We start from the raw sequence: 57,671 nt of genomic DNA, 5'->3' as shown, positions 1-57,671 counted from the left end.
ATGCATCGCGCTTTTGATCACCAACAGAGAATGCACTTCATTTCCCCCTTTTTCGGAAACGTAACTGACTACATATCGGATTAAATGTCAATAAACATCACATTAACTTATACCATATCGGAAATAAAACTGTCCATTTCTTCTTTTTCGATAAATCTGTGTCATAAATATTAACATATTGGATTGACGCATGGTTCAGATCTATTATATATTCGGATCATCATATCGAGAATACAACGGGGTATTCTCTGCAAAGGCAACGGAGCCTGCTATCATGCCATGGAATATATATTCCCATGGAATGGTGCGGGCTTTTCTGTTTTTATCATTCGTTTCGGAAGGAGCTGCAACAATGACCGTGGAGAAAAAGAAGCTGGTACTTGTCGGAAACGGAATGGCGGGCGTTCGGGTGATCGAGCATGTCCTCAAGCTGGCGCCCGATGCATACGAAATTACGATTATCGGCGCAGAGCCCCACCCCAACTATAACCGGATCATGCTGTCCTCCGTACTCGCAGGCGGAGCCCGCATGCAGGAAATCGTCATCAACGATTGGGACTGGTATACAGAGAACGGAATTCGATTGCATGCAGGCCGCCGTGTCATCCAGATCGACAAGGACCGCAAAAGGCTGACCACGGACCAAGGGATAACCGTACCCTACGATAAGCTGATTTTGGCGACCGGCTCGAACCCTTTTATGCTTCCGCTCCCGGGCGCGGATAAAGAAGGAGTCATGGCCTTCCGGGATATGAAGGATTGCCGGGCGATGATGGAAGCGGCCGAAACCTATAAGAAAGCCGTCGTCATCGGAGGCGGACTGCTCGGCCTGGAGGCGGCCAGAGGGCTGCTTCATCTGGGGATGGACGTTTCCGTGGTGCACATTCACCGCTATTTGATGGAAAGACAGCTGGACGAGACGGCCTCCAAGATGCTTCAAACCGAACTGGAGAAACAAGGAATGAAGTTTTTGCTCCAAAAACATTCGGAATCGATTCAAGGGCGGAAACGGGTTAAAGCGCTTCGGTTTACGGACGGCAGCCGAATCGAAGCCGATCTGATCGTCATGGCCGTCGGGATTCGTCCGAACGTGGAGCTTGCGGCATCCGCAGGCATTGCCGTAGAACGCGGCATCGTCGTGAACGACTGGATGGAGACGAACGTTCCGGACATATACGCAGTCGGCGAATGCGCGGAGCACCGCGGTATATCCTACGGCTTGGTCGCACCGCTCTACGATCAAGGAGCGGTGCTGGCCAAACGATTGGCCGGCGTCGAAACCAAAGGATACGCAGGCTCGGTCACGTCCACGAAGCTTAAAGTATCCGGCGTGGACGTGTTCTCGGCGGGCAGATACGACGAACCGGCAGGGTCGCGGGCGTTGAAATATCAAGACGAAATTAACGGGGTATACAAGAAAATCGTGCTCAAGGACGACCGATTGATCGGGGCGGTCTTGTTCGGCGATACCGGCGACAGCGCCGAGCTGTTTTCGCTGATCAAGAGCGGCGAACCGGTTGCGGGACGCGAGAAGGAGCTGCTTCTGGGAATGCCTGTAGGTGCCGCCGGAGGGAAATCCGTCAACCGGCTCGAGCAGTTGGCCGGCGATGCGATCGTTTGCGGCTGCAACGGCGTGTCGAAAGACACGATCATAAGCGCCATTCTCGATAAAGGATGCTCGAGCGTCGGAGAAGTGAGAGCGTGCACGAAAGCGTCGGGCTCCTGCGGCGGCTGCAAGCCGGACGTCGAAGGGCTGCTCAAGCTGTACGGCGGCGAAGCCGCTTCCGCAGCCGTCAAAGAAGGCATATGCGGCTGCACTTCGCTCGATCGGGACGAGATTGTCGCGGAAATGAAGCGGATGAAGCTCAAGAGCGTTCTGGAAACGATGAACGTGCTCGGATGGCTGCGTCCGGAAGGCTGCTCGAAATGCCGGCCCGCGCTGAATTATTATCTCGGGATGCTGTGGCCGGACGAATATGAGGATGAAAAAGAATCGCGGTTCGCAAACGAAAGATACCACGCAAATATTCAGAAGGACGGCACGTTCTCCGTCGTACCTCGCATCTACGGCGGCGTAACCTCGCCCTCCGAACTGAAAAAAATCGCCGAGGTCGCAGAGAAATACGATGTGCCGATGGTCAAGGTGACGGGCGGTCAGCGGCTCGATTTGCTAGGCGTAAAGAAAGAGGATCTCCCGAAAATTTGGGAAGAGCTCGATATGCCGTCCGGGTACGCTTACGGCAAGGCGCTGCGAACCGTGAAAACGTGCGTCGGATCGACCTTCTGCCGCTTCGGCACGCAGGACTCGATCGCGATGGGCGTCCGGCTGGAGAAGCAGTTCGAGCGGCTGAACACGCCTGCGAAAGTGAAGCTTGCCGTGTCGGGCTGTCCGAGAAACTGCGCGGAAGCAACCATCAAAGATTTCGGCGTCGTCGCCATTGACGGCGGATGGGAGCTGCATGTCGGCGGCAATGGCGGCGTCCACGTCCGGGCGACCGATTTGCTGTGCGTCGTAAAAACGGAGGATGAAGTCGTAGAGTGGGCGGGCGCCTTTTTACAATATTATAGGGAAAATGCCAAGTGGAACGAACGTACGTCGGTGTGGATCGAACGGGTCGGTCTGGAATCGGTGAAGCGGGCGCTTGAAAATCCTGAAGACCGTCACGCGCTGTTCGAACGAATTCGCCATACGCTGAGCTTGACGAAGGACCCGTGGAAGCAAATCATCGCGCAGGAAGAGCTGCGCAAAAACTTCGTGCCGTTGTCCGAGGTGCAAACCGTATAGCCTAAGGAAGGTGGTTGGGAATGACGAAACATCAAGTCGGAGCGTTGAACGATATCGATCCGCTAGGCTCGCGCACGGTTCGGATCGAAGGAATGAATATCGCCCTCTTCCGGTTGTCGAACGAAGAAGTGCTTGCCGTCGAAAACCGGTGCCCGCATAAAGGCGGCGTGTTGTCCGAAGGAATGGTATGCGGCGGGAAGGTGCATTGCCCGCTCCACGATTGGAAAATCGATCTGCGCAGCGGAGAGGCGGAAGAGCCGGACGAAGGCAGCGTCCGAACGTTCGCGGTTGATATCGATCGAAGCACCGGTTCAATTTATATCACCTTGTAAAATGAAAGGGGCGGTTTCGGGATGGATTACATTAAACCGGCGCAAGTCGTCGCTGCCATGGTGGAGACAGGTACGGCAAAGGCTCATCTCGACGCAAAAAGCATGCTTCTTCGAGGCATTCTGGCCGGAGCGATCCTCGCCTGCGCCACGACGTTGGCGTTCACGGCATCGGCCCAAACAGGCATTCCGATAGCAGGAGCTCTAATTTTCCCCGTCGGATTCGTCATCATCGTTCTGCTCGGGCTGGAGCTCGTCACCGGCAGCTTCGCTATGATTCCTCTCGCCGTGCAGCAAAAAAAAGCGTCCGTCAAACAGATGTCGGCCAATTACGGTTGGGTGATTGCCGGACATCTGATCGGCTGCGCCGCATACGGATTGCTGTACGTCCTGATCGTTACGAAGCTGGGAACCGACGTAAACCAGCTGCCGGCACAGACTCTGATCCGGACGGCCGAGGCCAAGACGATCGCCTATAAAGAGATGGGCGCAAGCGGCATGCTGCTGGTGTTCATCAAAGCCGTCCTCTGCAACTGGATGGTGACGCTCGGCGCCGTCATGGCGCTGACCTCCGGCTCCACCCTAGGCAAAATCTGCGCCATGTGGCTGCCGATCCTCATCTTCTTCGGGCAAGGATTCGAGCATGCCGTCGTAAACATGTTCGTCATCCCGGCCGCTATGATGGCAGGCGCCCAGGTAACGTTTGCGGATTGGTGGATTTGGAATCAGATTCCGGTGCTGATCGGGAATTTTCTAGGCGGCGCCTTGTTTACCGGCTTTATGCTGTTTTGGTCCTACAAGGACTTTCGGCAGCCGGAAAGCAATCCGTCCGAAGCGGTTCGCTCCCGCTTGAACGCCGCTGCCACCCCGAAAGCGGACCAAAGCGTATGAGCACGGGTTACGGTCAATATAGCCGGTCGCAAAGGAAGCTTCCGATTTATTGAATCGGAAGCTTCCTTACCTTTTCTATAGCCTGTTTGATCTGCGAGATGCATTGCTCATATTCCGCCAACGTTTGCGGGTCTTGTGTCGCAGTCGTTTGGCGCAGCTGCTCGACATCCCCTTTGCACTTCACCAGCTGCGCCAGCATGACGGCTTTTTGCTGCTTTTCCGGAAGCTTAACGGAATCGTCGAACAAATCGATGTACAGATGGCCTTGATCGTCAACCTGCCCTAGGAACACATCATCCAACGTAATGCCGAGCTTCTCCAGCTCCGATTCGAGCCACTGCCGGTTGTAACCGCTCTGCTGCAACGGTTCTTGCATGACCTTTCGGTCCATCACAAGCGTTTTCGGCTCTTTCTCCTTCGGAGGCTTTAGCCCGAGATCCTTCATCGTAAGCGGACGGTTTTCCTTCTTCAGCAGCACGTTAATATCGCCGTTTGTTTCCATTAACGCAAATTCTACATCGGCCGTTCGAAACACATTTTTATTTCTTAACTGCTGCAGAAGCTCATCCGTCGTCAAACGCTCTTTTTTCAAGTTGTTCTCAAGAATTTTTCCTTCCTTGATCAACACCGTCTCTCTGCCGTCCGCCCAATTTCTGATTCTTTTGCTCTTCAGTTGAACAAACTCCATCAGAATGGAGAAGCCTACCCAAACCCCCAACGCTATGATCCCGATCAACCAATGAGCTTTCAAATCGGTCGATATGTAAGCAGCCAAGCTGCCGACCGTAATTCCGGTAATATACTCAAACACGGACAACTGTCTGACTTGCCTTTTCCCGAGCATCTTTGTTAGCAAAAACAAGAAAATGACGGCTACCAGCGTGCGTATCGCAACCTCTAAATAATCAGACATGACTATCCACCCTTATTCGCCATGAAATAGAAGCTAAAAGGTAGTATGCGTCTTCCGGCGGCAATCCATCCTGATGGAAGAGATGAAAAAATGCCGGACTACCGGAACCATTTCGCTCCGGCCATCTCGGCATTATTTGCGTCTGATCGCTGCAGTTTATCCCGCAGCATTGCTGTTCAGCGGCTCGCCGTCATCGTGTAAGCCGCTTTTGTTTTTGATGATGGAAATAAAAGGCTCGACATACACCGGATCGAACTGCTTGCCTGCATGCAGCCTCAGCTCGACGATCGCTTCTTCGAACGTTTTCGTTTTTTGATACGGACGTTCGGTCGTCATTGCGTCGAACGAATCGATAATGCACAATATGCGCGCCAGCTTAGGAATTTCCTCGCCCTTTAGCCCTCTTGGGTATCCTTTGCCGTCATAACGCTCATGATGCAGCTCGATCAGAGGGAGCAGCTCCTTGAACTTCTCGTTTGTCGATGCGATTTCTTTGCCCCACAGCACGTGCTTTTTGACCATTTCCCATTCGTCCGGCGTCAGCTTTCCCTTTTTGTTCAAAATATCGCGCGGTATTTCCAATTTGCCGATGTCGTGAAACAGCGCTCCCAGCACGAGAGTTTTCTTCTCGGCATCGTTCAGCGGAAGCACGTCGCACATTTCGATAGCGTAACGATATACCCGTTTGCTGTGCTGGAACGTGTAAATATCTTTCGATAGGAAGATGCTGAGCTGCTGTTCGATTTCTCGCAAATCCTGCTCAATATCGATCGCACGCTGCAGAAGCGAATCGTCGCTGTAGGAGTGAACGCAGTTTTTACCTTGAGCCTTTGCATAATACAATGCTTGATCGGCACGGTCGACCAGTTGGTTTTTGTCGTAAATATCCCTCGTATACTGCGCAACCCCTGCTGAGAACGATAAGCAGCCGTGCGGGAACAATTCCACGCCTTCAAAATAAGTATCGTTGACGGTCTTCCGCAGCCGGTTGACGAACACGGTCGCTTCCATATCGGCCATACCCGGTAATATTAATGTGAATTCTTCCCCGCCATAGCGGGCTATCACGATATTTTTTTGTTCGCAATGCTCCTTCAATAAGCCGCCGAAAAATTCCAGCAGCTGATCTCCTTTAAGGTGACCGTACGTATCGTTATACTTCTTAAAGTCGTCAAGATCCAGCACTACGACGGAAAACACGGCGCCGTCCTCTTTGCTTTGCTTTAATTGCGTCTCCAATGCTTCTTCGAAATAACCGTGATTATACAACCCGGTCCGCTGATCCTTGATCGCCCGTTCGGCTACGCTGCTGTACAGCTTAAACAGCAGTTGGAATGACTTGGAAATCAGCACGGCGATGCACATGAACAGGAATAAACCGAAGAAATCGTAATTTTCCATAAGCATCGTCAATACGAGCGACAGCATTAGCGTGCTGAAATAGGCGGACAGAGACTCCTTGATCATTCCGTTGAAGATGGTGTAAAGCTTCTGCTTCGTTACCAGGTTCACGAATAGACTGATCAGAAATATATTAACCAGAAAATAAACAATAAGGCAGACAACATAAGTATACAGTTTTAACGGTTCAAGCTCGCCTACGTTCCCTTTCAAAAAAATGAAAGTATTCCAAGCACAAAAAATCATAACGGAATACATTGAGAAATTGCTGATGTGCTTCCAGTGTTCCTTCTTTTTCAGGTTTAAAAAGTAGTAGACGACATAACTTAAGAAAAGAGCGTACATTGCAAAATTTATGCCGTACACGAACAAAGCGGCAAGAATTACCGCAGAATCCATCGACTGGCGCGCGCCGCTGGGCGGGAGCCGAAATGAAAGATAATTTAAAGTCACGATCGATGCGACAAGAGCATATAAAAGTACCCATTCCCCAAGTTCTCCCGCTCCTATAGGGAATTTGCTATAAACGACAAATGAGAATATTCCCGCTGCCGTTAGAAATAGAAAGTAGATGTTTCTCGGTAAAACAAGCCTAGACCATACCTGTTTCCATGTCACAGGTGCTTCCCCCTAGGAGTCTCTAATAGGGTTAATTATACTAAAGAAATGTTGAAAATTATACATAAAAAAAACACCGGGTACGCGGCCCAGTGTTTATTTCTATTTTCATTACCAATCGATTTGGTAACCGGATGTAAGAGCGATAATTACGGAAGCAATAATGATTGCGTTGATTGCAAGTTTCCCAAATTGAATGCCTTCGAGTCTTTTTTTCATATTAATATCCTCCCTTATGTATGTTGGTATTTTACCAATCGATTTGATAACCGGAAGTAAGAGCGATAATAACGGATGCAACAATTACTGCATTGATCAACAATTTGCCGAATTGGATACCTTCCAGACGTTTTTTCATACTCGATTCCTCCGTGTATTTTGAAATTTAAACACTCTCTTGTAGAGCGTCTTTCGAACCTTTGCGAGATGCGGAAACCATGATGCTCTGTAAGTACATGAAGATTCCCACGTTCATGACGATGTCTCCGATGCTGATCACTTGCGTTCTCGGATAAGGCGGGGTCAACGGAATGATATCTCCCAGGAACGGCAGCCTCGTATCTTCCATAAGCATCGCGTGCTTATAAACGACCTCATTGTTCTGCAGCAGATCCGTGAAGTAAGGTCCGAGCACCTTCGCTGCTTCTAAAGAAACCGGCATTACTCCGCCGTTCAAGGCCATGACCAAGAAGTTCAGGAACACTCCTGCGAATATCAGCTTAAACCCGCTCTGACTCCAGTTCAGGTACAAAAACAAGAGTCCGATCACATAGACCGCCATATAGAAGTATCCGCTGTAATCCGTAAGCCATTCCATCCGGCCTTGCAGGAAATAAACCAAAAACTGTGCCAAGAGAAGAACCGGGAACACCCAACCGGCTTTAAGCTTTAGCTGGGATAATCCTCTTAACCCCTGCAAAAAGCCTCCTCTTATAAAACCGACGATCAGCCCTATCACGATTCCGTCAAATACCATGTAGTTTCACCGCTTAGTTGTTGTCCTAGGATGTTCATATCATATCATCACGCTTATTATTTTGTCTAGTACTTTTTAACTAAAATGTAAAAATTTTTTTATTTCTAAATTTTTCTATATCGAATTAACGCTTTGATATACAAATGCTTTATATAACTTCACAAAATATGCCAAAAAATAAGAGAGCAACCCTTACAGGCTGCTCCCGCTTTGCACGAAAATCATAGCCAAACATAAGCTGCTAAAAATCTTCGCTGTTACTCTATTATATCTGCTACAATATGTATGACTAGTAGGAGGAAACGCGCCATGGAAACACAAGATATTGAGGTTTTATCCGCCGGTTATTCCTATCATACAAGACCGTTCCATTCTTCCGCAAGAGACGGTTTGCAGCAATACTTGTTTCGTCTGCAGAGCGAAGGAAGCTGCTTTGCGCTCATCGACGGGAAGATGACCTTGATCGAAACGGGCGACCTCATGCTGTTTAAACCAACGGATACGTACGAGCTGCTCATCGAGCCTGCCGCCGGAGAATCGGCCGACCAGTCCAAGACGTCAAGCGGAGACTACTTCCTGTTTTGCCGCGGCTCTTGGCTCGATCGGTGGTGGAGCCGAAACAAACCGCCGCAGCGGTTGAAGGTGCCGCTCCATTCCCACTGGCTTCCCCAATTTAGAAGCATTGTGGCGGAAAGACGCAATAACGATGTAATCGGCGCTTCCATTACGGAGCATTTGATGAAGGCGCTTTGTCTGAACATCGAACGGTTTTTGTCGCTTTACGGCGCTTCCCCCTCGGAAGGACGCTCCTTCTTGGCGCTTCGCATGCGAACGTTTATAGAAGAGCACGCGCTCTCGAGCTTCTCCGTCTCGGATGTGGCCCGGCATGCCGGGTTAAGCGTCTCGAGAACGGTCCACCTGTACAAAGAAATATTCGGCAAAAGCATCATGCAGCATGCTATGGACGTGCGTCTTGAGGTTGCAGCCGAACGTATGCTGTATACGCCGCTAACGTTGGAGCAGGTTGCCGAAACGACCGGCTTCGGCAGCTATTCTTATTTTCACAGGTGCTTTAAAGATAAGTTCGGTTGTTCCCCGAGAGAATTTCGCAACAGCCGGCGCGAAGCCAAAAGCGATTCCTTGCGGTCCTGACAGTAAAAAAGCTCGGAGAACGGATTTTTCATCCGTCCTGCCGAGCTTTTGCATTTCGTTTCGATTAATCGAAAAGTACCGGTTTGCCGGTTTTTGCGGACTCGTAAATCGCCTCAAGAATTTCCGTAACGACAAGCGCTTGCTCCGGCTTAACGACCGGCTCTTTGTCGTTCAGGATGCAGTCGATCCACGTTCTTGCTTCGAGGTCGGAGTCCGTCTCTGCGCGGCCTTCATAGAAGGCTACTCCGCCCGCTTTCAAGTCTACCTCGTTCACGTACAAACGGCTGTAACGCTCCCCGTTCAAGCGGAGCCCGTTCTCCATGTCCGCGCCGCCTTCGGTGCCGCTAAGCGTACATTTCGCTTCGCCGACCGCGAGCGTATTGAGCGCCCAGCTGGATTCCAGCACGATCGTCGCACCGTTCTTCATCGTAATGAAGCCGAACGCGGAATCCTCCACGTCGAACTTCTCCGGATCCCACGGACCCCAAGCGTTCGCCGCGTCCTTCTTTTTGCCGAGCTTGTAGTATACGTTGCCTACGACGCTCTTCGGCTCATAGTTGTTCATCATCCAAAGCGTCAAGTCGAGCGCGTGAGTACCGATATCGATGAGCGGACCTCCGCCTTGCTTCTCTTTGTCGAGGAATACGCCCCATGTCGGTACGGCGCGGCGGCGAATCGCATGCGCCTTCGCGTAATAAATTTCACCAAGCTCGCCTCTGTCGCAAACTTGCTTCAAATATTGGCTGTCGTTGCGGAAACGGTTTTGGTAGCCGATCGTAAGCTTCTTGCCTGTGCGCTTCGCCGCTTCAACCATCTTGCGGGCGCCTTCGGCCGTCTTCGCCATCGGCTTTTCGCACATGACATGCTTTCCGGCTTCCAAAGCGGCTACAGCAATCTCCGAGTGCGAATCGTTCGGCGTACAAACGTGAACGACGTCGATCGTCGGATCTTCGAGCAGCTTGCGGTAGTCCGAATATACCTTGGAGCCTTCCACGCCGTATTGAGCCGCAGCTTTCTCGGCGCGTTCGATTTCAATATCGGCAAACGCGACCATCTGCGCCGCTTTCACTCTCGATAAACTCGGCATATGCTTGCCGTTGGCGATGCCGCCACAGCCGATAATACCAATTCTAACAGTTTCCTTGCTCATCTCTCGAATTCCTCCCATGAATTAAAAGTGAAATGTATGTTAGCGTAATCCTTGTTGCTTCATCCATTCGATCGAATTCGCCACGCTTACCAAAGGCGGATTCTGCTTGCAGACGTCCTGCTCGACGATCAGCCATTCGGTGCCTGCAGCCGCAGCCGCTTTTGCGATTCCCGGCAGATCGACCGTACCGGTGCCGAGCTCGACGGTTTCCGGGTGATCGCCCTCGCGCTTGTAATCCTTGAAATGCACAAGCGGTATACGGCCGCTATATTGTTGAATATAAGCAACCGGGTCTACGCCTGCATTATGTACCCAGCATGCGTCAAGCTCCACTTGGAGCAAATCCGCAGGCACCGTGTCGTAAATGTAATCAAGCATCATTCGGCCGCCGAACTTGACCTCAAGCTCGAAGGAATGGTTATGGTAGCAGAGGATCAAGCCGCGTTCTTTGCATTTCCTGCCGATTTGCTCCAGCTGGGCGCAAACCTCGCGCAGGCTCGCTTCGTCCTTATAGCGGCTTTCATCCAACCAAGGAACAGCTACATACTTGCTTCCTAACGTTATATTATACTCGATTTCCTCATCCGCTGCAGACAGCATTCGGTCGATGGAAATATGCGCCCCCAATGAAACCAGTCCGAGGCTGTCCAATTCGGCGCGGAGCTGCGCCGCAGACAGTCCGCCATAGCCGGCAAACTCCACACCTTCGTATCCCAATTCGGCTACCTTCCGCAGCGTCCCGACGAAATCTTTCGCGGTATCGTCGCGCAGCGTATACATTTGCAATCCGACTTTCGCTCTGCTCACACCGATTCAGCTCCTTTTGTCATTTCGATATTTATCTTAATATAATATCGCTTACAAAATCCATACACTGAACGAAGAAAACATGAACTATTTGGCTGTTAGTTTGTCTCCTCCCGATTATTCGAACCAACCCTTCCGCTTAAACCATGCGAACATCCCCAAGCCGACGGCCGCCATGACGGCAAGCACTGCGAAATACCCATAGCGTAAGTTCAGCTCCGGCATCACTTTAAAGTTCATTCCGTAGATCCCCGCAAGAAAGGTGAGCGGCATGAAAATGGTGGTAATCACCGTCAATGTTTTCATAATCGTATTCATCCGGTACGAGTTGTATGAGAGATAGCTGTCCCTCATATCCGCGGTTAAATCCTTATTGGACTCAATAATGTCGGAAAGCTTGAGCAGATGATCGTAAATATCCGTAAAGTAGGCGCGAAACGGCTCCACTCCGTGGATGCGCTCGGAGTTGACGACCCGGTACAATAAATCTCTCATCGGAAAAACGGTTCTCCGCAGCTTAATCAACCGTCCCCGAATTTCAAACACCAGGTCCATCATTTTGTTGTCCGTGTGGGTTTCCTTGTTGTTTTCCAAATCGAACAGCTCGTCTTCGATCTTAAATACGACCGGAAAATAATTGTCGACGACCTGATCGATCACCGTGTGCGCCGCGTAAACCGACCCTTGCAACGCAGCGCCGGGCGCTTCGAGCCATTTGGAAACGGCGGCTTTCAGCTCCGGCACCTCATTGAGATGGAAAGTCACTAAAAACTGTTTGCTTAGAAACATATCCAGCTCGTCGAACGCCAAAGTGTCCGCTTTCAATACATGCAGCACGAAAAAGTGCACTTCCCCGTAATGATCCAGCTTTGGACGCTGCAGCAGATGCAGACAGTCCTCCACCGCCAGAGGATGCAAATGAAATCGCGTGCTCAGCAGCTTTACTTCTTCATCGGTAGGCCGGTCGAAATCGACCCAATACCATAGAAATTCCGGTTCGGAAAGGCTTGATATCGGAACCCCCTCGCGAATATCGCCTTCATGCGTCACTGCCCATGTATGTATCAATGTTCCCGTTCTCCCGGTTTCATGATTTCATGAAAATTTATGATACCCGTTTTTGACATGGCCGAGCAAGGCGGCCTTCTGCAGGCCCCTGCCAAAAATACACTTGCTCTCGCCCTCTTCCTTGAATACAATAACAGTAACGGTGAAGCACACCTCGGCAATATGTCGGGGTGTGCTTTTGTTTTGGAAGGAGGGATCAGGATGAATGTCGACTTTTGCCGCTCCGTCGGAGCTTTGATGCTTTTAGCGGAAATCGGTTGTTTTTCTGCAAGCGCGCCGGCGCCGGCTTCCCCGGCGAAGCATGACATCCTCGCGGCCGGCAATAGCCGGAACCGGATGCGGCGGGCAACGTTTCGCCTTGACGAGCTTCCCGACGCTTGCTGAAGGGCGGTTCGGCTAGGCAATCAGTTCGTCTCCGGTGGCCAGAGGCAGACGGATCATGAAGGATGTGCCGACATCCACCTTGCTTCGGACGGTAATATAACCCCCGTGTTCGCCGACGATGCGTTGGCATATCGATAATCCGAGTCCGGTTCCTTTCGTCTTGGTGGAGAAGAACGGCTGAAACAGCAGCTCCAGATGGTTCTCCGATATCCCTTTGCCCGTATCCGTAACTTCGATGAGGCCGTATTCGCCGCGCTTCGTTACCGTAATCGTCAGGGTGCCGCTTTCCTCCATCGCTTCGATCCCGTTACGGATGACGTTCAACATCACTTGAATGATCTTGTCCTTATCCAGGAAAGCGTGGATCGGCTCCTCATCGGCTGCAATTACGAGCTGATGCCCGTGCCTCGTCACCTCGGATTCCGTCAGCTGGATCGCCGCCTGCACGCAATCCTGCAGCAATATTTTTTTGGGCGAGTGGTCTACGGGCTTGGAAAATTGCAAAAACTCCGCGGTCAGCTCGCTCATCCGTTTGATTTCGTGCATGATAATGTCGTAATAGCTGCCGATATTGTAGTTGTTTTGCCTCGATATTTGCAGAAAGCCCTTGACCGTTGTAAGCGGGTTACGGATTTCATGAGCCATGCCTGCCGCCAGCTCGCCGACGGCCTTCAATCGTTCGCTGTGAAGCCAATGGGCCTCGCGCTGAAGCCACAGTTTTCGCTTGGATTCGAACAACCTCTTCTGGACAAGCGCGGCGAAGGCGATTCGGTCGCTCTCGTCGTCGGGATAAACCGCATAACCGTAAGAAAGCTGAATGTCCGCCTGCTTCGGAATTTGATGCTCCAGATCGTGCAAATATTTTTCCAGCTTGCCGTCCTCATAAGGAACTACGATCCCGAACTCGTCCGAACCGTTGCGGCCCATGAGAAGCGCTTCGGGGTAGCATACCTTCAGCAAATGCGCGACCTTCTTAAGGGTACCGTCCACCGTATGAAAGCCTTGCTCCGTGTTTAACGATTTGACGTCGTCGCAGTCGATCAGCATAAACAGCACTCTGCGGTTTTCGGCGAGAAGAACCTGCAGTCCGGAATGGAACGTCTGGAAATTGAGCAGTCCCGTCAACAAATCATGCTGGGTTAAGTATGTATTTTCCGTAACAAGCGTCCTGCGGTTTACGTCATTGCGAATATATTTATCGGCCGCGAGCGCCGCCAGGAACAGAGAAAGACAGTAGAACAAATAAGAAGGGAAGATGTTCCCGAACTGGTCGATCCGAAGCAGAAGCGCTGACGCTTGAAGCACAATCGCCGCCAGCACGGATAGCATCCATCGAGCAAAAAGACGGATTTTCAGCCGGGAAAGCAATGAAGAGCACACTGCCGTCAGCAGTAACGCTATGGGCTCTGCAGTGCCTGTCGCCGCCGACGGCAAAAGGGTCATCATGGAAGAGCCTATAACGACGGCAGAGGTCAAGGAGGAGATCCAACCGCCGTAAAATGATGCAAGGAGCACGCAAACGACGGAAAAATCGAAGATCAGCGCACCGGTATCGGAGTGAAAGTAAATTAAGGCCGTGCCTACCAGGCCGAGAAAGCTGCCGTAATACATCCGTGACCATGGTGAGGATTGAGGCATGATCGGCTGGCGGAAAAGATGGCTTCCTATGTATAAGCCGCAAATCAAAATCGCCGCATTCATAAACAATTCCTTAAACACGCGGTTCACGCCTTTCACTTAGGTTCAGCAATGCCCATCCAAAAAAACATTCTAGTTTTGGCTGGAAATTCCTCCTCGCAAATCAATCGACAATAACCGAGCTTAACATGAAAAACGGCTTACCTGCGGGGAATTATGCACGCACGTAAGCCGTTCGGATGAATAAAAAATTAGGCTAATGAGACTAGTTTGCGAATTAATGAATCAGGCCGGTTCAGGCTCCGGGCTTCCCGGCTCCGTTTCATCTCCCAAGGGGTCCCCGCCCCCGTACCGGCGGTCCACTTCATGCATCGAAATGGCGATCCGTTTGGGGATCAGCATTTCCTTGCGCTCTGCCAGTCGGTCGGCGCCCTGCGGATGAATGACGGAAAGCAGCAGCCTCAAATACAATTTGGTTAGCGCGGCAAACAAGCCCTTCGGCAATTCCGTCACGGTAAAACCGAATTGCTCGACACCGCGGTTGACCATCGTAACCCCCATAATCGCTTTAATTGAGGAGGCGTCCGGACGCTTCAGAATGATGGACGCCAGTTGAGGCATCGTCTGTTCCATTTGTCTGATCAATTGGATAGCCAGTTGAACGGGGGATCGGGATTTTTTCCCCAATTCGTAAAGTAATGCATTGTCCATATGGAGTTCGACGACTCGGTCGCCTTTTTCGAGCTCGATTCCTTCGTTTAGCCGGATTTTCTCGCCGGAATACTTAATAAGTCTGAAATGCAGAAAGCTGTGCGAATCCGTCGGATTGGCAGGCTGAAGCCGGAACAACGCGTGAAATATACGTTCCCATGCGAGCCAGCCGCCGACTACGAATCTTTTTGCAAGACTCGGATTTTTTTTAGTCATGCGTGCGGTCACCTGCATTAAATCGTCCACTCGCGCGAAGCGGTACCCTTTCTCAAGTGCGATCGGAATAAACTCCCCTAGCGCGGCGATCGTGTTTTGCGGCGCGTCAAGATCGGCGCCGAACGTATTTCCGCAGTCGTGCAGCAAATATATTTGGCCGCCTTTCAGATGTTTGAGCATTTTTTCCCGAATCCGGGCGGCGCCGGTCGACTTCTTCCAATCGTTCAGCATGACGGACCAAAGCACAATTTGCAGCTGATGGCGCGTGGAATAATCGAATATATTCATAATGCCCCAAGGCGGACGATAAAACTGGGACGGCTCCCCCGTAAACCGCTCGATCAGCTGCGAGGTTCTTTGCACGGATTGGACGACCGACTTCGGGCGCATAAGCCAATTGGAACGGTGCTTGTAATTATGAATTCCGATCAGATGGCCTTCCTGATGCATTCGCTTAATAATGTCGGGATGCTCCTCCGCATGCTTTCCGACAATAAAGAACGTTGCTTTTACGCCGTGCTTTTTCAATAAATCAAGCAGCTTCGGCGTATAAACCGGATCCGGGCCGTCATCGAAGGTCAAACTTATATCTTTGTCCGATATTCCTCTCTTGAACACCCGAAACCCGAACAATCGGCTGACCAGTCCGGGCAAAAACGCATAAAATGTAAAAAAATAAAACAACCAAAGCAGCAGGTTGCTCATTTCTCTCCCCCTACTTCCTTCTTCTCTCCCGACCGATGCCGTCATACTACGATAGCATCTTCAAACCTCCGTCTAATTATTATAACTCAGACAAACCTGCCACGAAAGCAGTAATGACTGAGTTTCAAGGAAACCAACCTTTATAAGCGGTCTCGCTTCTCTAGTTCATAGCCGGCTCCGCTTCCGCCAGTATATCCATTACCTCCTTAAACAGCGGGATTGCTGCGTGAGACGACCCCGACGGGCGCTGCTCGGCAACGACGGCCACGGCGTAGCGCGGCTGTTTGACAGGCCCATACCCGACGAACCATTGGTGTACAAACGGCTTTCCTTGTACGGTTACTTGGGCCGTACCGCTTTTGCCGGCGAGCTGCCACGCGGCTCCTTGTAAGCCGGTGCCCGTTCCTTCCTCGACGACCCGCCTCATCATGCGCCGAAGCAGCTCCGCCGTCCTTGCCGACATGACGGGCCGAACCGCGGCGTGCTGCAAGCCGTAGCCCTCCATCGTCTGCCCCCCTGCGAAGCGAAGGGACGAAACCGCCCTCGGCGTCGATACGACGCCGTTATTCAACAGTGTTACAACCCAATTCGCGGCCGCCAGCGGCGACAGAAGCACGTCCCGCTGCCCGATTCCGGTTTGCGCCATTACTCCTCCGTCGTTCACCGGCTTCCCCTTAACGAACGCTTGTCCCGCTTCCTCCTCGGGAAACTGCTTGATCGGTCCGCCGTCGACGGCAGAAATGCCGCTCCAGCCGACGGTTCCGGTTACTCCGAACGCTTGCGCATGCTCGTTCAAAGCTTCGGCGGACAGCCGACCCGCAACGGTGGCGAACACAATATTGCACGACTGCGCAAAGCCCTCCTCGAACGTAATATGACCGTGCCCGCCTTTCTTCCAGCAAGTCAGCCCGTATTTGCCGAAGCTGCCGTTGCAATCGAAAAATTCTCCCGCTTTTACGACCCCTTCCTCCAACGCAGCCGCCGCAATTACGCTTTTGTAAACGGATCCCGGGGTCATGGCGATCAGCGCCCGATTCCGCCAGCTGCTCTCTTGTCCGCTCGCGTTAGATCTGTCGAATTGCGGACGGCTGACCATGGCGACGACATCCGCGGTACGGGCATCCAGCACGACGATCGATCCGCGGTTTAAGCCGCTACGGTCAGCCAGCTCCTCCAGCCGGCGCTGCACGGACAGGTCGATGGTGGTGACCAGCTTCAGCGGGTAATGCGGGTTATTCGGCGCGAGCTTCCGGATGCCGAGGCCGGATAACGCATTTCCTTTCGGATCGGTGTATACCACGACAGCCTCCGGCCGGACGCTCTGAAGAAAGCGATCGAAGCCGAGCTCCAACCCGGAAGCTCCGATCGGAGTGGAAAGCGTTACGGTGCCCCTTTGCAGCTTATTCCGGTAATGGCTGTTTACACGCTCCGGCCACTCCGCAACAAAGCCGATCAATTGCGAGGCAACGCCTCCGCTTGCATATCGGCGGACCGTATCGACGGGAATCGCCCCCGGCAGCGCAAATCTCCGGATTTGTTCCGCTTGATTTACGGTCAATTCGGCGGGAGTCTCCCCATCCTTCGTAGACCACAGAGCAGGGGCCTTCAAGCTTCTCCATCTGCGCTCAAGCTCCTCGGGGCGGATTTGCAGCACGCGGCTTAGTGCGGCAATGGCGCCTTCGGACGGAAAGGCGGCTTGGGCGGGCAGCAACAGCAGACTGCGTGTCGGGATCCCGGCCATCGCCTCGCCGTGCCGGTCAACGATGCGCCCCCTTCCGCTGTCCAGCACGACGCCGCCGGCCCGCTGTGCGACAGCCCTCTCCACGGCGCCTGCCGAAGCGCGGGCGGGAATCAAAGCATCCTTCACTTGAAGCCAAAGCAGCCTTGCTCCCAATAAACCGATTCCTAACGTCATTCCGAGCAGAATGATGAACATCCGGATTTGACGAAGCATAGATCATTTCACCTCATCATCCAGTATGAACCATTCGATTGCCGGAAAAACTTCTGCCGGGCTTTTTTACGACCTAAACAAAGAACCGCCGTGCATTATGCAACGGCGGGTATTAAAACTACATGCGAAACTTCGTTAACGAATCGGTAAGACCCTTGGAAACCTCCTCCAGCCGGTTCGCAAGCTCGACAAGCGACTCGCTCACGCCAAGCTGCTCGGAGCTTAGTCCGGCAACCTCTTCGGAAGTGGCCGACGACTCCTCGGCGACCGCGCTCACATTGGTCATGGCAACCGTAAGCGACTTCTGCGTTTGGTCCAGGTGTGAGATCGAATCGGTTACCGCGTCCAGCTGCTGCACGAACAAATTCATCCGCTCGTTCACGGAGTCGAAAATTTCGTTCGTTTCCTTAACGGATGCAATCTGCTCCCGGAACATCGGATACGCCTCCGAAACGAGCAGCACGGTCTCGTCAATTTCTTTGCGGATCCGTTCCGTCATTTCGCCGACATTATCGATGTTCTGCTTCGTTTGGTCGGCAAGCTTACGAATTTCGTCCGCGACGACCATAAACCCGCGTCCCGCCGCTCCGGCGCGAGCGGCTTCGATTGTAGCGTTCAGCGCCAAAATGTTCGTCTGCCTTGCCATATTATTGAGCGCATCGAGAATTTTCCGGATCGAGCTGGTGCTTTCCTTCAAATCTTCGACCTTCTTGACCATCGAACGCGTCAGCTCTTCCGTTGCGTTCGTCTTCTCGCTTAACGCCTGCATATGTAAGGAGCCTTTGCCGCTCGAATCCCGAACCTCGGCGGCGGCGCTTGCCATCTGGACGTTGGCCGTTACGGCCTCCTTCATCCGGTCGCTCATTTGGATCGTCAGATCCGCGCCCTTCTCCGCTTCAACCGCCAAGTTGCCGGCGCCTGCAGCAATTTGTTCGGTAGCGGTGGCGATCTCTCTTGCGGATTGCGCCGTTTTTCGCGACGAATCCGACAGCTCCGAAGCGGTTTGAAGCACCTTCTCCGCGGACCGGTTCGTCTGCTCCACCAGTGTTCGGATTTTGCCGATCATCTCATTGAAGCTGACCGCCAGCCTGCCAATTTCGTCCTTACGGTTCGTAAACGGCGACGTTACCGACAAATCGCCGTTCTCGGCTTCCCGCATCACACCGCTCATCTTTTGCAGCGGTCTGGCGATCATTATGACGACCAGCCAGCCGATCGCAACCGCCAAAATGGCGCCGACTACAGCCATTATGACCGACAATGAAAATATTTCCGTCGTCCCTGCAACGATCTTGTCATAAGGAACCGATCCCGCCAACATCCAGCCGCTTGAAGGAAGCGTGCTGTACGCGACGAGCGTCTTTTCACCGTTAAGGTTGCCGACCGTCGAGCCTTGTCCGCTGCTGCCGGACTTAATCGATAAAGGAAATTTAGTGCCGAGCTCTTCGGCGTTCGGAGAAGAAATAATGATGCCTTCTTTGTCGATTGCGTAGGTGGCCCCGCCTTCCCCCATCGCTCCGGCTCCCGCCGCACGGAGAATCAATTCTTTCAGTTCCACGAGCAACACGTAGTTCGGCTTTAACGTATTCTTGTCTTTAATAAGCCGAACCATTCCGAAAGTAGGGGAGCTGACAGAGCCGGAAATGCTCTCCGGCACGGTCGAAACCCAAACGATTTTTCCGTCGGCTTCTACAGCTTTCTTATACCAATCCGTACTGCTCGCTTGTTCGAAAGAAATCGAACCCGTACCGAGGCCGGGAAGTTTTTCATCTACGGGAATCAAATAAATTCCCGCAATGCTGGCGTCCGAGAAAACATATTGTTGAAGGACACCGTCGACTTTCTTGCGCAAATCTATTTTTTCAACGGTCATTTCGTCCGATAGCTTGGTGGCATTGACGAATTCGCTCAACTCGGGAATAAGCAATATTCGAGTGCTGATTCCTTCGAAGTTCATAAGCAGCATAGTGATTTTTTGGGTCACCTGTACGACGGTTTGACCTTTCGCATCCGCCATCTGCGATTCAATAATGCTCTTAGATTTGTTATAGGAGATGAGTCCTACCAGCAAGATGGAAGCAACGATTGCGATAAAGAAAAACAAAAACAGCTTCATACCGATCGATCTTGCAGGGTTTACAAATCGTACGTTTTTCAGATTTACACCGCCCGTCTTCGAAGCAGTTGCGGAAATTTGACGAATCCCGCGAATTTTTGGAAATTTGGGCATTTTGAGTGACATTGCATCATTTCATCCTTTCATGTGTGACTATAGCCCTAAGTTTTAACCTTCGACTATATTCGACACATTCGGGCAAAATCCTTTATTTTCCGCTTATCAATTTTTATGTGAGACTTCCGGATTACTCAGCTTGCTTGCTTTTCTTAATATTTTCCAAGTGCTCTTTATACGTTTCCGCAAAAAGGTGCTCGCCGGAGCCGTCCTTTTTGGTTACATAAAATAAAAAGTTAGACGCTTCGGGATATAACGCCGCTTCAATTGACTTTAAGCCCGGGCTCGCGATCGGCCCCGGAGGGAGACCGGGGTGCAAATACGTGTTGTATGGACTTTCGATTTGCAAATCCTTTTCGAACAGACGCTCTTTCTGTTTGCCGAACACATATTGCACCGTTGCGTCCAGCTGCAGCGGCATCTCTTTCTTAAGCCGGTTATAGATGACGCCCGCCACCAGCTTCCGCTCTTTGTCGACCGACACTTCTCTTTCGATTAGGGAGGCAACCGTAAGCAGCTTATGGAACGTTAAGCCCGACGCTTTCAGCTGCTCCTCCCATCCTTCCGGAAGCTGCTTCACCTTCAGATCCAGCTCGTGCAGCATGCGCAAGACGGCGTCTCCCGCCGCGCTGTCCTTCGGCAGCTCATACGTTTCCGGGAATAAATAGCCTTCCAGCGCAAATTTATAATTCGGATTTTCCGGAATTTCCGCCGCCCATACGATCCGGCTCGCCTTCGCTTCCTCCGCTGTCAGCCGGTTGCTTACGATACCGGCCAGTTCTTCCTGCGAAAAGCCTAGTTTATTCGAAAGCAGCTCGATGATTTGCGAAGCGGTAAAGCCTTCGGGGACCGTGAAACGAAGCACTTCCTCCTTCACCGTTCTGCCGGATGACAGCTGATCGATAATGTCCACCAAGGTCATGCCTGGCGTCATCTCATACGTTCCGGCTTGAAAGTTGCTTCCCAACCCTTTGTACTTCAAATAATAAGCAAACACCGTGCCGCTGCGCACGATTCCCGCTTCCTCCAAAATATCCGCGATTTGCGCCGATGTCTTGCCCTCGGGAATCTCGACGATGACGGGGATGCCGGCAGGCTCCGCCGGCATTAATTGCTGCATGACGTAATAAACGGCCCCGGCGGCTGCGGCCGCCGCGATGACAATAACGATGATTGCGATTTTCAATACTTTCAAGAACGGTACCTCCGCAACAGGAAAAAGAGCGACTTGCGCCGCTCATTTCTAACTTTGAGATTATGAAATTGCGCTTTCTATGCTTCGTCGGTAAACTTCGTGGTCATTTCGTCAACGAGCTCGGAAATGTTTTCCCACTCGTCGTCGTCGTCAATCGACTCGATTTCGTATTCTCCGTCGCCGAGCTCCTTCACCCGAAACAGCATATAATCGTCCAGTCCGGTTGAATGCACGGCGCGAAGCACGGCGTAGGAGCGATCGCCGACTTCGAATTCCAGCACGATGTTATACGAAGCGGCCGTATTGCGGCCGTCCTCCGTCAATTCGATCTCCTCGCCGTACGCCTCGAGAAGACGATTCACGCGTTTGACATCCGAAAGCTGGTATTCCGGCATTAAGATTCGCTCCCGTCCATTTCTTCAAGCAGCGTATTGAACGTTTCCTCCACCATGTTCCACTCTTCCTCGTCGTCTATGGTGTAAAGCTTCAATTCGTCGCCTTCCTCTTCATAACGGAACGCGTAAACCTCGTCGGTTTCCTCGTCGTCGCTGTCGAGCGGAACGACCATCATGTATTTGTTGTCGGAGCCTTCCACTTCAAACTTCATGATGACCTCAAATTCTTCCTCGTTGCCTTCCTCGTCCGGAATGTAAATGATTTCCGGCTCTGCTGCGTCGTTATGGTTGTGATCGTGATCGTGATGATCCGCCATTTTTTTCACCTCTTCATAGATTTCGCATCCATATAATTTTGCAATATAAGCGCTGCGGCTATACGGTCTACGATGCCTTTGCGCTTTTTGCGGCTTACATCGGCCTCGATCAACGTCCGCTCGGCGGACTTCGTGGTCAGCCGCTCATCCCACAGATGAACGGGGCAAGAAACGACGTTCCGCAGCTCCTCGGCGAACCGCATCGCAAGCTCGCCTCTGGGACCGACCGATCCGTTCATGTTTTTCGGAAGACCGACGACAATATCGGTGACGTTCCATTCCCGAACAAGGCCCGCAATGTCTTGGAGCACCCGCTCGTCGCCCGAATTGCGAAGAACGGTCAGCCCCTGCGCGGTAAAGCCGAGCTCGTCGCTCACGGCGACTCCGATTTGCCTGTCGCCGTAATCCAATCCCATGTAACGCATAATTATCGATGTCGGTTAACGTAGAACCGTACGAGCTCTTCGATCAGTTCGTCCCGTTCCCGTTTGCGAATCAGGCTTCGCGCGTTATCGTGCCGAGGGATGTAAGCCGGATCGCCGGACAGCAAATAGCCGACGATTTGGTTGATCGGGTTGTACCCTTTCTCCTGCAGCGCGTCATAGACGCTCAGCAGCACCTCCTGGGCCGATGCTTCCCGAGGATCGGCTTGGGGCACGTATTTCATCGTTTTGTCCGAGAAATCCATACCGCACCTCCCAATGCGCTTAGAATTTATTTCTAAATTTATATTCTGTGCTTATGATGAAAATCCTTTTTTACAGCCGGACGGCATACAATGTTTTCCTTTCCTTACGCTTCCTTCTCCGCCACGAGGGCTTCGATCCGCTTAAGCGCTTCGTCCAGCTTTGCCGGGTCCTTCCCGCCCGCTTGTGCCATATCCGGCCGGCCGCCGCCTCCGCCGCCGCAAATGGCGGCCGCTTCCTTCACGAGCGCTCCGGCGGAATATCCCGCCTTTACTAAATCCGGCGTGACGGCCGCGACCAAATTCACTTTGCCTTCAGCCTTCGAACCGAGCACAATGACCGCGGACCCGAGCTTGTTCTTCATCTGGTCGGCGATCGTGCGCAAGCTTTCCATATCCGCGCCGGCGATTTCGGCAGTCAGCAGCGATACGCCGCCGATTTTTTTCGCCGCGCTCTCGAGCGAGCCCGCTTCCATGGCGCTCAGCTTGGAGCGGAGCGAGTCGATTTCCCGCTGCGAATCGCGAAGCTGGGCTTGAACGGCTTCAATCCGTTTCGGCAGCTCGGCGGGATTCGTCTTCAGCAGCCCGGCTCCTTCGCGCAAAATTTGCACTTGGCTTTCCAGGAATAAATAAGCCGCTTTCCCCGTTACCGCCTCGATCCGGCGAATGCCCGAGCCGATCCCGCTCTCGGATACGATTTTGAACAGCCCGATTTGCGCCGTGTTTTCGACGTGGCAGCCGCCGCACAGCTCGATGCTGTATCCCGGCACTTGAACGACGCGGACGATGTCGCCGTACTTTTCGCCGAACAGCGCCATCGCTCCCATCGACTTCGCTTCGTTGATCGCCATCTGTTCGATGCGAAGCGGCGTTCCGCGCCAAATTTGCTCGTTCACGCGGCGCTCGACGTCGGCGATTTCATCCGCCGTCATCGAAGCAATGTGCGAGAAGTCGAAGCGAAGCCGGTCGTTCTCGACAAGCGATCCCGCTTGATTCACGTGCTCGCCCAGCACTTCCTTCAGCGCTTTATGAAGCAAGTGCGTCGCGGTATGGTTTTTAATGACGCCTTCGCGCACATCGCGCGCGACGGCAGCCGCGACCTGATCTCCCTTGCGGAGCACGCCGCGCTCCACCGTCACGTAATGGACGTGTTGACCGTGCGGCGCCTTCGACAAGCCTTCGACAACCGCTCTCACGTCGTCACCGGTCAAAGTGCCCGTATCGCTTACCTGACCGCCGCTTTCCGCATAGAACGGCGTACGATCCAAGATGACCGCCGCCTTCTCGCCGGCGCCGACCATCTCGACCATCTCGTCTCCTTGCAGCACCGCGATAATATTAGCAGTAGTTACCAGTTCATTATAACCAACAAACTCGCTTTTAACCGCAAATTCCGACAAGGCGCCGCCCTGCACCTTCATGCTTTCCGTCTCCTGACGGGCTGCGCGGGCGCGCTTGCGCTGCTCCTCCATCGCGGTCTCGAAGCCGTCCCGGTCGACCGTCATCCCTTTCTCGGCAGAGTAATCCTCCGTCAAATCAAGCGGGAAGCCGTACGTGTCGTAGAGCTTAAACGCTTCGGGACCGGTAATGGCGGTGCGTCCTTCCTTCTTGGCCGATTCCACGAACGATTCGAGAATCGCGAGGCCCTCCGTTAGCGTCTCGTGAAACCGTTCCTCTTCCATGCGGATCACTTTCTCGATAAATTCCCGCTTCGCGACGACCTCCGGATAGTATACGCCCATAATGTCTCCGACGACGGACGTAAGCTCGTACATGAACGGTTTTTCCACGCCGAGCTTTTTTCCGTAGCGGACCGCGCGGCGAAGCAAACGGCGAATGACGTAGCCGCGGCCTTCATTGCCGGGAAGGACGCCGTCGCCGACGGAAAATACGACGGTGCGAATGTGATCGGCGATCACCTTCAGCGCCACGTCGTTCTCCTCGTCGATGCCGTACGTTACCCCGGCAACCTTCGAAGCCGCGTCGATGATCGGACGGAACAGGTCGGTGTCGAAGTTGGAATCGACGTCTTGCAGAATCGATGCGAAACGCTCGAGACCGGCGCCGGTATCGATGTTTTTATTCGGGAGCGGCGTATAGGAGCCGTCCTTATTATGATTGAATTGCGAGAACACCAGGTTCCACACCTCGAGAAACCGTTCGTTCTCGCCGCCCGGCACGCATTCCGGATCGGAAAGGTCTCCGTATTTTTCGCCCCGGTCGTAAAAAATTTCCGTACAAGGACCGCAAGGCCCTTCGCCGATATCCCAGAAGTTATCTTCCAGCTTGTAGATCCGCTCTGCCGGAATGCCGATTTTCTCGTTCCAAAGCTTGAACGCTTCCTCGTCCTCGGGATGGATCGTGACGGACAAGCGCTCCTTATCGAAGCCGATCCATTCGGGGGAGGTCAAAAACTCCCACGCCCAAGTAATCGTTTCTTCCTTAAAATAGTCCCCGATCGAAAAATTGCCCAGCATCTCGAAGAACGTATGGTGGCGGCGCGTTTTGCCTACATTTTCGATGTCATTGGTACGGATGCACTTCTGGGCATTGGCGATCCTCGGATTTTCCGGCTTCACCCGGCCGTCGAAATACGGCTTAAGCGGCGCCATCCCCGCGTTGATCCAGAGCAGCGTCGGGTCGTTGTGCGGTACGAGCGGCGCGCTCGGTTCGATCTTATGTCCCTTGCTTTCGAAAAACTTCAACCATTTGCTGCGAATTTCGCTTGCTTTCATTTTCGCTTTTCCTCCTTTTACATAGAAAAAGCCGCCCCTGCAGCAGGGACGACTAGTTATACACAAATCGCGGTACCACCCTAATTTTCCCCGGCCCGCATCATTGAGCGAACAAGGGACACTTAAGCGAAACGATAACGGGTTTCCTCCGGCGAAGTTTGAAGTTCGCACTCCGAAATTAGCGTTCGGCCGTTCTCCGGTAGCAAGGCTCTTTCAGCCGGAACGCTTCAGCGCGGCGCTGATTCATTCCGAAGCCTATTCTCTGTTGCGGGAGCAAGGGCTTACTCGATTTCATCGTCGAATTGTTCCTTATGCAAATATAGAGTAAATTATATCCTTATACATTGCATATAGTCAACGGGGCATACGTCGGCTGTTTGTGCCGGAGCGCGCCGTCACATCGTCGGCTTTCGATTATGGTAGTAGAGCCAAAAATGGTGAACGATCACCTTGCCGACGGCGAAAAGCGGCACCGCCAAAATAAGTCCGAATACTCCGCCGATCTCTCCGCCAACGAGGAGCGCGAAAATAATGATCAGCGGGTGCATATGCAGCGATCTCCCCACCACCTGCGGGGACACGAAGCTGTTTTCGAGCGATTGGCAAATCAAATTGACGATCAGCGTGAACATGACCATCTCCATCGAAACGGTCGACGCGACAATGAGCGCGGGGGCAGCCCCGAAGAACGGACCGACGTACGGGATAATATTAAAAATTCCGACGAGCGCCGCAAGCAGCAGCGGGTAAGGAATTCCGATAATCCAATATCCTATGTACGCCAAAATTCCGATGACGAGACAAACGATAAATTGTCCGCGAATATAGTTTCCCAAAGCTTTGTCAATGTCGGTGAGCATACGGATCGTCCGCTTCCGGTGCCTTAGCGGGACAAAGGTAAGCACAGTTTTCTCGATTACCTGAAAATCCTTCAACATGTAGAACGCCAAGAACGGAATGATAAAAGCCATGAACACGACGTTCAGCGTGGCGCCGATTCGGCTGATGAATTCGCTGATCGAGACGGCAAGCTGCTGCTCCGCTCTAAGCACCGCATCGTTAATCCCGATTCTGACGCTCTCCGGCAAAATGGAGTTTTGATTGACGCCGTTCATCAGCGATTGCGCGCGCATCGTAAATTCCGGCAGATGCTCGTTCAATTCATTCAGCTGCTTGATCAGCATCGGAATCAAATTCATGATCACGACGGTCACGGCGAGGATAAAGATGCTGTAGATGAGAAAGATGGCGACGGTTCGCGGCACCTTCCGCTCGTTAAGCAGGTTGACGACCGGATTTAAAATATATGAAATGATCATCGCGATGATGAACGGCATAAGAATGGACTTTAAGAGCTTGAACAATCCGACGAAGACGGGCGAAACCTGCAGCAGCATAAAAAGAACCCCTAGGCCCAGCAGCGTGTACACGAGACCGATGAACCACCGGTCTTTAAAAAATCGTTCCACGTCCCTCAACCCCCACTTGTCCAAAGCTGCACATTTCTAAAAAGTATATGTGAAGGCCGCCGAAATCATCCGACCGCGGCAAAAAAAAATACCCCGAAACGGAACGAAAGTTCGTCCGGATCGACCGGTACGAGGCTTGTCCTATTCGGGGTATTCGCTTTTCTTCCTGCGTTAGTTTGCATGCACTTCAGGAAGCTCTTCCTCCGGGAAAAACAAGTCGTCGAGGGAGCTGAGCGTTCCGTCCTCTTCTACCTGGTAAACGGACATCTTTTCTCCGTTTACCGTCAATTCAATGAAGCATCCCCAGCAATAAAATTGATGGGAGCCGATTTTGCCTATATCTTTGGAATTGCAATTCGGACAACGCATCCTTAGTAATCACCAACCTGTCGTAATTATGATTCTATTTATTCCCAACGAATGATCGTAATAATCTAATGTGAGAGCAATATTTGCAGCTTTCCTTGTTAATACGTAAGACGTTTCACGATCGTTGCAATTTTTTCTGCTGCAAATGTTACAGAATTGAGGCAGTTTCCCCGCCCGAAGCTGAAGCGGACGGCGGATCGCATCCGTTCGTCCGGCAAGTTCATGGCGAGCAATACGTGCGATGGCTCCAGCGCCCCCGAAGAGCAGGCGGAGCCGCTGGCGGCGGCGATTCCTTCCAAGTCGAGATTCATCAGCAGCGATTCGGTGTTCGTTCCCGGAAAGCTGACGTTCAGAATGTTCGGCAGCCGCTCGGTCGGATGACCGTTAACTACGACGCGCTCTTCGCCGAGACGCTCTTTTAAGGTCGTAAGCATGGCGTTGCGCAGCTCTTCCATTTCTTTGCGGCGTTCATCCATATGCTGCGCCGCGATGGAGCACGCTTTGGCGAAAGCGGCGGCGCCGGCGACATTTTCCGTACCGGCTCGGCGCTTTCGTTCTTGTGACCCTCCGAACGAACGTTGGGCCAGCTTGACGCGCTTATTGACATAAAGAGCCCCGATGCCTCTGGGCCCGTTAATTTTATGAGCCGTAACGCTCATCAAATCAATGAAGGAATGGGACAAATCGATCTTGAACGAGCCTAAAGCCTGAACCGCATCCACATGAAACACGGCGCCGCGCTCTCTGGCAATGCGGCCGATTTCCTCCACGGGCTGCAGCGTGCCGACTTCGTTATTCGCATACATGACGCTGACTACGGCGGTTTCCTCGGTAATCGCCTTCGCCGCATCCTCTACAGAGACTTGTCCATAAGCGTCCACAGGCAAATAGATCACTTCAAAGCCGTTGCGCTCCAGCTCTTTGCAGGCGTTCAGCACGGCATGGTGCTCAACGGCGGTCGTTACGATCCGCTTTCTTCCGGCAGGAGCGGCAAATGCGGCGCCAAACAAGGCGAAATTATCGCTCTCGGTCCCGCCGCTGGTAAATACGAGCTCGCCGGGAGCGCAGCCGAGCGTAGCGCTTATGGAATCCCTCGCTTCGGTCAAAGCCTGCTTTGCGGCACGGCCGAACCGGTGGACGCTGGACGGATTTCCAAAGCACGTCTTCATCAAAGGGATCATCGCTTCCAGCACGTCCGGATGGATCGGCGTGGAAGCGGCATGATCAAGATATATTTCGTCGAAAGTCTGCATTGCGCGCATCTCCAAGGAAAACAATTCAAATATAAAACATGTAGTTGTCGTTATGTCCTTCATCTTGATAAGAAACAAGGTACGACAACGTTGTGGAATCCAAGACGGACGCGATCGCATCCCGAATGCGGATCCAAAGATCCCGCTTGGCCGGATCGTCTTCCTCCGTAAAATCGACGGGTGAAATCGGACCTTCCAGCAAGCGAATAATTTCGCCGGCGGAAACGTCCTCCGGAAGCTTGGACAAAATATAACCGCCGTAAGCGCCGCGGACGCTTTTTACAAGACCCGCATTGCGAAGCGGCGCAATCAGCTGCTCCAAATAGTGCTCGGACAAGCTGTGCTTCTCCGCAATCGACTTTAAGGATGTCGGTCCTTCACCGTACCGGGCAGCCAACTCCATCATAATCGTAAGACCGTAGCGGCCCTTGGTAGAAATTTTCAACAGGGACACTCCTTGCCAGCAAAAAGCTTATATTTAGAATTGACGAATTAGAAACTTTTCAAACCATGCCTATAACGTTTCTATGTTAACACAACATCTACCGCTTGGTAAGGAAAACCTTTAGGAATTCATAAAATTGTAGAATGTTTTCGATTTGTATCGAACTGCTACGGTTCGCCGGAAGTTCGAGCGCTTTATTCCTCCTTGCGCTTTTGTGGTAGAATAAAGAAGTAAGTACGCAGACAAGAAGGTGCAACCAAATGATTGACACGAATATAGACCGCTCCAAAATACGGATCGTCGTCGGGATGTCCGGCGGCGTGGACAGCTCGGTTACCGCTTTGCTGCTGAAGCGGCAAGGATACGATGTAATCGGTGTGTTTATGAAAAACTGGGACGATACGGACGAGCTCGGGTTTTGTACCGCCGAGGAGGATGCCGAGGACGTTCGCAGGGTTTGTGCGCAAATCGGGATCCCCTCCTATACCGTGAACTTCGAGAAGGAGTATTACGAGAAAGTGTTCGAATACTTTTTGGCGGAGTACCGGGCCGGACGGACGCCTAACCCGGACGTCATGTGCAACCGCGAAATTAAATTCGGGGAATTTTTGCAGAAGGGTCTGGAGCTTGGCGCCCATTATATCGCAACCGGGCATTATGCGCGCGTGATCGAATCGAACGGAACGTATAAGCTGCTGCGGGGGGTCGATTCGAACAAGGATCAGAGCTATTTTTTGAACGCGCTGAATCAGAAACAGCTTTCCAAAGCCATGTTCCCGCTGGGCGGATATACAAAGCCGGAAATTCGAGCCATCGCCGCGGAAGCCGGACTAGCGACCGCAAAGAAAAAAGACAGCACCGGCGTCTGCTTTATCGGCGAAAAAAATTTCAAGCAGTTTCTCAGCCAATACTTGCCGGCGCAGCCGGGCGATATTATGACCTTAGACGGCGAACGGAAAGGCCGGCATGACGGGCTGATGTATTATACGCTAGGCCAGCGCCAAGGCTTGGGGATCGGCGGCGGAGGCAGCGGCGAGCCGTGGTTCGTGGCCGATAAAGACTTGGCAAATAACATCCTTTATGTCGTTCAGGGCGAACACGACGAGCGGCTGTACTCCAATAGGCTGTTTGCATCCGATGTGCACTGGATCAGCGGACGCCCGCCCGAAGGCCCGCTGCGCTGCACCGCAAAATTCCGGTACCGGCAGCAGGATCAAGCCGTTACCGTGACAATGACGGGTCCCGATACGTGCACGGTCGATTTCGATGCTCCGCAGAAGGCGATTACCCCCGGTCAAGCCGTTGTCTTTTATGACGAAGAGGAATGTCTCGGCGGAGGCACGATCGACCGCGCGGAGAAGGCGGCCGTTATTAATCAATAACGCTGTATAGGAAGGAGCGCGGTTTCAAAGCCGGACGCTCCTTCTTGCTTCTTACCGGGAAGCGGTCAGAAGGAACGGGCGAAAAAAATCATAAAATTAAACAGCATGTGGGAGACGACCGGCACGAACAACGTACCCGATTTTTTATAAAAATAGCACCAAACGATTCCAAGCAGGAAATAACCGAGCCACGCCGCATAATTGAAATGCCCCACCGCGAACAGGAGCGAGCTTGCGATGGCCGCCGGCCAAAATCCGTAGCGTTGATTCAGAGCGTTGTATAAAATGTATCGAAACATCACTTCCTCCAGCGGCGAGGAAAATAAGACGGAAATTAACGGCGCGGCAACCGGGTTGACGAAGCCGGGATCGGGAGTGTCGATCCCGACGACATACCTGACAAACACAATTCCGATCGCCTGAACGATCAAACCTACGATCAAGGAATAGTAAATATGCTTCCAAACGGCGCTTTGTTTTAACATATTCAAATCCGTTCGGCGTATTTCATCGCGGTATGCGGCGATCGTGAGCGCCGCCATAACGAGCGGCAGGACGATCAGCATCTCCACCACGTAAAAACGCGAAAATTCAACGAGAATCATGACCGTAAAAGCAGCGGCGAGCCATATTCTTTTATCTATCCGTTTCAGAAACGATACGATCATGGATATCGAATTCCTCCGAACGATTCGTTATAAAAAACTTCTTTAGCGCTTACAAAAAAAACACGCATACGCGTGTTTTTTTTGCATTCTGGCTGTATGGATCATTTGCTGAGCTTTTCTTTCAATTCTGCAGGAGCTTCCGGATGGTTGTTCCAGACCATGCTTGGTGCCGCTGCCACAATCAATGCTACCGCAGCGAAGAATGCGCCGGCTACAGATGCAAGCTTTCTTTTCATGGAATTCACCTCCGATCGATAAAATCAAACAGCTTATAGAACGGTTTTGTTAACGTAAGGGATTGGTAAAGCAGCGCAAGCGACCCAAACGGAGATTGAAACGCAAAATTGGTAGCTACGATCGCCAGCGAAATCCACTTCAGCTTGTCTTGATGCTTCGCTACAAAAGAATAATTCAAGTTCGGTTTCTCAGGTGCTTTAACGGCAACAATCACAAACGCTAAACTATTCAACACGAAACCCGCATAGTAGTACGGGATCGATAGATGCGCCAATGCGATAATGGTTAGCGCGGAAGAAATATCGCATTTCCAAGCCGAATGCAAATGTACTCCGCCGGAGAAGAAACGTAGAATCGTAAAGTAGAGCATTACCCAGAGCATTTCGGCAAAATGTCCGGTCAGCAAACACGTAACGATAATAACGATTCCGGTTAGAACGGTATGTAGGAATGTGGAAATCCCGTATACCAGGACTTCCTTCGAAGCGGCGTTCTTGTCATTTGCTGCGATAAAACTCGCAATTCGTTCGGAAACGGGAGCTATCATAGCTTGTTCTTCCTAAAGTATCGTTCTTCGATTTCTTTGATATTGATTAAATAGGTGACGAACAATCCCACAGCCATTACGATGGTTACCCCCAGCAACACAAACAGTATAGTCAGGTTGTTGCTATTATTCTTAATGGCGACGATCCCGCTTTGAATCATCGTTACCGTGCTTACAAATACGCCTGCAACGAAGAAATCTCTTGGCCGAAGCTTCTCTTTCTTTAGCATAAACCGGTTGGCGATCAGCATGAAGCCAAGTCTTTTCTTGTGAATGATATACAACACCAGTGAAATTAATAGAATCGTCGGTATCATCATGAGCTGCGACTGAATTTGCTCCAATGTAAGAATTCCGGTAACAAGCGGAATCACTACGACAATCATCTGGATGGTCGCCGATACGAGATAACCGGATGCGAATACGAGAAGCGAATACGCGATCGGCAGCTGAAATAAAAACATAATCGCGGACATGCCTACCACCAGATTTACGAAAATAAAGTAATCCGTGACGTGCAACACTTCCCGCTGAAGAAAGCTTACGATCGTAATGACTAAAGTCGCGCTGATCAATCTAAGAACATTGTACTTAATCGGCAAGCGGAATATCGAGAAAGCCAGAAGCAATATAGTAAAATAATCGATGAACGAAGATAAGAAAACAGGAATATTAGCTAGCATAGTCGCAACTCCGCGATAAAGTTCTCACTTAATAGATTACTATACATTTGAATTTTCGACAACGAGAGATTTTTTTGATTCTTTGGTACTAGCGTTTTTTCTCCGTTCATGACGAAATGTGCTTGCGGCGAAGCTGATTTTCCCGCATTTTCGCTTCGGTTCCCTGGTTGGAAGCCACAAAAAGAGGCTCGTCCCGAATCCCGTCCGGCAAATACTGCTGCTGTACATAATGGCCCGGGTAATCGTGCGGATATTTATATCCGACATGACCCAGCTGCTGCGCCCCTTTATAGTGTCCGTCTCTCAAGTGCATAGGCACTTCGGCGGAGCCCAGCTTCTCTATGGCTTGCTGCGCGCGGCCGAGGGCGAGACCGATCGAGTCCGATTTCGGGCTTTCGACGGCAAACAAAATCGCTTGCGCAATGTTGTATTTCGCTTCGGGCCAGCCGATCTTATGGTACGCGTCCATCGCCGTAACGGCTTGTACCATCGCCTGAGGATTGGCAAGCCCGATATCCTCGCTGCATGCAACGATAAGGCGGCGCAAAAACACCATCGGATCCATTCCGAGCTTCTCAACCGCGTAAAGAAACCAGAACAACGCCGCGTCGGAGGAGCCGCGGACGCTTTTATGAAATGCGGACAGCACGTCGTACTGCGTCGATTCGTCCGCAGAGACGGACGGCTGGCGAATCGATTCTTCAGCAACGCTCAGTGTAATATGAATTGTTCCGTCGGTCTCCGGAGCCGTAGTCAGCGCCGCCAGCTCGAGCGCGTTAAGCGCGCGGCGCAAATCTCCCCCGGCTATGCGGGCAATATGCGTAAGCGCGTCTTCTTCGGCGCGGATCGGCAGCGTACCGAGCCCCCGCTCGGTGTCGGCCAGCGCCCTTCGCATCGCCGTAAGCGCGTGCTCCGGCGTCAGCTTCTCCAAGCGAAACAGCGTCGACCTCGACAAAAGCGCGCCGTTGATCGAATGAAACGGATTTTCCGTCGTCGCGCCGATAAATATGATCGTTCCCGCCTCCACTGCCGGCAGCAGCGCATCCTGCTGAGACGTCTTGAAGCGATGCACCTCGTCCAGGAACAAGATCGTCTTTCGGCCGTACAGAGCGCGAAGCTCCTTGGCTTTGTCGATCGTTTCGCGCACGTCCTTCACCGAAGCGTCCACGGCGTTAAGCCTTACGAATTCACCGTCGGTTCGATTGGCGATTACGCTTGCCAGCGTCGTCTTGCCGGTGCCGGGCGGCCCGTATAGAATGATGGATGTCACCTGGTCCGCTTCGATCGCTCTTCTGAGCATTTTGCCCGGACCGACGATATGCTCCTGCCCGATATATTCTTCAATCGTTCCGGCGCGCATCCGCTCCGCCAGCGGCTGGCGGCCCGGCGCCTGTTCCGCGTTATATGTAAACAGATCCATGACGATTCAACCCATTTCTTTCAGATTGCTATTCTCTTTATTATACATGGGATAGCCCTAAAAATCGAAGTAGGGCCGCCCGCGCCGTCTTCTTCAGACGCCGGGGCGGCCCTATTTGAGCTATCGTTACGCTTTGATTCCGTGCTTTTGGAGCAATTCTCTTACCGCAACGCTCACCATGATCAAACCGGCAACCGGCGGCACGTACGAGTTGCTCGCCGGCGGCTGCTGCGCTTTCCGGATTTCCGGCGCATTCTCGGGTACGATCCGCTGGGTAACGTCCTCTCTCGGTTTGATCGGCTCTTCCGTTGAAAATACGACCTTGACGCCCTTTTTGACCCCAAGCTTCCGCAGCTTCGTTCGGATCACTTTAGCCAGCGGGTCTGTATGCGTCTTCGAGATGTCCGCCACCTGAAACTTGGTCGGGTCCATCTTGTTCGCCGCGCCCATGCTGGATATCATCGGAATGCCGCGCTCCAAGCATTGCAGGATGAGATGGATTTTGTACGTTATCGTATCCGAAGCGTCAATTACGTAATCGAGCGGGTACTTGAACAGCTCCTCATACGTTTCTTCCGTATAGAACATACGCAAGGAAACCGCGTCGCAATCCGGGTTGATCAGCTTGATCCGATCGCGCATCAAATCTGCCTTCGGCTGGCCGACCGTTGTCGTCAGCGCATGGATTTGCCGGTTAATGTTCGTAATGTCGACGACATCCTTGTCGATCATGACGATCCTCCCGACCCCGGAACGGGCCAGCGCTTCGGCCGCGATCGAGCCTACGCCGCCGATTCCGAGCACCGCGACGGTGCTCCCGCGCAGCGCCTCCAAGCCTTCCGGACCGACGGCAAGCTCTGTTCTAGAAAATTGATGAAGCATTCGATATGCCTCCTAGTTTCTCTTCTGCGTGTTATTCCTTCGACGCGGGCGCCCCTGCGCCTGCCGCCGCCGGCGCTTTCGCCGCGACGCGGATCGAGAGCTGCGTCAGCTGCTTGTCTTCGACCGGGGACGGCGCGCCGCTCATGATGTCCGTTGCGCTGGCCGTCTTCGGGAATGCGATCGTTTCGCGCAAATTCGTGCGTCCGGTCAGCAGCATGACGAGGCGGTCGAAGCCGAACGCGATGCCGCCGTGCGGAGGCGTTCCGTAGTCGAACGCATCGAGCAGGAAGCCGAATTTATCGTGCGCCTCCTCCATCGTCATGCCGAGCGCCGCAAACATGCGCTCTTGAATGTCGCGCTTGTAAATCCGCATGGAGCCGCCGCCCACCTCGTAGCCGTTCAAGACGAGGTCGTAAGCCTGCGCGCGAATTTTGCCCGGGTCGGTTTCGAACAGCGGTAAATCTTCTTCTCTCGGGCGGGTGAACGGATGGTGCTCCGCTACCCAGCGCTGATCTTCCTCGTCCCACCCAAGCAGCGGGAAGTCAACGACCCAAGCGAACTTGTACGCCTTCTCGTCGATCAAGCCGAGCTCGCGTCCGACCTTCAGGCGCAAGTTGCCGAGCACGTCGGCAACGACCTTCGCTTTATCGGCGCTGAACAGGAGCACGTCGCCTTCTTCCGCTCCTAACCGCTCGGTAAGCGCCGCGATTTCGGCTTCGGACAGAAACTTTACGATCGGTCCCTTCCACTCACCGTCTTTCACTACGATATAAGCAAGTCCCTTGCCGCCGTAACGTGCGGCAAACGGCGTCAAGTCATCGAGCTCCTTGCGGCTCCAGCTTGCGCAGCCCTTCGCGTTCAGCGCTTTGACTACGCCTCCGCCCGCAACGACCGACGCAAACACCTTCACGCCGGATGCGGCAACGATGTCGGATACGTCCTGGAGCTCAAGCCCGAATCGGAGGTCCGGCTTATCCGAGCCGTATTTGCCGATGGCGTCCGCATACGTCAATCGCTGGAACGGAGTCGGCACGTCCGCGCCGATCGTCTCTTTGAACAATCGGGCAACGAGACGCTCCATAATTTCGAGCAGCTGGTCTTGGGACAGGAACGACGTCTCGATGTCCACCTGCGTAAACTCCGGCTGGCGGTCGGCCCGCAAATCCTCGTCGCGGAAGCAGCGGGCGATCTGGAAGTAGCGCTCCATGCCGGAAACCATCAGCAGCTGCTTGAAAATTTGCGGCGATTGCGGCAGTGCGAAAAATTCGCCCGGATGCACGCGGCTCGGCACAAGGTAGTCCCGTGCGCCTTCCGGCGTGCTCTTCGTCAGGATCGGCGTTTCGATTTCGACGAAGCCTTCATCCGTCAGGAAGTCGCGGAACAGCTTCATTGCTTGCGCCCGCAGCATTAGCGTCTTTTGCATTTCCGGACGGCGCAAATCCAAGTAGCGGTATTTCAAACGGACCGATTCGTCGACTTCGACTCCGTCCTCAATAAAAAATGGCGGCGTCTTGGCGGAGTTGAATATTTCGATTTCCGTCACTTGAACTTCAATTTCGCCGGTCGGCAAATTCGGGTTGACCGTCTCCGCGTCTCTCTGCACCACTTTGCCCGAAACGGAGATGACATATTCGTTGCGGCACCGGTCGGCTACCGCCAGCGCATCTCCCGAGAACGCCGGGTTGAATACGATCTGAACGATTCCGCTGCGGTCCCGCAGGTCGATAAACAACACGCCGCCCAAATCCCGGCGCCGCTGCACCCACCCGTTGAGTACAACCTTTTGTCCGATATGCTCCTTCGTCAACTGCCCGCAATGATGCGTCTTTAACATCATGGTCCTCAAATCCCCCTATACGTTGTTCAATCTTTATGTGTTGTTCGTTATTTCCGTTGATGCCGTTATTTCCGCTGTTTCAGCGCTTCAACGAGTCCGTCGATCGGAACCGTCTCCTGCTCGCCGGTTTCGAGCCGTTTCAGCACGATTTCGCTCTTCGCCAGCTCGTCGTCACCGAGTATGGCCGCATAGGCTGCGGACAGTCGGTCGGCGGATTTCAGCTGCGCCTTCATTTTGCGTCCTCCGTAGTCTTTCTCCGCCACCAGCCCGGCGGCACGAGCCGCGTTCATCAGGGATACGACTCGTTTCTCCGCCGCTTCTCCCAAGGCGATAAAGTATACGTCCGGCACAGCCGGGGACGGAAGCCGGACGCCTTGATTTTCGAGCACCAGCAATACGCGTTCAAGGCCGAGACCGAAGCCGACGCCGGTTTGCTCGGGTCCGCCTACGTCGGATACTAACCCGTTGTAGCGGCCGCCGCCGCCGATCGTATCGATGGAGCCGATTCCGGCCGCTTTAAACTCGAACGCGGTGTGCGTGTAATAATCGAGTCCGCGCACAAGCTTCGGGTTGATCACGTAGGGAATGTCCATTTCCTGCAAATAGGTTTGCACCTTCTCGAAATGGCCCGCGCTCTCCTCGTCCAGATGATCCAGAAGGGACGGCGCTCCGGCGAAGTGCTCCTGATCGACCTTGCAATCGAGAACCCGCAGCGGATTCCGGTCCATCCGAGAACGGCAATCCTTGCACAGCAAGTCACGCTTCGGTTCCAAGAACTGCAGCAGCTTTTCGCGGAACTGCGCGCGAATCGCCGGCGTGCCGACGGAATTGATCTCAAGCGTAAAGCCCTGCAGCCCGATTTCTTTGTAAAATTGGTAGCCGAGCGCGATGACCTCCGCATCCAGCGCCGGATCCGAGGAGCCGAACGCTTCGATGCCGAACTGGTGAAACTGCCGGTACCGGCCCGCCTGCGGCTGCTCGTAGCGGAACATCGGCCCGATATAGTACAGCTTCGTAATATCGGGCTCGCCGTACAGCTTGTTTTCCACGTACGCTCTTACGACGCCTGCCGTTCCTTCGGGACGCAGCGTGATGCTTCTGTCTCCTTTATCAAGGAAGGTATACATCTCTTTCTCGACGACGTCCGTCGTTTCGCCGACGCCGCGCCGGAACAGCTCCGTCGCTTCAAACATCGGCGTCCGGATTTCACTGTACAAAAATCGGCGGCACACCTCGCGAGCCTTGCTCTCGACGTATTGCCACTTCTCTACGACGCCGGGCAATAAATCCTGCGTGCCTTTCGGCTTTTGAAACGTCATACCGTCAACCCCCTAAAAAAATAAAACTCCCGCCCCTTGCTTGGTTAAGCAATAAGGGGCGAGAGAAACGTTATCGTATTCACCCGCGGTACCACCCACGTTCCGAAAACTGCTCTAATGCTTGGCAGCTTTCGCTTTAGCGCGTAACGCCCGCCTCGCGCATGGGGCTACTGAATGCAGGTTAAGTGCGTCCTGACGTTCGCCGCATGTTCTCTGGGAGGTCTTTCGCTTGGTTCACGCAAAGACGCTTGCAGCCTGACGGCGTCTCTCTCTGTGTGCGCGGATTTCCGAGCTACTTTGTCCCGTCACCGAATCAACGTATGACAATAAATTTCTACTAATTGTAATCAGGAACAAGCGTAAAGTCAAGGCGGCTCTTGAAGCATTTACAAAACATTTGCACGGGCTGCCCCGTACGCTTCCGAAAGCAGCGCCAGCTTCTTGGCCGTATACTCTTTGTACGCCTGATTGTAATGGAACGGCTCCTTCGGATTCGGCATCCGTTCGATGCGCTCGGTATGCGGGAACACCACCTTGCTGACAGCCCCGCAGCCTAAGCCGATCACTGTCTGCCGTTCCTCCATCATTAAGATGTTGTACAGGCTCTCTTTCCCTTCGAAGCTGTAGCCGACGTTTTCCAAATTTCCGAGAATGTTTTTTTGCCGGTACAAATAATAAGGGACGTAGCGGTGCTGCTGGGTCCAGCTTATGGCCGCTTCCATCATCGCGCGAATTTCGTTGCGCTCCGCCACCTCGTAGTTTTCCCGGTTTTTGGTCATTTTCGAAGCCCGTTTGAACGAGAGCGTGTGCACCGTCAAAGACTCCGGCATCAGACGCTCGACCTGATTCAACGTATGCCGGAACTCCTTCATCCCCTCGTTCGGTAAGCCGATGATCAAATCCATGTTAATGTTCGTCATTCCCATTTCCCGGGAAAGCAAAAATTTATCGACCGTCTCCTCGACCGTATGATGGCGGCCGATCGTGTCGAGTGTCGCCTGCGTAAAGCTTTGGGGGTTGATCGAAATCCGGTCTACGCGCCATTTTTTCAGCACCTGCAGCTTTTCCGGCGTGATCGTGTCGGGTCTGCCCGCCTCCACGGTTAATTCCCTGACGTTCTCCATTCCCGGGAACGACTCGTGAAGCGTAAAGAAGAGCGCGTCGATCTGATCCGCTTCGATGCTTGTCGGGGTGCCGCCTCCCCAATAAATCGTCGTGACGGCGAGGCCCGCTTCCTTCAGCCAGCGCCCCGTTTCGCGAATTTCGTAGTGCAAGCCCTCCAGAAACCCGTCGACGGAGCCGTTATTGCCCCGTATGTCGTAAGCCGGAAACGTGCAATAGGCGCACTTGGTCGGGCAGAACGGAATGCCGATATAGACGCTGACTTCCTTCTCATTAATGCGGTGCAAATCGGGAATCACTTTCAGCTGCCGCTCCGCAACCTCCGTCAGCAGCTCCGCTTTCTCCTTCGTGACGAAGTATTCTTCTTGGAGTATTCGTTTAGCGGTTTCCGCGTCGTGTTCGAGTTCGAGCAGCATATTGTGCATCAGCTTGGTCGGTCGGACGCCTGTCAGCGTCCCCCACGGCTGGGATAAGCCTGTCGCATGCTCGAGCGCTTTTAACAGCCCGATGCCGACCGTTCGTTTGACCGCTTTTTTGCGTTCGTCGCCGAGCCGGCCTTTGATCGGACGCCGGAACCGCTCGGACCACGGCTCGCCTTCCTTTGGGAAGAGCGTCGATTGCAGACGCATCTCTTCCGCCGCATCGTCGATTTGCAGCTCCAAACGCACGGTCAAATCCGGATCAACGGTAGACTTTACCGCATTCTCTTCGTCCCGGATCTCGATTTCCACTTCATCGTAAAACAGCTTGCTAAGGTGAAATAGCTCTATATCGAATTCGGCGAAGCCGACTCGTTCGATCCGAATGTTCATCATTTCGCTCGATCCCCGTTTCTTTTGTGCTTGCTTACGTGGATAGCATACCATATCGGGAAAAAACCGTGTCAAGCCGCAAAAAAGCGCCGGCACCTTTCTTCCGGCTGTTCGGCCGTCGGAAGGTGCCGGCGCACAAAAAGCTGCGGCTGACCCGGTTGGCGCGGATGGCCGACCGGCCGGGTTAACGCCTGTTGTCGGGGGTAGCCCGCCTTGTCGCGGAGTCGGTAATGCCGGGCTCCGCAGCGAATTCGCTCAGCTCGTCCTTGACGAACGGCAGCACATCCGCCTCCCTGGGGCCGGTTTGAAGCGCGGGTGAGGCTCCCCGTTGGAGCGTCATTTCCGTTTTTGATTGTCGCATGGTGTAGTCGGTATAACCCCTTCCGCTGAGACAAAGCCGTATATGCTTCATTGTCTCCACCGTGGAAGGAAATTAGTACCGGTAACGCTGCACAATAGCTCGCCTGCTGCATCTTTCTCCGAGGAATGGGTTCCTGTGGCCCCGATTATGAATTCCGCGTTCACTCATTACGGCAAAAGTCTGCTCATGAAGTGCAGTCGTTTTTACAACTTAGTATACTAACTCCGCCGCTTCACCGCCGCACGACCGACTTAGTACCAAAAACTCTCATGTCCATGCAGACACACCGGGTATGAAAATATAAAGTATGTTTTAAAAGACGGATCTTTCTATGATGATGGTAATGGCAGGTAAAGGTCGAACCGATTTTGGGCTGTACTGTCGGAGCTTTCGACGTTTCCGGTACTGCCGATGCTGCCGGAATCGCTAGTTACCACTGCTTCCGGAACTGACGCTAATCGCTTTGGCGCTAACGGAACCGGATGTCCGCTAATTTTGTCGAAACCGGGTAAAAGGGCTCATTAGCGGAACCGGATGTCCGTTAATTCGCTTGAATCGCCTGAAATTGGCGGTTTTCGGGCGATTAGCGGACAACATATTCCGTTAATTCGCAGCTTTTAGGGGTGAGGCGGTTTTTAGCGGACATTTCGTTCCGTTAACTCCGGCGGCGCAAACCGGATAACGGGGACCCCCCGGCGTTAGCACCAACTTTTGGTGCTAACGCCCCGTGGGCGGCCGTCCCAGCCGAAAGTTATATTTGAGGAAGCGGGTCTTTTTATGCCGAAAACGTAGCCGTGCCTAACCCACACTTAAACCACATTTTCGAATAAAGTTGTTACTGACCCCGCCACTTTACCGCCGCACAATCGACTTTGCACCAAAACTTGGTGCTAACCCGTCCACCAAATGGCATACCAACAACAAGGGCAGGCAAGGACTCGCCAGCCCCAAACCTGCCCCAAACACCATACACCAAACCCTACCCTTTGCTGTCGAGCCAGATCGTCACCGGACCCCGGTTGACGAGCGACACGTCCATCATCTCGCCGAAACGGCCCGTCTCGACATGGATGCCGCGGTCCCGCAGCAGCTCGTTAAAGCGCTCGTACAGCGCCAGCGCATGGTCCGGCTTCGCCGCAGCCATAAAGTTCGGGCGCCGCCCCTTTCGGGCATCCCCGTACAATGTGAACTGCGACACCGACAGCACGCTGCCCCCGACGTCCGTCAAAGACAAGTTCATTTTCTTTTCGGCATCCTCGAAAATCCGTAGCCCGGCCACCTTATCGGCCAAAAAGACCGCATCCGCCTCTCCGTCCTCGTGCGTTACGCCGAGCAGCACGACCAGGCCATGTTCAATAGCCCCGACCTGCGCGCCGCCGACCGTGACCTTCGCTTCCTTGCTCCGCTGTATGAGCGCACGCATTCGTCCTATACCCCTTTAAAACTCGAATTTATTGCATAATGCGCTGAACCGAATATACGTCGCGCACCCGTTTGATTTTCTCGACCACCGACTGCAGATGCTCCGTATTCCGAATCAGGATCGTCATATGAATCTGAGCGACCTTGTTTTTATCGGTACGTCCGGACACGGCGGACATGTTCGTCTTGCTTTCGGACACCGCCTGCAGCACCTCGTTAAGCAGCCCGCGGCGGTCGTGGCCCGTAATTTCGATGTCGACGCTGTAATTCGCCTCCGCAGCCATCGTCCATTCCACCTCGATGACCCGGTTCGCATCGTCGCCGCCCTCTTCTTCGGCCAGCGAAATATTCGGGCAATCCGTCCGATGCACCGACACTCCGCGGCCGCGCGTAATATAGCCGATGATGTCGTCCCCGGGCACCGGATTGCAGCAGCGGGCGAAGCGGACGAGCAGGTTGTCGACGCCCTTGACGCGGACACCCTGCGTCGAGCGCGGCCGCTTTGCCGCCGCGGTCGGCCCTTGCTTGAGCTCCTTCACTTCGGAGGTCAGCTGAATATGCGCGGCTTCCTCCGATTCCTTCCGGAGCTTCTCCGTCAGCCGGGTAGTAACCTGCGCCGCGGTAATACCGCCGAAGCCGATGCCGGAAAGCATGTCCTCGATATCGTTAAAGTTGAACCGTTTCGCCGCCTCAAGCAGCTTCTCGTCCGTAAGCACCTCGGACACCTCGTAGCCGAGCCGCTTCACCTCGCGCTCAAGCAGCTCCCGGCCCTTCGCGACGTTTTCCTCCCGCTTCTCCTTCTTGAACCATTGCTTGATTTTGCTGCGGGCGTGCGACGATTGCGCGATCTTCAGCCAGTCCTGGCTCGGACCGTAGGAATGCTTCGACGTTAAAATCTCAACGATATCGCCGGTTTTCAGCTGGTAGTCGAGCGGCACGATCCGCCCGTTCACCTTCGCGCCGACCGTTCGATTCCCGATCTCCGTATGAATCCGGTACGAGAAATCGAGCGGCACGGAGCCGGCCGGAAGCTCGATGACTTCTCCCTTCGGCGTAAAGACGTACACCAAATCGGTAAAAAAGTCCATCCGGAGCGATTCCATAAACTCCGCGGCGTCCTGCGTTTCCTGCTGAAGCTCGAGAATTTCGCGGAAAAACGTCATCTTGTCTTCGAAGGAGCCGGTCGGCACCGCCGTCGCGGAGCCGTCCTTCCCTTCCTTATAGGCCCAGTGGGCCGCGATCCCGTACTCGCTCGTCCGGTGCATTTCCCACGTGCGAATTTGCACCTCGGTCGGCTCGCCCTTCGGACCGATGACGGTCGTATGCAGCGACTGGTACATATTCGGCTTCGGCATCGCGATATAATCCTTAAAGCGTCCGGGCATCGGCTTCCACAGCGTATGGATGATACCGAGCGTCGCATAGCAATCCTTCACATTGTCTACGATGATCCGTATGGCGAGCAGGTCATAGATTTCATTAAATTGCTTGTTTCTGGACACCATTTTCTTATAGATGCTGTAAATATGCTTCGGGCGGCCGCTGATGTCCGCTTCGACGCCCATCTCGACAAGCTTCTCGCGGATTTTGTCCATGACCTCCGCGATGTGCCGTTCCCGCTCCGCGCGCTTCTTCTGCATCAAATTGACGATTCGATAATATTGCTGAGGATTCAAATACCGGAGCGAAATGTCCTCCATTTCCCAACGAATGGCGGCCATACCGAGCCGGTGGGCGATCGGGCAAAAAATTTCCAGCGTCTCTTCCGAAATGCGGCGCTGGCTTTCCTCGGACTTATATTTTAACGTTCGCATATTGTGAAGCCGGTCTGCGAGCTTAATAATGATGACCCGAATATCTTGCGCCATGGCGACGAACATTTTTCGGTAATTTTCGTTCTGCGCTTCTTCCTTGGACTTGAATTCGATTTTTTCCAGCTTCGTGACGCCGTCCACGAGCAGCGCGCACGTGCGGCCGAATCTCGTCTCAAGGTCCTGAGTCGTAACGTTGGTATCCTCCACGACATCATGAAGCAAGCCGGCGATTACGGTCGTGGCGTCCATCTGCAGATCGAGCAAAATGTCGGCCACCGCCAGCGGATGCAAAATGTACGGCTCGCCGGACTTCCGGACTTGGCCGCTGTGGGCTGCCTCGGCGAACGAATACGCTTCCCGAATTCGCGCCAAGTCGGCTTCTTTTATATATGAAGATGCCTTCCTAAGCAACTGTTCGATTCCCGCAGGCTGCCTCTCTTCCATAGCTGCTTTAGACCCCTAAATCATGAATTTTTAATTCATTATCCTCTTGTTGTATTGGTTCGTCAAGAATCGCGCGGGTATTAAGGAAAAATGATGCAGACGAATGATAAAGTTTTTGCTAATATAGCGAATGGAGTTGAAATTGGCAGAATCGTGTCGAAAAATGTTCCCTAAATACCGAAAGGAGATGTTTCACCTCTATGTCGACGGAGCAGCGCTCAATCGGAGTCAACGAAAGACCGCCATTACTGGCCGCTTTGCCGCTTTCCCTGCAGCATCTTTTCGCCATGTTCGGCTCAACCGTACTGGTGCCCGTGCTTTTCAAGGTCGACCCTGCGACGATATTACTGATGAACGGAATCGGTACGCTGCTTTACCTTATTTTATGTAAAGGTCAAATCCCCGCGTTCCTCGGATCGAGCTTTGCTTTTCTTTCACCGGTATTTGCCGTGCTCGCCATGGAAGGCGGCAGCTATGCAAAGGCGCTCGGCGGCTTTGTCATCGTAGGCGTAATTTTTACGGTCGTTGCCCTGCTCATTTCCGTCGTCGGGACGAAATGGGTAGACGTCGTATTCCCGCCGGCCGCGATGGGAGCGATCGTTGCCGTCATCGGTCTCGAGCTGGCAGGCACAGCAGCCGGAATGGCCGGCTGGGTCGCTCCGGCAGACGCAATCGATTGGAAGCCGGACCCGGCAACCGTCACCGTGTCGATCGTCACCTTGCTGGTAACGGTCGTCGGCTCCACCGTATTCCGAGGCTTTCTCAAAATCATTCCGATCCTCATCGGCATCGTTGTCGGATACATCCTTGCGGCAGTGTACGGGCTGGTTGATTTCACGCTCGTCAGAGAAACCGGCTGGCTCCAGTCTCCGACCTTTACGGCGCCGGAATTCGATGCAACCAGCATCGCCATTATCGCTCCGGCCGCACTGGTCGTCATCGCGGAGCATATCGGCCACTTGATCGTCACCGGCAACATCGTCGGCAAAGACTTGACCAAAGAGCCGGGCCTCAGCCGTTCGCTGCTCGGCAACGGAATTTCGACGTTCGTTTCCGGATGGGTCGGCTCCACGCCGAACACGACCTATGGGGAAAACATCGGGGTGCTTGCGTTGACCCGCGTATACTCCGTCTGGGTCATCGGCGGCGCGGCCGTCTTCGCCATCGTCCTTTCCTTCTTCGGCAAGCTTGCGGCGCTCATCTCCACAATCCCGGGCGCGGTTATGGGCGGCGTTTCGATCCTGCTGTTCGGTACGATCGCCGCTTCCGGCGTCCGCATGCTGGTGGAATCCAAGGTTGACTACTCTAAAGCGTCCAACCTGATTTTAACGGCCGTCGTGCTCATTATCGGCGTCAGCGGAACGACGTTCACCGCGGGCAACTTTATGTTGAAGGGCATGGCGCTCGCTACCGTCGTCGCCATCTTGCTCAGCCTGTTCTTTAAAGCGCTTGAACTGCTGAAGCTGAAGAACGAGTAAACCGAAATCCAAAAATATACGAAAAAAAGCGTCGCCGAGAAAATTCCCGGCGGCGCTTTTTTGCTGTTATCAATACGTGATCAGAGACGAAACGTCGATGCCGCCCATCTTCTCGCGGCCGTTCAAGTAGCTCAGCTCGATCAGGAAAGCGGCTCCCACCACTTCTCCCCCAAGCTGCCGAACGAGATTGATGCAGGTCGAGATCGTTCCCCCCGTCGCCAGCAAATCGTCGGCGATCAGCACCTTCTGGCCCGGACGAATGGCGTCTTTGTGGATCGCCAGCTTATCCTTGCCGTATTCCAAATCGTACGTTGCCTCGATCGTTTCGTAAGGCAGCTTGCCGCTCTTGCGGATCGGAACGAACCCGACGCCGAGCTTGTAAGCGAGCGGAGCGCCGACGACAAAGCCTCTCGCCTCCGGGCCGCAAACCAAATCGATTTGCTTCCCCGCCACCAGCTCCGCGATGGAGTCGACGGCGGCTTTGTACACTTCGCCGTCGCCGAGCAGGGTAGTAATGTCCTTAAAGCGAATCCCCGGCTGCGGGTAATCCATAATGACCCGAATATGGTCTTTGAAATTCATGCTCATAAAATGGCCTCCGTTTTATGTTGATCTTGCAATCCGTCGTCAAGGTCGATCGATTCCAGCAATCTCGCGTACAGCGTCTCGCTCGGGCATTCGTCCCAAATCCGTCTGGCTTTCGCGGCCGCAAGCTCCATGCGGTACGTCGGCGATTCGTGCAGCTCCCGCTTGCGCGGAGTGTCCGGGCAGCGGAGCTCGCCCCGCTCGCCCGTCTCCAGCAGCTCAAGCTCGCGGAATACTTGCACCGCGAATCGGATCATGGACGGCTCGGCGCCGGACCGCTTAGAAACGTAGGAGCATAACGACGGCCCCGAATCGTGAATTTGTTGTTTCATTACCTTATATAGAGCCCCGAGAGCCGCCCGGTCCGCCCTGCTCCCCCGACGGGCGGGCGAGCCTCCGAATGCGGCGTATAATCTTTCCAACGACGGGCACTGTTCTAGTATATGACGAAATGAATGCAAAGGAAAAGGGTAGCTTGCGATGATCGCGTCGGTAATGTCCGAAAGCTCCGTTTTGCCCGCTTCCTCATTGATTTGCCGCCACTCGCCTTCATACGTACGCATCCATACGGGCACGTCGGAGAGGCGAGCCTCAAACTCCGCCGGCACTCCTTCTTGTTCCGAAACCAGAATAACGGCCTTCCGCTCCTCAAGCCCCCATTGCTTCCAGCAGTCGTCCGCAGCGCGGCGGCCGGACAAATGACGCCAATCGAATGCTTGCCTGTGCGGGATGCAAAGGTCGCGGACGATCAGCTGCGGCTTCTTCCGCCCCTTCCATTCGTTGATCGACAGCTCCCCAAGCAGGTCGACCCGGGCGCCGGAGCCGATCAGCGGCGCCATGCCGCCCGCTCCGAAATAGATGGCTTCCATCTCGGCCTCTTGCTGCGAATGGTCCAGCCGGAGCTTGAGATGTTGGGCGTCTTTGCCCATTGCGGCCGCTCCGCTTGCTCTTGCGCCTCGGATCACGAAGCGCGGGGTCGGATGCCCCGCCCCGAACGGCGCCAGCGTTTCAAGCTCTTCGATGCTTTCCACCGTAATGTCCTTGCCCTCAATGACCGCATCCGCCTTTAAAGACGGCACCTTCATCTCCGGAGTCAGCGTGACGGCGGCATACCGGTTCAGCCGTTCCGCCAGCTCTGCGATGCGGTCCTCCCGGACCGATAAACCGGCTGCGGCTTCATGACCGCCGAAATGCTCAAGGATGTCCGAGCAATGCCGAATCGCCTCGTATAGGTGAAAGCCGGGGACGGATCGGGCGGACGCTTTGCCGATGCCCGTCTGCGGATCTACGGCGATGACGACCGCAGGGCGGAAGAAGCGCTCGACGATTCGCGAGGCGACAATGCCGATCACGCCCGGATTCCATTCGTCCGAATGAACGACGATGACATCCGGTATATCGTCATGCATCGCAACTTGCCGCAAAGCCTCCTCCGCAGTCGACTCCACAAGCTCCTGCCGCTCGCGGTTCAGCTCGTCGAGCCGCCGCGCGCACCGCTCCGCTTCCGCCGCATCGTCCGTGACGAGCAGGCGCACGGCCTCATCGGCGCTTTCCAGCCGGCCGACGGCGTTCACCCGCGGAGCCAGCGCAAATGCGACTTGACCTGCGGACAAGGCGCTTCGGTCGATGCCGGCTGCCCGCATCAAAGCCAGAAACCCGAGGTTTCCCGTCTTACGAAGGTGGGATAAGCCGAGCTTGACCAGACCGCGGTTTTCGCCCGTAAGCGGCATCAGGTCGGCGATCGTGCCGAGCGCCGCGTATTCCGCCAGCTCCTCGGGCACGCGGCCGAGCAGCGCCTGCGCCAGCTTGAAAGCGACACCGACGCCGGCCAAGCCTTTAAACGGATACGTGCAGCCCGGTTTTTTCGGGTTGATCACCGCCAAAGCTTCAGGCAATCGTTCAGGCGGTTCATGATGATCCGTAACGATGGTCTCAAGCCCCAGCTCGTTCGCTCTATGGATTTGTTCGGCGGCGCTGATGCCGGTATCGACCGTGATCAATAGCTTTACGCCGTCGGCATGAGCTTTTTCTACGGAGTGGACGTGCAGTCCGTAGCCTTCGGTTACGCGATGGGGGATGTAATAATCGAACCGTGCACCGAGCATGCGCAGCAGCCGCACCATAAGCGACGTGCTGCTGACGCCGTCTGCGTCATAGTCGCCGTAAACTCTTATGTATTCCCCGCCGTCCAGCGCGCGCCGGATCCGCTCGACAGCGGGGGCCATTCCGTCCAACAGAAAGGGGTCGTGAAACGCCGGTTCCTCGGACATAAAAAACTCCGCTTCCTCGGGCCCTATGCCCCTTACGGCAAGAAGCGCGGCAAGAAGCGGACCCGCGTTCAGCCGCTGCGCAAGTGCGCGAACCTTATCGGGATCGGGTGCGCCGACGTCCCAGCGCATCTTCGATGAAAGCATACGTTTCTCTCCTTAAGACGAGTACAGGCATTGTCCGCGACCGCTTTCCTTGGACAACGCCTGTATTGATCTGCAAATCGAATCAAATTAATGCAGCAGCGTCGGCAAATCTTCATGACCCGAGTCGACGACGCTTTTATACGGATAACCCGGGTCATACGGATTCACATGAATATGAACATCCGAAACGTGCGTATAAGATTTCATAAGTTCATTTTTGACCGCTTTCGCGATATCATGCCCTTCCATTACGGAAATGCGAGGGTTTACGCTGATTTTGCAATCGACGACCACATAATGCCCGTGCTCCCTTGCACGCAGCTCGTCAACGGTAATGACGCCGCGGACGTTCTGCGCCGTCTGAATGAGCTCTTCGGCATCCTCGTCGTGCAGTACGTGGTCGATCGTCTTGTGAGCCGTTTCTCTAACGAGCTTGTACCCCATCCGGATGACCAGAACGGCCACGAACAGAGCGGCGATCGGATCCGCATAATACAGCCAAGGCATTCCCAGTATGGCTCCCGCATAAGCGGCACCTGCTCCAAGCAGCGCACCGGCGGAGGAAAGCACGTCCGTCCGGTGATCCCATGCGCTTGCCATCAAAGCTTGCGAGTTGAGCTGGCTGCCGAGCGCGATATTATACCGGAACAGAGCTTCCTTAGCCGCAATCGCGATAACGAGTGCGGCAAGCGCGTACCATTCGGGCGCTTGCAGCGGTTCGCCTGCGAAAAATATCGTTACGACGGCGCCGCGGGCCAGCTCGAAGCCGACAAGCAGCAAAAGCACCGATACGACGATCGCCGAAATCGATTCCGCTTTGCCGTGCCCGTACGGGTGATCCCGATCCGGCGGCCGCTTGGAAGATTTAATGCCGATCAGCACGACGAGGGAGCCGGCAACGTCAGACGCGGAGTTCGCCGCATCCGCGATCAGCGCTTTGCTGCCCGATAAAAATCCGGCAGCGCCTTTCAGAACAGCCAAGCCCAAATTTCCGAAAATGCCGAGCCAAGCGGCAAATTCCGCTTTGGCGTGACGATTCTCCGTCATTTTGACCTCCTGGGACTCCTTTTTTTCAAATCATACCAAAGCTGTGAAGCGACACATATCGAAGAATATGCGCCGCTGACCAGACCGAGGATCATAGCGAGCGAAAACAGGCGGATCGATTCGCTGCCGAAGATGAACAGTGCGACGGCGGCTACCAACACCGTCATTACGGTATTGATCGAGCGCGTCAACGTCTGCCAGATGCTGTTGTCGACCAGAAAGGCAAGATCTTCCGCCGTCTTCGTTTTGCCGAAACGCATATTTTCCCGTATCCGGTCGAAGATGACGATCGTATCGTTAATGGAATAACCGATAATCGTAAGCACGGCCACAATAAACGGCAAATTGACTTCCAAGCGGAAGATGGAAAAGAGCGAGATAACGATCAAGGCGTCATGCAGCAGCGCAATGACCCCGGACACCGCAAAGCGCCATTCGAAGCGGATGCTGATATAAATAATGATGAACAAGCTGGCTACAAGTACCGCAATCCCCGCATTCGTCAGCTGTTCTCTCGCCAATGCCGGGTCTACCGTATTTTCCTCATACGATACTTGATCCCCGAATTCGGCTTTGAACGCCTGATCGATCGCTTGGACCTGCTGCTGAGTGAGCGGCGCTTCAAATCGGACGGAGACGCGGTCGCCGCCCACGGACGGATTGATGCCCTCAAAGCCCGCTTTCGCAAATAAATCTCTTGCTTGCTCGGCCGTAACCGGCTTCCCGGTATCGATGTCGAGCGTCGAGCCCGCTCGAAAATCGACGCCGAAGTTTAATCCGAACAGGCCGAGCGACAGGACGCCGAGCAGCGTCACGATGATGGAAAACATATAAAACTTTTTCCGGTGCTTTACGAAATCGAATTGAATATTATAGCGCACGGATTTCCGCCTCCTTCACACCGAAATAGCCCGGCTTCTTGATGAGGTTGCTTCGAATGAGAAGGTTGAGCAGCAATCTCGAGAAAAATACGTTCGTGATAATACTGCCGACGATACTCGTGATCAGAATGACGCCGAAGCCCTTGATGGAAGACGTGCCTAAGAACATGATGACCGCCGCGGCGATGATCGTCGTAACGTTCGCGTCCATGATCGTTCTAAAGCTGTTCTTCGACCCTGCGCGGAGCGCGGAAGGAATCGATTTGCCGCTGCGAATTTCGTCTTTGATCCGTTCGTACGTAATGATGTTGGCGTCGACCGCCATCCCCAAGGCAAGAACGAATGCGGCGATACCCGGAAGCGTAAGCGTTACGCCCATCAATTTGAATGCCAGCAATAGCAGCCACGTGTATGAAATGAGTGCAATGGACGCTACCAGTCCCGGAATCCGATAAAACGCGAGCATAAACAGTAATATAATGGCCGAGCCGATAATTCCGGCAAACACGGTTTCTTGAAGCGATTGTTGGCCGAGTGTGGCGCCAACGCTCTGGGTGTATTTTTCGGTCAGCTTCAGCGGCAATGCGCCGAGGTTGATGATGTCGGCGACCTTCTTCGCTTCGTCGAACGTATACCCGCCCTCGATGATCGCTTCGCCGTTCGTAATAACCGCGTTGACGGTAGGCGCGGAAATCATTTCTTCATCCAGGTAAATGGCCAGCGGCTGACCGAGCAGCTTCTTCGTGACATCGGCAAACTTTTTGGCGTCCTTCACCTTCAAAGCGATATACGGACGTCCCGCCTGGTTAAATTGAACCGAGGCTCCGCCTTCCACGAAATCGCTTCCGATCATTTCCTTGGTGCCGTCCGGTCCGCGGAACGTCAGCTCTGCGGGCTTGCTGAGAATCGCCCGAACTTCCTCTTCGTTCTCCACGCCGGCAATTTTGACGCGAATGCGGTCTTTGCCTTCCGGCGTAATTTCCGGCTCCGACGTGCCGACGTCGTTCACGCGCTTCTCCAAGCTTTTCGCCGTTTCGCGAAGCGCGTCTTTCGTCACCGCTTGTCCTTCCTCCAGCGGCGTCGCAACATAAAGAATTTCAAAACCGCCCTTTAAATCCAATCCAAGCTTCAAATCGTTCACGAGCGCCGGACTTGTCGCCCCGACTACTCCGAACGTTACGAGCACGATGAGAATAAAGGCCGCGAATCGTTTCATGTCCATAGCAGCAATTCATGCTCCCTTCTTAAAGTCCAATAGCCTTATTATATCACCTCGTAAAATCGAGTCAAAAACGTAAATCCTTACATTTGCAGCCAAAGAAAAAAGGAACAGCCGTCAGGCGGTTCCTTTCCTTATGTTCAGCTCATCTTCCATACGCTCAAAGTCATCCAATTCATAAATTGGGTCGGCTTCAGCGACAATATATCGTTCACGACTTTATGAATCGGCGGCGTTTCCTTGTACTTGCTGCTCACGCAATCCCATATGTCTTTGCCGGATACGCGATCGTACCCGAGCATATGAAACTCTTCCGCTTTGCTGTTGCACACCTCTTCGATCATGGCATTCAGCTCGGAATCTTGAAGCTCGTGCTGCTGGCCGTCTTCTTCGGGTCTTACTTCCCCGGCTTCCCGCTCCTGCTCGGACATCGGCCGAATCCCTCCATTACGTTCATGCTCCTTCTCTTATTGTAGCACAAAAGACAAGCATGTTGGCGACATTTGATTCATAACCATAGGATGACGGACAACTTCCTCCCCCTGAGATAAGCCCTATCGGGACTTCTCGGCGTCGGACGGATGATGCGAAGGAGCGGCTATGAGCAAACAATCGTTCATTAAAGGGACTATGATTTTATTGGCGGCGGGACTGATCAACCGCATTCTCGGCTTTGTGCCCCGCATCACGCTTCCGCGGGTCATCGGCGCGGAAGGCGTCGGCTTATATCAGCTCGGATATCCGCTGCTGATCGTATTGCTTACTTGCATTACGGGCGGCATTCCGCTTGCTGTCGCGAAGCTGGTCGCCGCCGCCGAATCCGACCGCAATGAACGGAAGGTGCGAAGCATCCTTCATTTGTCTTTGATGTGCACGCTGCTGCTCAGTCTGTTGTTTACCGGTATTTTGCTGTTCGGCGCTTCTTGGATATCTAGAACGCTGCTTAATGACGGCCGCGTATACTACACGATTCTCGCCATGTCCCCCATGCTGCTGATCATCGGCATCTCTTCCGTATTCCGCGGTTATTTTCAAGGCAGACAAAACATGACTCCCACCGCCATGTCCCAAACGGTCGAAACGATTGTCCGAATTGCGGCCATGCTTCTTTTCTCATACCTTCTGCTGCCTTACGGCTTGCCATTTGCGGCAGCCGGCGCCATGTTCGGCGTAACGGTCGGTGAAATCGGAGGTCTCGCCGTCATCGTCTCTCAATACTTGCGTTCTCGCCGTGCTTACCACGCCTTGCTATCGAAGGAACCTCCGTCGAACGATGCGGCTCGGCCGGCATCCTCGCTATTGCGTTCCTTGCTGCGCATTGCCGTGCCCGTAACCGGCAGCCGGCTCGTCGGATCGGGCTCCTATTTTCTCGAGTCGGTCATGACGGTTCAAGCGCTTGCCGCGGCCGGCGTGGCAGCCGCCGTCGCAACAACCCAATACGGCACGCTCCAGGGGATGGTCATCCCCGTACTGCTGCTTCCGGGTGTATTGACGTACGCGCTCTCGGTTTCGCTCGTTCCGTCTTTATCGGAAGCGGCGGCGCGGGGAGATATGAGGACGATTCATAAGCGGCTCCACCAAAGCTTGCGCCTCGCCCTCGTTACAGGGGCTCCCTTTGCCGTGTTTATGTACGTGCTCGCAGAGCCGATTTGCTACTATTTGTACAACGAGCCCGAGGTCGGCGCCATGCTCAAAATGATGGCCCCCGTCGCCGTCTTTCTATACTTCCAAAGTCCGCTCCAGGCCGCGCTTCAGGCGCTGGACCGCCCGGGCGCGGCGCTGCTCAACACGTTTTACGGCGCCGCCATCAAGCTGACCTTGATTTTCCTGCTCGCCGCGCAGCAGCGATTCGGCATCTATGGCGTCGTCGCGGCCATCAATGTGAATATCGTCCTCGTTACGATGCTTCATTGGAATAGCATCGTAAACTTTATCAAATTCCGCTTTCCGCTGCTCGATATTGTAAAAACCGCCGGAGCGGCCTGCGTAGTCGCTTTTTCGGCCCATTACCTATATGTAACCGAGTGGACCCCTTCTCCTCTGCTTCGCTTCTTAACCGCGGGAATCGGGGGCATTGTGCTCTATCTTGCATTAACGATGATACTGAAGCTGATCGATAAAGACGACTTCGGCCGCTTGCCGTTTCCGCGCAAAAAGCCGTAAACCTCACAAAAAAAGCGTCGTTTACGGCTTACCGCTCCTTCTTGTCGATAAACAGCTTCCCCCGATGATCCACTGTACATAGAAAGACGGATTTGATATCGCCGATCCCTCTGCTTTGCAATTCGTTTTTCAGCCAAAACCGCGTCTTCCCGATTTTCCTTAAACTCTCTTCGTTGACTTTGCCGTCCATAATAAGCGGCAGCGGCAAGCCTTCGTAGCGGATTGTAACGGGCTTTCCCTCGTGGTCGAGGAACGTTCTCGAGGCGGGTTCCTTCGAACGGCCGCCGGCCTCCTCGTCGCTTTTACCGCAGTTTTCGTTTTTTCCGGATTCGTTCGTAAATACCGAGAGCTTTCCCGATGTCTCCAGCACCGCAAATTCAACGTCGGCCACATCGCGAATGTTTTTTTCTCGCAGCTGCATCAGCAAATCGTCCAGGCTGTAGCGCTGCCGGCGCATTTCCTTTAGATGAAGCTTGCCCTTCGTAATGATGATGCTGGGCTTTCCTTCAAACAGCTCCCTAAGAAACCTGCTTTTCAGCGTAATATATGCGATCGTAATTTGGGTCGCCGCCAGCATCCCGATCGGTAAAATGCCTTCCCAAAGCGGCCTCCGTCGGTCTTCGATGACTATGACCGCCATTTCGGCAATCATGATCGAAATGACGATGTCGAATACGGACAATTTGCCGATTTCCCGCTTCCCCATCAAACGGAGCACGACATTGATCAAAAAGTAGATGAGCAGAGTACGCCAAATTAGGCCCAACACTTCTTCCATTCGGCACCTCCCTTGGCATTCATCCGGCGCATTGGTATTCTGGCTCCTCAACATCCGGACCATTCAACATTCCGCCGCGTAAGTTTTGGCAGCTTGGTCTTTTTTTTACGGCTTGACCATAAGGTGTAGTAATGAACATGTAACGGAGGTCGATGGAAAAAATGAATCCGATGAGAGGCGTGACTACGAGCGTTCGAGCTGGTTCTCCTCTGTTTACGGGACTGCTTTACTCCCTCGTAACGATGGCGGCCGCAACCTTGGTAATGTCGTTATTTTTGAAATTTACCGGGATGAAGGAAGCGTCCATGACGACGTACGTCTACATCATCCACTGCATTTCGCTCTTATTCGGCGGTCTGGTAACCGGAAAGCGGGCCGGGAAGCGGGGATGGTATTCCGGAGGCATGATGGGCATATTGTACAGCATCGTAATCATCCTGATCGGGTTTTTAAGCTATGACGCGGCGTTCACGCTTTACACGTTCATACTGCTGGCATTATCCTTTGCCGCAGGGGCGTTCGGCGGAATGATCGGCGTAAACCTAAGAAGGTAAGATTGCCGGGGAAATATTCGCAAACAAAAAAAACGCCGTTCTACGGACATCATCCCGTGGAACGGCGCTTCTGATTTTTCGGTTTATTTCTTTTCTTCCGCAGTCGTGCTGGAAACTACATTGTCGATCGCCGAGCGATTGAACGTAAGGCGGGTCGAGTCGTTAACAAGCAGCACCACGGTGTCGTCCGTCATCTCCACGATTTTGCCGTGCATGCCGCCCACCGTAACTACCTTATCGCCCTTCTTCAGGTTGGACAGAAGCTGGTTTCGCGCTTTCTGGCGCTTCTGCTGCGGACGAATCAGAAGAAAATAAAAAATGACGATCATTAATACGAACGGAAGCAGCAAGCTTAATGTCGACTGTCCTCCGCCAGCGTTATTTGCCGCGAGCAGTGCGGCGCCACCCATGAAAACCATCGTATTCCTCCTTGAGTCATAATGAACGTAATGGATTAAAAACCTTTGTCGTTGTCATGGAGCCCGTATTTCGCAAAAAACTCATCCTTGAAGTCGCCTAAACGGTCCTCCATGATCGCCTGACGAACGTTACGCATCAGCTCGAGCAAGAAGTACAAATTATGATAGGTCGTGAGCCGAATGCCGAACGTTTCGTCGGCCTTAATCAAATGGCGTATGTATGCGCGCGAATAATTTCGGCACGTGTAGCACGAGCATTCCGGATCGAGCGGCCCGAAATCGCGGGCATATTTCGCGTTGCGGACGACGAGCCGGCCGTTGCTTGTCATGGTCGTCCCGTTGCGGGCGATCCGCGTCGGCAGCACGCAGTCGAACATATCGACGCCGCGGATGGCGCCTTCGATAAGCGCATCGGGGGAGCCGACGCCCATTAAATATCTCGGTTTGTTGTCGGGCAGCAGCGGCACGGTATGCTCTAGAACCTCATACATTAAGTGCTTGGGCTCGCCTACGCTAAGTCCCCCAATAGCATACCCCGGGAAATCCATGGAAGTCAAATCCGCCGCGCTGATTTTGCGGTACTTCTCGTACATGCCTCCCTGAACGATTGCAAATAACGCCTGGTCGTGCGGCCTCGAGTGCGCCTTAAGGCATCTCTCCGCCCAACGGCTTGTGCGCGCCGTCGAGTTCTTGACATATTCCTCGTCCGCTGGATACGGAGGGCATTCGTCGAACGCCATCATAATGTCGGAGCCGAGAGCGTTCTGAATTTCCATCGCCGTTTCCGGACCGATAAACAGCTTATCCCCGTTTAAGTGGGAGCGGAAATGAACGCCTTCTTCGGTAATTTTCCGCAAATCGCTAAGCGAAAACACTTGAAATCCGCCGCTGTCGGTTAAAATCGCGCGGTCCCAATTCATAAACTGATGCAAGCCGCCCGCCTCGCGGACCAAATCGTGCCCAGGCCGCAGAAACAGATGGTACGTGTTGCTTAAGATGATACCCGCACCCATCTCTTTAACCTCTTCCGGGCTCATCGTCTTGACCGTCGCTTGCGTCCCGACCGGCATAAAGGCCGGCGTATCGAAGCTGCCATGCGGCGTGTGAACTCTTCCGAGCCGCGCCCCGGTTTGCTTGCAGGCCTTAATAAATTCGTAAGTCACTGCGGCCACTATTGCCTCACTCTTTCCGTTAGTAAATAAACATCGCGTCGCCGAAGCTGAAGAAGCGATATTCCTCTTTCACCGCTTCCCGGTAAGCGTGCAGCACGTTCTCTCTTCCCGCTAAGGCGCTGATCATCATTAACAGCGTCGACTTGGGGAGATGAAAATTCGTAATGAGCGCATCGACCGCGACGAACGTGTAGCCGGGATAAATAAAGATGCCCGTCCAGCCGCTCAGCCTCTCTTCCGGTCCGGTAAACAGCCGGCCGCCCGCCGACTCGAGCGTGCGCGCCGACGTCGTGCCTACGGCAATAATACGTCCGCCGCGCGCTTTGGTTTCGCGAACCGCCCGAATCGTCTCGAGCGGCACCTCGTAATATTCTTCGTGCATGACATGCTCTTCCACGACATCCGCCGATACGGGCCGAAACGTGCCGAGTCCGACATGCAGCGTTACCGTTGCGGTCCGAACGCCATAGGCGCGAATCCGCTCCAAATATTCGCTCGTGAAATGCAGTCCCGCCGTCGGCGCGGCGGCCGAGCCCGGATTTGCGGCGTATACGGTTTGGTACCGGTCTTTGTCGTCCAGCTGTTCCTTGATATAGGGCGGCAGCGGCATATGTCCGAGCCGCTCCAATAACTCCATAAATATGCCTTCGTAGGTGAAGGAGACGATTCTTCCGCCGCCTTCCGTCTCCCCTTCGATCCTGGCCGTCATAACCGGAGCGGCCGGGTCGTCTCCGAAGAGGATGACCGCCCCTTCCTTCAGCCGTTTGCCCGGCTTGGCCAGCGTCTCCCACCGGTCGCCGCCGAGATCTTTCAGCAGCAGCAGCTCCGCCTTTGCTCCCGTATCCGCTTTTACCCCGTATAACCGGGCCGGAAGCACCTTCGTATCATTCATGACGAGTAAATCACCCGGCGACAGCAGGGTGATCAGATCGGAAAAATGCTTGTGCTCCATCTCGCCGGTGCGCTTGTTCAGCGTCATGAGGCGGGATGCGGTTCGTTCCGGCAGCGGAGTTTGCGCAATGAGCCGCTCCGGCAATTCGAAATCAAACAAACGTACGTCCATGTGCTCAACCTTTCACAAGAGCCGCGTCTTTGTAGTAGTATTGCAGAATTTTCCTATAGTCATACCCGAGGTCGGCAAGTCCGAACGCTCCCCACTGCGACATTCCCACTCCGTGCCCGTAGCCGAAGCCGATAAAACGGAAAAAAGGCGAAGT

53 protein-coding genes (2 of these 53 cut by a window edge) are annotated in these 57,671 nt (G+C 53.7%); 9 read left to right on the top strand and 44 right to left on the bottom strand.

Annotated elements, in window-relative coordinates:
• Positions 1-36: the 5' end (the start) of an ANTAR domain-containing response regulator gene (locus PT964_RS07335; protein ID WP_274362689.1), read on the bottom strand. The gene continues 582 nt to the left of window position 1, outside the view; the window shows 36 of its 618 coding nt (coding positions 1-36); the start codon lies at positions 34-36; its stop codon lies off the left edge, out of view.
• A gap of 316 nt (positions 37-352) precedes the next feature.
• Between PT964_RS07335 and nirB the strand changes: the two genes are divergently transcribed.
• From nirB to PT964_RS07320, 3 genes are read left to right on the top strand one after another with little or no spacing between them, the layout of a single operon-like run.
• On the top strand, positions 353-2,785 hold the full coding sequence (gene nirB / locus PT964_RS07330; RefSeq protein ID WP_274362688.1) for a nitrite reductase large subunit NirB: 2,433 nt from the start codon (positions 353-355) through the stop codon (positions 2,783-2,785).
• 20 nt (positions 2,786-2,805) lie between these two features.
• Entirely contained in the window at positions 2,806-3,117 is a 312-nt protein-coding gene (gene nirD, locus PT964_RS07325; RefSeq protein WP_274362687.1) for a nitrite reductase small subunit NirD, read from the top strand.
• Positions 3,118-3,138: 21 nt separating this feature from the next.
• The gene (locus PT964_RS07320) at positions 3,139-4,005 is read left to right on the top strand and encodes a formate/nitrite transporter family protein (RefSeq protein ID WP_274362686.1); all 867 of its coding nucleotides are present in this window, start codon (positions 3,139-3,141) and stop codon (positions 4,003-4,005) included.
• 46 nt (positions 4,006-4,051) lie between these two features.
• Here the strand turns inward: PT964_RS07320 and PT964_RS07315 are convergent, their stop codons facing one another.
• The 3 genes from PT964_RS07315 to PT964_RS07305 all read right to left on the bottom strand — a co-directional run bounded on the left by PT964_RS07315 (position 4,052) and on the right by PT964_RS07305 (position 7,913).
• A complete protein-coding gene (locus PT964_RS07315; RefSeq protein WP_274362685.1) occupies positions 4,052-4,918 on the bottom strand; it encodes a DUF421 domain-containing protein in 867 nt (288 codons plus the stop codon).
• A gap of 156 nt (positions 4,919-5,074) precedes the next feature.
• On the bottom strand, positions 5,075-6,718 hold the full coding sequence (locus PT964_RS07310; RefSeq protein WP_274362684.1) for a bifunctional diguanylate cyclase/phosphohydrolase: 1,644 nt from the start codon (positions 6,716-6,718) through the stop codon (positions 5,075-5,077).
• Between the two features lie 604 nt (positions 6,719-7,322).
• On the bottom strand, positions 7,323-7,913 hold the full coding sequence (locus PT964_RS07305) for a DUF5317 domain-containing protein (protein WP_274362683.1): 591 nt from the start codon (positions 7,911-7,913) through the stop codon (positions 7,323-7,325).
• A gap of 309 nt (positions 7,914-8,222) precedes the next feature.
• On the opposite strand from PT964_RS07305, the gene PT964_RS07300 reads away from it, so the two are divergent.
• Positions 8,223-9,065: an AraC family transcriptional regulator gene (locus PT964_RS07300; protein WP_274362682.1), complete on the top strand. Its 843-nt coding sequence runs from the start codon at positions 8,223-8,225 to the stop codon at positions 9,063-9,065.
• 64 nt (positions 9,066-9,129) lie between these two features.
• Here PT964_RS07300 and PT964_RS07295 read toward each other — a convergent pair whose 3' ends face one another.
• From PT964_RS07295 to corA, 3 genes are all read right to left on the bottom strand, one after another.
• Entirely contained in the window at positions 9,130-10,215 is a 1,086-nt protein-coding gene (locus PT964_RS07295; protein WP_274362681.1) for a Gfo/Idh/MocA family protein, read from the bottom strand.
• Positions 10,216-10,254: 39 nt separating this feature from the next.
• Positions 10,255-11,022, bottom strand: a complete 768-nt coding sequence (locus PT964_RS07290) for a sugar phosphate isomerase/epimerase family protein (protein ID WP_274362680.1) — start codon at positions 11,020-11,022, stop codon at positions 10,255-10,257.
• 117 nt (positions 11,023-11,139) lie between these two features.
• Positions 11,140-12,090, bottom strand: a complete 951-nt coding sequence (gene corA, locus PT964_RS07285) for a magnesium/cobalt transporter CorA (protein WP_274362679.1) — start codon at positions 12,088-12,090, stop codon at positions 11,140-11,142.
• A gap of 201 nt (positions 12,091-12,291) precedes the next feature.
• Between corA and PT964_RS07280 the strand changes: the two genes are divergently transcribed.
• Positions 12,292-12,474 (top strand): hypothetical protein, encoded by a 183-nt coding sequence (locus tag PT964_RS07280; protein WP_274362678.1) that lies wholly within the window; start codon positions 12,292-12,294, stop codon positions 12,472-12,474.
• A 12-nt stretch (positions 12,475-12,486) separates the two neighbouring features.
• On the opposite strand, the gene PT964_RS07275 is transcribed toward PT964_RS07280, so the two are convergent.
• From PT964_RS07275 to cymR, 14 genes are all read right to left on the bottom strand, one after another.
• Positions 12,487-14,193: an ATP-binding protein gene (locus tag PT964_RS07275; protein ID WP_274362677.1), complete on the bottom strand. Its 1,707-nt coding sequence runs from the start codon at positions 14,191-14,193 to the stop codon at positions 12,487-12,489.
• A 204-nt stretch (positions 14,194-14,397) separates the two neighbouring features.
• Positions 14,398-15,744, bottom strand: coding sequence for a polysaccharide deacetylase family protein (locus tag PT964_RS07270; RefSeq protein ID WP_274362676.1), 1,347 nt, complete (start codon positions 15,742-15,744; stop codon positions 14,398-14,400).
• Between the two features lie 160 nt (positions 15,745-15,904).
• Entirely contained in the window at positions 15,905-17,698 is a 1,794-nt protein-coding gene (locus tag PT964_RS07265; protein ID WP_274362675.1) for a peptidoglycan D,D-transpeptidase FtsI family protein, read from the bottom strand.
• Positions 17,699-17,816: 118 nt separating this feature from the next.
• Complete coding sequence (locus tag PT964_RS07260) at positions 17,817-19,940, bottom strand: methyl-accepting chemotaxis protein (protein ID WP_274362674.1); 2,124 nt, start codon at positions 19,938-19,940, stop codon at positions 17,817-17,819.
• A 121-nt stretch (positions 19,941-20,061) separates the two neighbouring features.
• Positions 20,062-21,126 carry an endolytic transglycosylase MltG gene (gene mltG, locus PT964_RS07255; protein WP_274362673.1) on the bottom strand — a complete coding sequence of 355 codons (1,065 nt, stop codon included), beginning with the start codon at positions 21,124-21,126 and terminating at the stop codon, positions 20,062-20,064.
• A 77-nt stretch (positions 21,127-21,203) separates the two neighbouring features.
• Positions 21,204-21,521 (bottom strand): DUF1292 domain-containing protein, encoded by a 318-nt coding sequence (locus PT964_RS07250; RefSeq protein WP_274362672.1) that lies wholly within the window; start codon positions 21,519-21,521, stop codon positions 21,204-21,206.
• Positions 21,521-21,838 carry a DUF1292 domain-containing protein gene (locus tag PT964_RS07245; protein ID WP_274362671.1) on the bottom strand — a complete coding sequence of 106 codons (318 nt, stop codon included), beginning with the start codon at positions 21,836-21,838 and terminating at the stop codon, positions 21,521-21,523. The genes PT964_RS07250 and PT964_RS07245 overlap by 1 nt, the downstream gene beginning before the upstream one ends.
• Before the next feature lie 5 nt (positions 21,839-21,843).
• A complete protein-coding gene (ruvX, locus tag PT964_RS07240; protein ID WP_274362670.1) occupies positions 21,844-22,263 on the bottom strand; it encodes a Holliday junction resolvase RuvX in 420 nt (139 codons plus the stop codon).
• Positions 22,264-22,265: 2 nt separating this feature from the next.
• Positions 22,266-22,526: an IreB family regulatory phosphoprotein gene (locus PT964_RS07235; RefSeq protein ID WP_274362669.1), complete on the bottom strand. Its 261-nt coding sequence runs from the start codon at positions 22,524-22,526 to the stop codon at positions 22,266-22,268.
• Positions 22,527-22,630: 104 nt separating this feature from the next.
• Entirely contained in the window at positions 22,631-25,258 is a 2,628-nt protein-coding gene (gene alaS / locus PT964_RS07230) for an alanine--tRNA ligase (RefSeq protein ID WP_274362668.1), read from the bottom strand.
• Between the two features lie 395 nt (positions 25,259-25,653).
• Positions 25,654-26,727, bottom strand: coding sequence for an AI-2E family transporter (locus PT964_RS07225; RefSeq protein ID WP_274362667.1), 1,074 nt, complete (start codon positions 26,725-26,727; stop codon positions 25,654-25,656).
• A 171-nt stretch (positions 26,728-26,898) separates the two neighbouring features.
• A complete protein-coding gene (locus PT964_RS07220) occupies positions 26,899-27,096 on the bottom strand; it encodes a hypothetical protein (protein ID WP_274362666.1) in 198 nt (65 codons plus the stop codon).
• Positions 27,097-27,194: 98 nt separating this feature from the next.
• Positions 27,195-28,349 (bottom strand): cysteine desulfurase family protein, encoded by a 1,155-nt coding sequence (locus tag PT964_RS07215; RefSeq protein WP_274362665.1) that lies wholly within the window; start codon positions 28,347-28,349, stop codon positions 27,195-27,197.
• Positions 28,350-28,374: 25 nt separating this feature from the next.
• On the bottom strand, positions 28,375-28,794 hold the full coding sequence (gene cymR / locus PT964_RS07210) for a cysteine metabolism transcriptional regulator CymR (protein WP_274362664.1): 420 nt from the start codon (positions 28,792-28,794) through the stop codon (positions 28,375-28,377).
• A 260-nt stretch (positions 28,795-29,054) separates the two neighbouring features.
• Between cymR and mnmA the strand changes: the two genes are divergently transcribed.
• On the top strand, positions 29,055-30,176 hold the full coding sequence (gene mnmA, locus PT964_RS07205) for a tRNA 2-thiouridine(34) synthase MnmA (protein ID WP_274362663.1): 1,122 nt from the start codon (positions 29,055-29,057) through the stop codon (positions 30,174-30,176).
• Positions 30,177-30,241: 65 nt separating this feature from the next.
• On the opposite strand, the gene PT964_RS07200 is transcribed toward mnmA, so the two are convergent.
• The 12 genes from PT964_RS07200 to PT964_RS07145 form a co-directional block, all read right to left on the bottom strand.
• Positions 30,242-30,844, bottom strand: coding sequence for a CPBP family intramembrane glutamic endopeptidase (locus tag PT964_RS07200; protein WP_274362662.1), 603 nt, complete (start codon positions 30,842-30,844; stop codon positions 30,242-30,244).
• A 101-nt stretch (positions 30,845-30,945) separates the two neighbouring features.
• Positions 30,946-31,080, bottom strand: a complete 135-nt coding sequence (locus PT964_RS07195) for a hypothetical protein (protein WP_274362661.1) — start codon at positions 31,078-31,080, stop codon at positions 30,946-30,948.
• 5 nt (positions 31,081-31,085) lie between these two features.
• Entirely contained in the window at positions 31,086-31,628 is a 543-nt protein-coding gene (locus tag PT964_RS07190) for an accessory gene regulator ArgB-like protein (RefSeq protein WP_274362660.1), read from the bottom strand.
• The gene (locus PT964_RS07185) at positions 31,625-32,311 is read right to left on the bottom strand and encodes a hypothetical protein (RefSeq protein WP_274362659.1); all 687 of its coding nucleotides are present in this window, start codon (positions 32,309-32,311) and stop codon (positions 31,625-31,627) included. Before PT964_RS07185 ends, PT964_RS07190 begins: the two co-directional genes overlap by 4 nt.
• 106 nt (positions 32,312-32,417) lie before the next feature.
• A complete protein-coding gene (locus PT964_RS07180; RefSeq protein WP_274362658.1) occupies positions 32,418-33,731 on the bottom strand; it encodes a replication-associated recombination protein A in 1,314 nt (437 codons plus the stop codon).
• 126 nt (positions 33,732-33,857) lie between these two features.
• Positions 33,858-34,613 carry a tRNA threonylcarbamoyladenosine dehydratase gene (locus PT964_RS07175; RefSeq protein ID WP_274362657.1) on the bottom strand — a complete coding sequence of 252 codons (756 nt, stop codon included), beginning with the start codon at positions 34,611-34,613 and terminating at the stop codon, positions 33,858-33,860.
• A gap of 31 nt (positions 34,614-34,644) precedes the next feature.
• Positions 34,645-36,450, bottom strand: a complete 1,806-nt coding sequence (aspS, locus tag PT964_RS07170; RefSeq protein WP_274362656.1) for an aspartate--tRNA ligase — start codon at positions 36,448-36,450, stop codon at positions 34,645-34,647.
• Between the two features lie 65 nt (positions 36,451-36,515).
• A complete protein-coding gene (gene hisS / locus PT964_RS07165; protein WP_274362655.1) occupies positions 36,516-37,769 on the bottom strand; it encodes a histidine--tRNA ligase in 1,254 nt (417 codons plus the stop codon).
• A gap of 386 nt (positions 37,770-38,155) precedes the next feature.
• On the bottom strand, positions 38,156-39,703 hold the full coding sequence (locus tag PT964_RS07160; RefSeq protein WP_274362783.1) for a coproporphyrinogen III oxidase: 1,548 nt from the start codon (positions 39,701-39,703) through the stop codon (positions 38,156-38,158).
• A gap of 184 nt (positions 39,704-39,887) precedes the next feature.
• Positions 39,888-40,064, bottom strand: coding sequence for a hypothetical protein (locus PT964_RS07155; RefSeq protein ID WP_274362654.1), 177 nt, complete (start codon positions 40,062-40,064; stop codon positions 39,888-39,890).
• A 979-nt stretch (positions 40,065-41,043) separates the two neighbouring features.
• Complete coding sequence (gene dtd, locus PT964_RS07150; RefSeq protein WP_274362653.1) at positions 41,044-41,487, bottom strand: D-aminoacyl-tRNA deacylase; 444 nt, start codon at positions 41,485-41,487, stop codon at positions 41,044-41,046.
• A gap of 28 nt (positions 41,488-41,515) precedes the next feature.
• Complete coding sequence (locus tag PT964_RS07145; protein ID WP_274362652.1) at positions 41,516-43,744, bottom strand: RelA/SpoT family protein; 2,229 nt, start codon at positions 43,742-43,744, stop codon at positions 41,516-41,518.
• 200 nt (positions 43,745-43,944) lie between these two features.
• Between PT964_RS07145 and uraA the strand changes: the two genes are divergently transcribed.
• Entirely contained in the window at positions 43,945-45,222 is a 1,278-nt protein-coding gene (gene uraA, locus PT964_RS07140) for a uracil permease (RefSeq protein ID WP_274362651.1), read from the top strand.
• 69 nt (positions 45,223-45,291) lie between these two features.
• On the opposite strand, the gene PT964_RS07135 is transcribed toward uraA, so the two are convergent.
• From PT964_RS07135 to PT964_RS07110, 6 genes are all read right to left on the bottom strand, one after another.
• Positions 45,292-45,804 (bottom strand): adenine phosphoribosyltransferase, encoded by a 513-nt coding sequence (locus PT964_RS07135; RefSeq protein WP_274362782.1) that lies wholly within the window; start codon positions 45,802-45,804, stop codon positions 45,292-45,294.
• 2 nt (positions 45,805-45,806) lie between these two features.
• Positions 45,807-48,221 carry a single-stranded-DNA-specific exonuclease RecJ gene (recJ, locus tag PT964_RS07130; protein WP_274362650.1) on the bottom strand — a complete coding sequence of 805 codons (2,415 nt, stop codon included), beginning with the start codon at positions 48,219-48,221 and terminating at the stop codon, positions 45,807-45,809.
• Positions 48,222-48,308: 87 nt separating this feature from the next.
• Positions 48,309-49,268, bottom strand: coding sequence for a cation diffusion facilitator family transporter (locus tag PT964_RS07125; RefSeq protein ID WP_274362649.1), 960 nt, complete (start codon positions 49,266-49,268; stop codon positions 48,309-48,311).
• Positions 49,265-50,149, bottom strand: a complete 885-nt coding sequence (secF, locus tag PT964_RS07120) for a protein translocase subunit SecF (protein ID WP_274362648.1) — start codon at positions 50,147-50,149, stop codon at positions 49,265-49,267. The genes PT964_RS07125 and secF overlap by 4 nt, the downstream gene beginning before the upstream one ends.
• Positions 50,139-51,365, bottom strand: coding sequence for a protein translocase subunit SecD (gene secD / locus PT964_RS07115; RefSeq protein ID WP_274362781.1), 1,227 nt, complete (start codon positions 51,363-51,365; stop codon positions 50,139-50,141). Before secD ends, secF begins: the two co-directional genes overlap by 11 nt.
• A 143-nt stretch (positions 51,366-51,508) precedes the next feature.
• On the bottom strand, positions 51,509-51,799 hold the full coding sequence (locus PT964_RS07110; protein WP_337995012.1) for a post-transcriptional regulator: 291 nt from the start codon (positions 51,797-51,799) through the stop codon (positions 51,509-51,511).
• A 169-nt stretch (positions 51,800-51,968) separates the two neighbouring features.
• Here PT964_RS07110 and spoVB point away from each other — a divergent pair, with 169 nt between their 5' ends.
• Positions 51,969-53,531: a stage V sporulation protein B gene (gene spoVB, locus PT964_RS07105; protein ID WP_274362647.1), complete on the top strand. Its 1,563-nt coding sequence runs from the start codon at positions 51,969-51,971 to the stop codon at positions 53,529-53,531.
• 28 nt (positions 53,532-53,559) lie between these two features.
• On the opposite strand, the gene PT964_RS07100 is transcribed toward spoVB, so the two are convergent.
• On the bottom strand, positions 53,560-54,309 hold the full coding sequence (locus tag PT964_RS07100; RefSeq protein ID WP_274362646.1) for a YetF domain-containing protein: 750 nt from the start codon (positions 54,307-54,309) through the stop codon (positions 53,560-53,562).
• A gap of 161 nt (positions 54,310-54,470) precedes the next feature.
• On the opposite strand from PT964_RS07100, the gene PT964_RS07095 reads away from it, so the two are divergent.
• Positions 54,471-54,863, top strand: coding sequence for a TIGR04086 family membrane protein (locus PT964_RS07095; RefSeq protein WP_274362645.1), 393 nt, complete (start codon positions 54,471-54,473; stop codon positions 54,861-54,863).
• An 83-nt stretch (positions 54,864-54,946) separates the two neighbouring features.
• Here the strand turns inward: PT964_RS07095 and yajC are convergent, their stop codons facing one another.
• The 4 genes in view from yajC to PT964_RS07075 are tightly spaced (at most 44 nt apart) and all read right to left on the bottom strand, a layout consistent with a single transcriptional unit that may run on beyond the window.
• Positions 54,947-55,273, bottom strand: coding sequence for a preprotein translocase subunit YajC (yajC, locus tag PT964_RS07090; protein WP_274362779.1), 327 nt, complete (start codon positions 55,271-55,273; stop codon positions 54,947-54,949).
• Between the two features lie 44 nt (positions 55,274-55,317).
• The gene (tgt, locus tag PT964_RS07085) at positions 55,318-56,454 is read right to left on the bottom strand and encodes a tRNA guanosine(34) transglycosylase Tgt (protein WP_425262684.1); all 1,137 of its coding nucleotides are present in this window, start codon (positions 56,452-56,454) and stop codon (positions 55,318-55,320) included.
• A gap of 19 nt (positions 56,455-56,473) precedes the next feature.
• Positions 56,474-57,517, bottom strand: a complete 1,044-nt coding sequence (gene queA, locus PT964_RS07080) for a tRNA preQ1(34) S-adenosylmethionine ribosyltransferase-isomerase QueA (RefSeq protein ID WP_274362644.1) — start codon at positions 57,515-57,517, stop codon at positions 56,474-56,476.
• Between the two features lie 4 nt (positions 57,518-57,521).
• Positions 57,522-57,671, bottom strand: the 3' end of a protein-coding gene (locus PT964_RS07075; protein WP_274362643.1) for a SpoIID/LytB domain-containing protein. It continues 1,983 nt past the right edge of the window; 150 of the gene's 2,133 nt are visible here — the last part of the coding sequence; the start codon falls outside the window, past its right edge — the gene reads right to left on this strand; its stop codon occupies positions 57,522-57,524.

Origin of the sequence: Paenibacillus thermotolerans, assembly GCF_028745515.1 — a bacterium.
Lineage (GTDB): Bacteria > Bacillota > Bacilli > Paenibacillales > YIM-B00363 > Paenibacillus_AE > Paenibacillus_AE thermotolerans.
The sequence above is the reverse complement of the archived record's forward strand: the minus strand, read 5'-3'. Positions and strand labels throughout refer to the sequence as shown.

Coding starts and splice junctions, on each gene's coding strand:
- PT964_RS07215 (WP_274362665.1), bottom strand. CDS start 28,349: ATGCAGACTTTCGACGAAATATATCTTGATCATGCCGCTTCCACGCCG.
- alaS (WP_274362668.1), bottom strand. CDS start 25,258: ATGAAAGCAAGCGAAATTCGCAGCAAATGGTTGAAGTTTTTCGAAAGC.
- PT964_RS07135 (WP_274362782.1), bottom strand. CDS start 45,804: ATGAATTTCAAAGACCATATTCGGGTCATTATGGATTACCCGCAGCCG.
- PT964_RS07220 (WP_274362666.1), bottom strand. CDS start 27,096: ATGCGTTGTCCGAATTGCAATTCCAAAGATATAGGCAAAATCGGCTCC.
- PT964_RS07100 (WP_274362646.1), bottom strand. CDS start 54,309: ATGGAAGAAGTGTTGGGCCTAATTTGGCGTACTCTGCTCATCTACTTT.
- mnmA (WP_274362663.1), top strand. CDS start 29,055: ATGATTGACACGAATATAGACCGCTCCAAAATACGGATCGTCGTCGGG.
- PT964_RS07245 (WP_274362671.1), bottom strand. CDS start 21,838: ATGGCGGATCATCACGATCACGATCACAACCATAACGACGCAGCAGAG.
- PT964_RS07095 (WP_274362645.1), top strand. CDS start 54,471: ATGAATCCGATGAGAGGCGTGACTACGAGCGTTCGAGCTGGTTCTCCT.
- PT964_RS07250 (WP_274362672.1), bottom strand. CDS start 21,521: ATGCCGGAATACCAGCTTTCGGATGTCAAACGCGTGAATCGTCTTCTC.
- PT964_RS07295 (WP_274362681.1), bottom strand. CDS start 10,215: ATGAGCAAGGAAACTGTTAGAATTGGTATTATCGGCTGTGGCGGCATC.
- secD (WP_274362781.1), bottom strand. CDS start 51,365: ATGAAACGATTCGCGGCCTTTATTCTCATCGTGCTCGTAACGTTCGGA.
- PT964_RS07280 (WP_274362678.1), top strand. CDS start 12,292: ATGAATGTCGACTTTTGCCGCTCCGTCGGAGCTTTGATGCTTTTAGCG.
- PT964_RS07195 (WP_274362661.1), bottom strand. CDS start 31,080: ATGAAAAGAAAGCTTGCATCTGTAGCCGGCGCATTCTTCGCTGCGGTA.
- PT964_RS07265 (WP_274362675.1), bottom strand. CDS start 17,698: ATGCTTCGTCAAATCCGGATGTTCATCATTCTGCTCGGAATGACGTTA.
- PT964_RS07180 (WP_274362658.1), bottom strand. CDS start 33,731: ATGGATCTGTTTACATATAACGCGGAACAGGCGCCGGGCCGCCAGCCG.
- nirB (WP_274362688.1), top strand. CDS start 353: ATGACCGTGGAGAAAAAGAAGCTGGTACTTGTCGGAAACGGAATGGCG.
- PT964_RS07270 (WP_274362676.1), bottom strand. CDS start 15,744: ATGAGCAACCTGCTGCTTTGGTTGTTTTATTTTTTTACATTTTATGCG.
- PT964_RS07125 (WP_274362649.1), bottom strand. CDS start 49,268: ATGACGGAGAATCGTCACGCCAAAGCGGAATTTGCCGCTTGGCTCGGC.
- aspS (WP_274362656.1), bottom strand. CDS start 36,450: ATGATGTTAAAGACGCATCATTGCGGGCAGTTGACGAAGGAGCATATC.
- PT964_RS07305 (WP_274362683.1), bottom strand. CDS start 7,913: ATGGTATTTGACGGAATCGTGATAGGGCTGATCGTCGGTTTTATAAGA.
- PT964_RS07300 (WP_274362682.1), top strand. CDS start 8,223: ATGGAAACACAAGATATTGAGGTTTTATCCGCCGGTTATTCCTATCAT.
- ruvX (WP_274362670.1), bottom strand. CDS start 22,263: ATGCGTTACATGGGATTGGATTACGGCGACAGGCAAATCGGAGTCGCC.
- PT964_RS07200 (WP_274362662.1), bottom strand. CDS start 30,844: ATGATCGTATCGTTTCTGAAACGGATAGATAAAAGAATATGGCTCGCC.
- PT964_RS07160 (WP_274362783.1), bottom strand. CDS start 39,703: ATGAACATTCGGATCGAACGAGTCGGCTTCGCCGAATTCGATATAGAG.
- queA (WP_274362644.1), bottom strand. CDS start 57,517: ATGGACGTACGTTTGTTTGATTTCGAATTGCCGGAGCGGCTCATTGCG.
- dtd (WP_274362653.1), bottom strand. CDS start 41,487: ATGCGTGCGCTCATACAGCGGAGCAAGGAAGCGAAGGTCACGGTCGGC.
- PT964_RS07145 (WP_274362652.1), bottom strand. CDS start 43,744: ATGGAAGAGAGGCAGCCTGCGGGAATCGAACAGTTGCTTAGGAAGGCA.
- recJ (WP_274362650.1), bottom strand. CDS start 48,221: ATGCTTTCATCGAAGATGCGCTGGGACGTCGGCGCACCCGATCCCGAT.
- PT964_RS07235 (WP_274362669.1), bottom strand. CDS start 22,526: ATGGATTTCTCGGACAAAACGATGAAATACGTGCCCCAAGCCGATCCT.
- hisS (WP_274362655.1), bottom strand. CDS start 37,769: ATGACGTTTCAAAAGCCGAAAGGCACGCAGGATTTATTGCCCGGCGTC.
- PT964_RS07185 (WP_274362659.1), bottom strand. CDS start 32,311: ATGCTAGCTAATATTCCTGTTTTCTTATCTTCGTTCATCGATTATTTT.
- spoVB (WP_274362647.1), top strand. CDS start 51,969: ATGAGCAAACAATCGTTCATTAAAGGGACTATGATTTTATTGGCGGCG.
- PT964_RS07315 (WP_274362685.1), bottom strand. CDS start 4,918: ATGTCTGATTATTTAGAGGTTGCGATACGCACGCTGGTAGCCGTCATT.
- PT964_RS07260 (WP_274362674.1), bottom strand. CDS start 19,940: ATGTCACTCAAAATGCCCAAATTTCCAAAAATTCGCGGGATTCGTCAA.
- PT964_RS07175 (WP_274362657.1), bottom strand. CDS start 34,613: ATGCTTCATCAATTTTCTAGAACAGAGCTTGCCGTCGGTCCGGAAGGC.
- yajC (WP_274362779.1), bottom strand. CDS start 55,273: ATGGGTGGCGCCGCACTGCTCGCGGCAAATAACGCTGGCGGAGGACAG.
- nirD (WP_274362687.1), top strand. CDS start 2,806: ATGACGAAACATCAAGTCGGAGCGTTGAACGATATCGATCCGCTAGGC.
- PT964_RS07155 (WP_274362654.1), bottom strand. CDS start 40,064: ATGCGACAATCAAAAACGGAAATGACGCTCCAACGGGGAGCCTCACCC.
- uraA (WP_274362651.1), top strand. CDS start 43,945: ATGTCGACGGAGCAGCGCTCAATCGGAGTCAACGAAAGACCGCCATTA.
- PT964_RS07320 (WP_274362686.1), top strand. CDS start 3,139: ATGGATTACATTAAACCGGCGCAAGTCGTCGCTGCCATGGTGGAGACA.
- PT964_RS07110 (WP_337995012.1), bottom strand. CDS start 51,799: ATGTCCGAGCAGGAGCGGGAAGCCGGGGAAGTAAGACCCGAAGAAGAC.
- PT964_RS07310 (WP_274362684.1), bottom strand. CDS start 6,718: ATGGATTCTGCGGTAATTCTTGCCGCTTTGTTCGTGTACGGCATAAAT.
- PT964_RS07190 (WP_274362660.1), bottom strand. CDS start 31,628: ATGATAGCTCCCGTTTCCGAACGAATTGCGAGTTTTATCGCAGCAAAT.